Origin of the sequence: Corynebacterium glyciniphilum AJ 3170 (genome assembly GCF_007673095.1) — a bacterium.
In the GTDB taxonomy this organism is placed as follows: domain Bacteria; phylum Actinomycetota; class Actinomycetes; order Mycobacteriales; family Mycobacteriaceae; genus Corynebacterium.
On sequence record NZ_VDYZ01000018.1, the window covers coordinates 1 to 53,142 of the forward strand.

Here is a 53,142-nt window from a genome sequence, read left to right on the forward strand (position 1 = left end):
ATCCTTCCAGGCCCACCCCACGGCAAGCCAGATCAGATGTCAACTACTCGCGCAGCAGTCCCCAGCAATAGTGAGGAACCGTGGCAGATCAGTGACACCACCTTGCCTGCCTCATAGAACGAAGAGATCAGATCATGCAGGTGATCATCATCCTTGAAGGTCAGCAGTGGTCCACCCCCACCGGCGACCCACACGGCATCATAGTCAGCAACGTCAATATCGGCGGTCGAGATTGTGTCACTGAGCAGGGGACCGAAGGTGTCGTGGTGCAGGAAACCGAGGGTGATCAGATCATCGCGGTAGTCCCCTCCTGGGGTTCGTGGGTCGCTGTGTGTATCGACCATCACTTCTCCGCCCTTAGGGGAGGCGATGTCAACGTCGTGACCGGCCTCAATGAATGCGAGGAACGCACGGGTGAGTTCCTCGCCAAAGAAGCCGACAGGCATCCCGTGCAGTTCTGCTGTGTTGGACACGATTGCCAGGATACGGCGTGGTTTATGGCTCCGTCCGGAACGTGCTTCGAAAGTGCTGTCAGTGTCGTTCATCAGGCTTCATCCTCTCCTATTAGGGGCATGGTGCCACGAAGGTGACGGCGTTCGTCAGCCTTCGCTGATGGTCATTTTCTTGATCTTGTCACCATCGAGGTCGAAGTCGAATCGCGACGGCCCGTTGGCGTGGGTTGACCGCCAGTCGCCGACGACGGTGATTTTGCCGTCGGCGGTGGAGGCTCGTTCTGCGCTGAAGGTTGGCTGGGATCCGATGAATGCGATCTGGCTCCACTCGTCAATCTCGTCGCGTCCGGTGATGATCTGACCCCAGTCATCGACGACAGCATCGGTGGTCAACGCATCAAGAAAAGCCTGGCTATCATGGTCGTTGACCGCGGTGAAGAATGAGGCGATCGGCTCGGGGATGTCAAGGCTGGTCACAAGAATATCCTTCGGTTAGGCGGACAGGGCGGGGTTAGCGCGTGGTGTAGCCACCGTTGGCGAAGATCGTCTGACCGGTGATCCACCAGCCGTCAGTCGCCAGGAACCTGATGATCGGCGCGATGTCCTCGATCTGGGTGAGCTGATTGCCCATGGCCTGGGACTTGTGGAACTCGACTCGTTCCGGCGTTTCCTGGCCGTAGAAGAACGGCGTGTCCATCGGGCCGGGGGCCACGGCGTTGACCGAGATGCCACGGTCGGCGAACTCCTTGGACGCCGCACGGGTGAAGTGCTCCACCGGGGCCTTGCCGCCGGCGTAGGTGGAGTAGCCGTCGGTGAAGGCGGCCAACAAGGCAGTGACCACGGTGATGATCTTGCCATCGTCGGAAAGATGCTTGCCTGCCTCCTTGATGAAGAAGTACGCAGCCTTGGAATTGATGTCGAACATCGAGTCGTACTCGTCCTCGGCGGTCTCGACGATGGGCTTGCGCAGCACCTTGCCGGCGGTGTTGATGGCGATGTCGATCTTGCCGAACGTCTTCTCGGCCTCATCGAACAGGGTCGCGACGTTCTGCGGTGCGGTCAGGTCGCCTTGGAAGATCGCACCCTGGACGTCTTCAGCCTGCACAGCGGCGAGGGTGTCCTCGGCATCCGGTCGACTGGCATCGGAATTGTAGTGGATCGCCACGTTGGCTCCGGCAGCCGCGGACTGGCGCGCCACCAGGCCTCCGAGATTCTTGCCGCCTCCGGCGATCAGGACGTTCTTTCCCTTGAGCGTGTGCTCAGTCATGCTGTCTTCCTTTCTCGTGGACTTCACGGATGAACATATCAGAGATATGTTGCGCCGTATCGATGATACGTACGCTACGGTAGCAGAATGAGCAGGGACGCGTCGACAGGGACGAGAGAAAAGTTGATCGCCGCTGCCGCGGACATGATCGCCCGCTCGCCCGGCGAGGACTTCTCGCTGCGGGCGGTGTGCGACACCGTGGGAGTCAAGCTGCCCACCGCCTACCACTTCTTCGGCTCCAAACAGGGACTTGCCGATGCCGTTGTCGAGCACGGCTTCGACATGTACATCGCCGAGAAACAGGCGATGGAGTGGACCGGTGACCCGATCCAGGACATCCGCACCGGATGGGACGCCCACGTCGACTTCGGCCTGGCCAACCCCGGGTTCTACGCACTGATGTACGGCAAGGTGCAGCCCGGTCACGCCCCGGCGGCCCAGTCCCGTCCCGCCGAGATCCTGCTCAGTCTGACGACACAGGCCTCCGACCAGGGCCGCCTCGCCGTCCTCCCGGAGCAGGCCTCCGCCCACATCCTGGCCACCAACATCGGCGTCACGCTGCGACAGATCATTCGGGGATCCCCCGACCCCGATCTGTCTGCTGCGGTACGCGAAGGGGTGATCCGGGCAATTACTGGGGCGGGGCGGGAGGGTGATGATGCGGCTGCGGTGACTGTGGCAGAGAAAGCTGCTGCTAGTCCCGATATCCTCGGGCCGACGGAGACACGCCTGTTCCTGCAGTGGTTGAGGAAGGTCAGTGAATCGCCCATCTAGCGCGTGTCTGCTAAATCGGCTGGTCGATCAGTACGTCACCCATCCGGGAACCCACACCTCGTCATCGACCTGGGGTCGTGAGGCTTGCAGAAAATCTCGCAGCTCGGTCAGCACAGGATTCTGGTGTCCAGCACGTGTAAGCAGCATGTGCGGATAAACCGGTGTCGGCCCACGCAGGGGAACTCGCCGCAGACCGTAGTTCTCGGGCCACAGGTACCGGTCGCCGGTGCCAACAAGGGTCGCTAGAGAGCTTGACTCAGCCAATGCGTCCATGAGCGCTTCGTCGCCGAAGTTGGGGCCGAGTGAGTCGATGCTCATCCCGAAGTCCTGCGAAAGCGACTGGTAGAACAACTCCCATTCCGTGCCTGGGCTTATACCGGGGATCCAGAGGCGGTGGTCGGCAAGGTCGGTGGGCTGGACCTCGCCCTTCCCTGCCAACGGGTGGGCGGGGCCGACCAGCAGCTCCAGCGGGGCGTCCAGGAGTCGTTCGGCTCTGATCCCAGAAGGCATCTGGCTAGCAGGCAAGGCACGGAAGGAAGCCTCAAGGCTACCCTCGAGCACAGCCCACGCCGCCTGCGCAGCATTCTCCTCGCCGAGCGTAACCGCATCGAGGACGGTGTCGGGGCGCGAGTGGTAGAAGCGGTGGACGGCTTGGGCTGGCGCGATGCGCCGATTGAGGACATCGACCCGCAGGGGACGGGTCCCGGGGCGCATAGCTTGCTCTGCATCCTCAAGCGCCATCAGAACCTTTTTGGCGTGCGGGAGGAACAGCTGACCGTCCAAGCTCAGCCGCGATCCCCGGGAGGTGCGTACCCGGAGCGAGACCCCGAGGTTCCTCTCTAAACCCATGATCCGCTTGGAGACCGCCTGCTGGCTGATTCCGAATTTGTCGGCCACCTCCTGGAACTGCCCAACCTCAGCGATGGCTACAAAAGTCCGTACAGCTTTGATGTCCACGCTACGATCATAGCTCTACAACCTGTAGTTGTTTCCGTGAACGGTGAGTTGTTTGATCGTGGGGCAGCGACTCTGCTGAGATTGCGGCATGGCTTCCCGAATAGAACAGATAATGCACGTCCAGACACCAGAATTTGCGCACTTTGCGGAGCGAATCGCCCAGGTCACCGATGCGACCTCTCGGCTGAACGTCCTGCCCTTCAATGACACCGAGGCACGCGCTGAACTACTTTCAGTTGTCTTCGGTGGCCCCTTGCCGGCCTCCGTGACGATCTACCCGCCGTTCTACACCGAGCATGGACTGGCCACGACGTTCGGCGAGAACGTCTTCGTCAACCAGGGCTGCACCTTCATGGACGGCGGTGGCATCACCATCGGTGACAACGTCATGATCGCTCCGCGGGTCAGCTTGATCACCGGCGGTCACCCGCTGCCGCTGGCAGAGCGGCGCGAGTACACCGTCAGCGCCCCGATTGTGATCGAGGACGACGTTTGGATCGGTGCGGCTGCCGTAGTCACTCAAGGTGTGACCATCGGTGCGGACGCAGTCGTTGCTGCCGGCGCGGTCGTCACCCACGACGTGCCCGCGCGCACGGTGGTCGCTGGCGTACCCGCCCGAGTGATCAAGAACATCGACTGACATCGTGCTCCCCGACGCTACAAGCTGGGGAGTGCGGTGTCCGGTTGCCCTCAGTGCCTCGTCGACTGCGGCTCTTTGACGATCAGTGGGAGAGCATACGTGCTCTGCTACCCAGTAGCGCAGGACGACGCGGCAGGCCTTGGGCCGACCACCGCCGGGTCGTGGAAGCGATCGTCTACCGCTACCGCACCGGCATCCCGTGGCGTGCCGTGGCACCGTGCACGCCCATGGCCCGCAGTCGCACCACGAACCTCCCGGACACGCGATCGGCCGCTCCCGCGGAGGGTTGACCACGAAGGTCCACCACGCCGTCGACGGCCGGGGCCGTCCGCTGGCCGTGGTCGTCACCCCGGGCCAGGCGCACGATGGACAGACCCTGCCGGTCCTGCTGGGCGACCTGCGCGTGGCCAGGACCGGGCAGGGCAGGCCACGCACGAGTCCCGATGCCCTACTGGCAGACAAGGCATACTCCTCTCGCACGATCCGCCAGACGCTGCGCGCCCGCAGAATCAAGGACGTCATCCCCGAGCGGCGCGACCAGCACGGCCATCGACGCCGACGGGGCCGCTAGTGTGGATGTGCCCCGAGCTTCGACCGAGAGGTCTACAAGGGCCGCAACGTCGTCGAGCGTTCCTTCGCCCTGATCAAGCAATGGAGGGGCTTGGCCACGCGGTTCGACAAGCTCGCGATCGTCTACCGCTCGGCCGTGGTCCTGGCGGCGGTGCTGGTATGGGCTCGCAATTAGCAGACACGCCCTAGGCCTCTATCGGTTTCGCACTGTCTGCGCAGAGCCAGTCACACAGCACACTTCTTCGCAGAGCCAGACTGATGCTCCTGCCTGAGTTCAGCTCACAGCAGCGCGAGCTATCTCGGCGTCCTGCTCTGGTGTTCCACCAGAGACACCCAGTGCCCCGAGGAGGTTTCCTTCCGCGTCCGTAATGGGCACGCCTCCTCCCATAAGCAGCAATCCACCGTTGGTGTGGTCGAAATGCGCGAGAGGTTCGCCCAACTGCACAGGAGCGTTCAGCGCTTCGCTCGGCATCTCGAACATCACCGACGTCCGTGCTTTCGCGACAGCGAGGTCATTCGATGCCAGCCATGCTCCGTTCATCCGTTCGAAGGAAACGAGGTTAGCTCCTGCGTCGAGAACCGCGAATACCGCGTTCAGTCCTAGTTCCCGTGCCTTGCGCTTGCCTGCGTCAATAACCTGTGTGGCTGATTCGAGGGTGATTGTAGGTTGTGCCATGGGTTCTGCTCCTTCGCTCTCCCGCGGGGGTTAGGCTTTCTGGGTCCACTCGGTTTCCTGCCACTGCTTGGCAGCGGTGATGGTTTCCTGTGGTCGCATGGTCCGGTAGTCGGGGTTGTCGGACATGATTGTTTCGACCATCGCATCGACCATTTCCTGTGGATCGGCCTGATCCGCCAGTGAGTCCCCGAAGTCGGGCATGGGGATATTTGCGGTGTCGGGGTCGTACCACTGCACGTAGCTTTCAGCGCCGGTGTCGTTGAAACCGGTGTTGAATACTCCGGGGTTCACGGTGGCAACCTTGATTCCGAAGGGCTCGAGTTCGGCCTTCATCGAACCGGCGATCGCTTCGATCGCGTGCTTGGTGGCGCAGTAGGCCCCCAAGAACGGAACAACGAGGATGCCACCCATTGATGAGGTCCACACGATACGTCCCTGCTGACGCTCGATCATCTTCGGGGCGATCGCCTGCACCAGTTCGAGATGGCCGAACACGTTGATGTCGAAGGACTCGCGGACTCGCTGGAGGGGGATATCGACGACGGCTCCACCTTCCATGACGCCTGCATTGAGCACGAGTACGTCGACGTCGAAACTCGCGGCGTGGGAGATATCGATGTTGTCCCGCAGGTTGAGCTTGATGACAGTCAGCTCAACATCGGCAGCTTGTGCGTCTTCGCGCATGCTTCGTACCTGTGGCCATGTCTCAGCGGCCGCGATGACGTCCTGGCCTTGACGGGCGAGCTCGATAGCCGCTCCCCGCCCGAATCCACTGCTGGCGCCGGTAATGAGAATCTTCTGGGTCATGCGCACTCCTTGAGGTAACTATCTGGATACTTACATGGACAAGTGTGACACCCCTGGACCCCCGTGTCAATAACTAGTCGGTTACCGGTAGATTGGGAGCCATGCCACCCAACGCCGCCGAAACCAAGCGAAGGATCTTGGAAGCCGCCCGTAACGAGTTCGCCGAGCACGGCCTGGCGGGTGCCCGAGTGGACCGGATCGCTGAAGCGGGAAATGTCAACAAACGGTCGATCTACGTGCACTTCGGCCCCAAGGACACCCTGTTCGACATCATCGTGGCGAGATCGCTGACCGAGATGGCGGAGGCGGTCCCGTTCACGGTCAAAGACCTGCCCGGATATGCAGGAGCACTGTTCGATTACCTGATTGAGCATCCAGAAGTTCTTCGATTGACCTCGTGGGCCGGGCTGGAACGTCCCGACGCCTCTGCCGACGAGGCCGCTGCGTACGCACCGAAGATAGCAGCACTCTCGGAGAAGTTCGGCAGGGATGCGGTAGATGTTCTCGCTCTGTTGTTGGGTCAGGTCACGGCGTGGCAATATGCCTCTCCGGCACTTAAAGTCCACTCCCCGGAGGACCCTTGGTCGCTTGACCGATTGAACCGGTATCGAGCAATGCTCATCACCTCAGTCACCGGACTTATCGACACCGCGGAGTAAATCTACCGAAAGGGCTGGCACCCAACGATCTCGAAGCCCTTCCGGTGCCGCCCCACACCATAACCAAACTTCCAGCATGCTCAACAACGGAAGGCTCCGGCCGTGATCATCGGCGCGGATCGCTCATGAAGACGGTGACTCCGGAGCACGACATGGAGAGTCTAAGAAGCCACGCCACCTAACGATCACATTCACAATGGCACTCGTAGGTCTCGTCCGCGTCAGCACGAAGGGTCAGGACGTCGCTCGTCAGCATGACGCCCTCGACCCGATCTGCATCAAGGTGTTCGAGGAGAAGGTCAGCGGCAAGCTGTCGGTCGACAACCGCCCCGGACTCAAGGCCGCCCTCAACTACCTCCGTCCTGACGACATGCTCACCGTCCAGGAGGTCGACCGACTTGGCCGCAACCTGCTCGAAGGTCTCATCGTCCTGACCGATCTGTTCGAGAAGGGCGTCAAGGTCAAGGTGCTCGACGGCATCGCCACCGGAGAACACACGGAACGGTCCCTGATCCTTGACCTGGCCCTCGCCCTGGCAGAAGACCGTCGCCGGGACATCTCCGCCAAGACGAAGAACGGTCTCGACGCCGCACGGAAGCGAGGCAAGGTCGGTGGCCGCCCCAAGGTCATCGACACCGACAAGGAGGCCGCGATCGTGGCCCGACGCAGCAAGGGCGAGTCGATCCGCGAGATTGCCCGTGGCACCGGGGTATCCGTGGGTGCTGTCCACAGGGTGCTCGCTACCCAGGACTAGTCCACCCTCCCGGCGGGTTCCGTCTCGCGGCCTGACGGCCAGCGGACGGCAGGAGTCGTTGTGAGGGTCACCTAAGCAGCCGATTCCCGAGGGGGTCTGATTTCGAGGGTCGAGCGAGACGACTACCCCCGATGTAGGATCACCTTGCTGGCAGAGATTAATGATCTATGGTACTTGTCTTTTGCAACTTTTCTACCAGTATCAATGTATTCCTCTGACCGATACAGCCAGGGCGGATCGTGACGCTACCAACCGTCGCACAGTCTAGAAATCACCCCTATCTACTGTGAAGTTGCTGTCAGTTTCGGTCACATAGCCGTGATCCCGACCCCCTCGGGAACCATCTCAGCCGACGATCTCCATCGACCTGCTCAGCTCCTCGGACGCCGACAGTGCCTCCGCCAGCAAATCCCCGTCCCCGGCGACCGACGGGTTCAACCAGTCATCGTGCAGCTCCCGTGGCAATACCAGCGGCATCCTCGGATGCACTGTCGCCGCCTGCTCCACGGCGTCACGGGTCACCAGGGCGTAGGTCAGCATCGGTTCATTGTCCCGGTGCGCCAGCGTCATGATCGACGCGATGCCGAACGCCTCCCCACCCGGCAGGGCGAACCGCTTGCCCTTCTCCACGTACCAGGTGGCCGGGGCCAGGGCGCGGTGCTGACGGAACGGCCCCTTCCACACCCTCGACGACAACAGCTTGTCGTCCCTCGCATTGAACGCGCTGAACTGCGCTGGTTCATTGCCGATGTGAATCCACCACCACGCCAGGTTCAACTCCCGGTGACCGTCCTCGTCCGAGGTGATCAGCGGGTTCAAGTTCAACGCCTTCTTGCCGGTGATCTTCGCGTTGCCGCCGCGCTCCTCAATCCAGCGTTCCAGGGCGTTCCTGGTCTCCCGCTCGTCGAGAGGTTCTAGACCGTACTGGCTGATACTGGTGAAGCGCATTATTCAGCTGCGCATTATTCCCTCAGGTTGGGTGGACCTTGACGCGACGCTGGGTAGCCTGCCCAAGTACCTCCAGCATTTCTACTGTGCTTGGTGGCTTGCTCCACGCTGATGCCTGTGACATCCGCGATGATCGATGCGGGAATGGTCTGGGCGAAGTGTTGCAGACGGGAGTCTTTCAGCAAGCGCACGTTGAAACCCGCCTCAGCGATGATGTCTCTAGTACGACCTGGTGATACATGCTGGTCAGGCATCACGCCCGGAAACAGCCAATCCTGCCCACCGGGTAGGGTCTGGTGACTCTGGTCGAGGTTATTAAGCTGTTCTCGGACGAGTCGTTCCAATGTGTCGGGTAGCCGTATCGGGGTCTGGGCGAAGGCGATGACCAGGTTCCCCGCACCGTTGTCCCGGACGCAACTACGGCGTAGAGCAGCGCTACGTTGGATCGGCTGAGCGTAGATCACGGCAAACAGGGCGACGAGTCGGGCGGGAAGTGGCATCGTGCTGGCGTTGAAAACCTCATCGACGATCGTGGTGAGGTCAGTATCACTCAACCGCGGCCTGGCGTGGTGTTGATCGACGACCACGGCTGTCAGCTTCGTGCACAACCCTGCAGTCGTCGCCCAGTTGAGAAAAACCCCAGTGGAATGTGTGGGGGGATGTTCGGCGACATACCGATCGATCGCGGACTGATGGGCCGTGGCCAAAGTGAAGCCGTATTGAGCCAGCCACTGCAACAGCCGTCGATGGTTACGTAACTCCGTCCGCCAGTTCTTGTACATCCCGATGGTCATCTCCTTGCCGGCAAGCCGTCGCCGAATCGTGGGCAGGATGTGCCAGCGATAGAAGCGTTTAAGGATCGCGGCGTGCTCAGCAGGTAGGTCAGCCAGGAAATGTGTGGCGTATACGTCCAGGTCGTTGCGGTAAACATCGATGCTCGGCAGCACTCCAGCGCTGATCAGAATGCGACGAAGGTAGCGTGTGCTCGCCGTTAGTGGAAGTTGATTAACACCACGGTGAGTGATCGGCATGATGCCCGTGGCCATACTCGGCAGAGTGGTCGCGGCTGGTTCACGGCGCAGCCAGGAGTTGATGTTCTTTGGTTTATAAGCCGTAAGCAGGTAGCTCTTCAACGGTAGAAGCACCGAACAGATGCTTCCGGTGCCGTCGTCGAGCATGTCGTCGAGACGCTCGTTTAGTCGGCAACGTTGGCAGTGTGTTCCGGTGAGGTCTTGTTGGGTTCCGCAACCTTTGCAGTCGAATCGGCCTGGTTGGCCGATGCAGACATCGCATATCCGTTGACCGCCATCGTTAAGGAATGCAAGTACTCGTACTGTGTGGCATTGCGGGCATGGAGCGGGGTGTCGCCGTAGCGTCGAATAGCACGCATTACAGATCCTGCCTCCGAGTAGTCGATACCTGCTGATGACGTCGCGGTGGCAGTTGTCGCAGCAGGTTGTCGCAGACTCAGACGGGGCCATCGGTGGGTCGGTGTATCCGGGCTTTCACTGGTCGCAGTTCGGGCAGGTCCCGTTCGACAGTGTCGCCAACAACACGAGGAGCCGGCGCTGCAGCCACCTCGACAGGTTCGATCAGGTCATTGGGGCTGCAGGAAAACACCTGACACAGCGCTGCAAGAACCGTCATGTTGAGACGCTCAGGTGGCTTGGTGACCAACCGGAAGACCTGCTCACGGGAGAGGTTGACGCCGTGGCGACGAAGAGGCTCGCGCAGCTCAGTGGTCTGGAACATCCCGGCCGAGGCCATGACATCCCGCAGTTTCCATCGGATGGCGGGCGTCGGTGTGTCATTCATGTGGGCTCTCCGTAGATCTTGCTCAGCGCCTGGGCGATGACCCGGTTTTTGAAGTCGTCTCCGACAGAGGTGTAGATGGCCGTGGTGGCGGCGTAGGCGTGTCCGACCTGTTCCTGAACGAAGCGCTCAGCATAACCCCATTCAATCAGGCTGGTGACGTAACTGTGGCGCAACGCATGCAAGCTCAACTCCGGTGGCAGGCCAGTCTCGTCGCGAATCTCAGCGAACCGGACATCGAGATAGCGCAGCGACACCCGCGTTTGACGTTCGGTCGGCCACAACACCGTGCTCTCGGTGGCCCCATAATGCTGACGATCCTCGGTAATCCACTGGTGCAGCCCTTCCACCGCCCATCCCAGCTCAGGCACGGCGAGCACGGTACGCCGCTTCGGCCCAGAGCCCTTGGTGGATTTTCCCCAACGCACGTAGATCGCCCCGCAGTTACCGAAGACCGGGGCAGCAGGATTGGACCGAACATCAGCGATATCCAGACCGGCGACCTCTGCCCGACGCAACCCGAAGGCGTAGGTGGTCTTGAAGATCTGTGCGTCGCGAAGTGCGCTGAGTGCTCCTTTGCGCCCGGCTCTCTGAATACGGCTGACACGCTCATCAGCAGCATCGAAGAAGCGTTCAAGCTCATCATAGGTCAGTGCCCGACGTTGAGGCCTGCCCTCGTACTCGGTGAGATGGGTAAGGGTGTTCCAGTCGTGGCAGATCTGCATCGGCGTGTCCCCGAAGCGATCCCGGCACACCGCGACCCACCCGTAGCGAGAGTCAGTGATGAACGCGCAGAACTGCCATACGGTGCGCTGGTAGGTACGCAGCGTGGTTTTTGCCAACGGGCGGGCCCCTGAGGCGAGCTCGACGCTGAACGCTTCCAGATCACCGGGACGCCACTGCCAGGGGTAGGTATCGGTGAATCTTTGGAAGCGCACGATCAGTTGGCGACGGACGTTGACCGTCTGCCGTTTCAACCCGCGGCTGAACTGCTGATCCCCCCAGCCGTCCAGCATCGCGTCAAAGACGAACTGGGCCTGGTTCAGCGGGACCACGTTGGCAATGAGTTGCACCGGCAGGGTCGGTGACAGCATAGTTTCGTCCACACCCCACATGTTGCATTAGATACATCATTGTTGCAACTGCATCCGCTCGATATATTTCGTCAGATCAATGCTCCCTTCGGTGTGTCGCTCCGGCTCCCACCCTGGCATAGGGAAACCGGTCACAGGTCGTCGATCAGGGACGCCACCCGGGCGGCGATGTCGTCCCGGATCAGCCGCATACGCTCCGCACCGTCGATCCCCCGGTCGGACGGTTCATCGGTGAGCCAGCGTTCCAGCGTCCCGACGGCATCGGCGGGGAGCTCCAGCTGAGCCTGGGAGCCGACAACGATGACCCGGTCCGCCCGCAGCAGTAGCGCCGGATCAACCCCCTTGGGGTGATCAGTGCTCATGTCAGCCCCGACCTCCGCGACCGCCACCTCCGACTGCTCGTTGATCCGGGCGCCGGGGTGGGTGCCTGCGGAGTGCACCTCGACAGCCTCCCCGGCGTAGTGTCGGGCCAGGGCCGCGGCCATCTGGGATTTACCGGCGTTGCTGACGCAGACGAACAGGACGCAGGGGCGGGTGGTCATGAGAAGGTGTTCTCCTTTGTCGATTGTGTCGGCGAGGGCGTCTTGGTGGCGGCCCGGGGCACGGTCGGATCTCCAGCGAACAGGACCGGGCCCAGGCGCAGCATCACGTACACCAGTCCGACCAGCACCGGAACCTCGATCAACGGCCCGATCGTCCCTGCCAGCGCCTGGCCGGAGGCAGCACCGAACGTCCCGATCGCCACGGCGATCGCCAGCTCGAAGTTGTTGCCCGCCGCGGTGAACGCCACCGACGCCGACCGGGCGTAGTCGAGCCCCGACACCTTCGCCGTCACCAGTGCGAGAGCAAACATGCCCAGGAAGTAGATCACCAGCGGCACCGCGAGCCGTGCCACCGCCCACGGGTTCGCCGCGATCTGGTCGCCCTGCAGCGAGAACAACAGCACGATGGTGTACAGCAGCCCGATCAGCGCCAACGGCGAGATTCTCGGCAGATAGGTGTTCTCGTACCAGTCGCGGCCTTTGATCTTCTCGCCCAGTACCCGGGATCCGACCCCGGCGAGCAGGGGTATACCCAAGAACACCAGCACCGAGGTGACGATCGTCCAGAACGAGAACTCCGCCGAGCTCGTCTCCAATCCCAGCCAGGACGGCAGAACCTGCAGATAGAACCAGCCCAGCACGGCGAACATGAGCACCTGGAACACCGAGTTGATCGCCACCAGGACAGCGGTCGCCTCCCGGTCCCCGCACGAGAGGTCCGACCAGACCAGCACCATCGCGATACAACGGGCCAGCCCGACGATGATCAACCCGGTACGCAGTTCGGGCTGGTCCGGCAGGAATATCCAGGCCAGGGCGAACATGAACAGCGGGCCGACGATCCAGTTCAGGATCAGTGAGACCCCCATCAACCGGGTGTCGCCGGCGATCTTGCCGGCCTTGTCGTAACGGACCTTGGCTAGCGGCGGGTACATCATCACCAGCAGACCGACGGCGATGGGGATCGAGATCCCACCGACCTCCATCGACCCCAGGGCATCGCCGATGCCGGGGACCGTGTGGCTGATGAGCAGGCCGGTGGCCATGGCCAGGACGATCCAGACCGGCAGGAACCGGTCCAGGAACGACATCCGGACAGGCTCGACAGCAGGGGCCGAAGGTGGGGTCATGAGGGTCCATCCTGATTCATATTGACTGCGGTCAATATCAAAACATAGGTCCGATATCGACACTTGTCAATGTATGATGGTGGACATGAACACCGCCCCTAGCCTGCCCGACACCACCGTCCTGGACGTCCGGCAGTGCTGTTCACTGGGTGCCGACCCACTGACCCATGATGAGTCGGCGCACTACGCCGGGCTGTTCAAGGTCCTGGCGGAACCGGTGCGGCTGCGCATCCTGTCACAGCTGGCCGCCACCGGGTGTGGACCGGTCAGCGTCGGTGAACTCACGGAGATGATGGGCCTGACCCAGCCGACGATCTCACATCACCTGAAGATGATGACCGAGGCAGGCCTGCTGGAGCGCCGCCGGGACGGACGCAGCGTGATCCACCAGGTCCGACCCGAGGTCTTCACACAGCTGCGCACAGTGCTGCAGATCGGCTGACCGGATCCCCCGGTGGAGCAGCCGTGCCCGCGACAGAACGATGATAGAGACAGCATGGACAGCGAAGCCAGTACGGAGTCGACCCCAGCGCAGGCACACATCGAGCAGGACCACTACGAGGCGGTCGTCATCGGCGGCGGCCAGGCCGGTCTGGCGACCGCATTCTACCTGTTGCGGGCCGGAGTGGACACCCTGGTCCTCGACGATCAACCGGCAGCCGGCGGGGCATGGCGGCACGTGTGGCCGTCCCTGCACCTGTTCTCCACTGCCGGGTTCTCCAACCTGCCGGGCATGCCGATGCCGGCCTACCGGGGCTTCCCGCCGGCCACGCACGTCGTGGACTATTTCACCGCCTATGAACGCCGCTACCGGGCCCCGGTCGAACGGCCGGTACGGGTCGCCCGCGTCGGGCACCGCGACGGAATCTTCCGCATCGACGCCGAGTCACTGTCCCGGCCCGGGGCAGGCACGCGGTCCTGGACGGCGACGACCGTCATCGCGGCAACCGGCACCTGGTCAGCCCCGTTCGTCCCCTCCTATCCGGGCACCTTCACCGGCACACAGTGGCATTCGGCGAACTACCCCGGCCCCGAGCCATTCCGGGGCAGCACGGTCGCGGTGGTGGGTGCGGCGAACTCCGGGGCGCAGATCGCCGCGGAGCTGACCGAGGACCCGGACGTCGGCGACGTGCACTGGTACACCACCCATCCGCCGCGCTGGATGCCTGACGACGTCGACGGGCGGGTGTTGTTCCGCCGCAACCGCGAACGCGCTGCCGCCATTAACCGCGGTGATCCCGATCCGGGTGCCGACTCCGACCTGGGCGACATCGTCGTCCTGCCGCAGGTGCGCACCGCCCGGGACGCCGGAGGCCTTCAGGCCACCCCCATGTTCTCCTCCCTGGATGAGGTGGACGCCGATCAACTGATCTGGTGCACCGGATTCCGCCCGGCACTGGGACCGGTACGACATCTCGTCACCGACGGCGCACCACAGGTCCCCGGACTGCTGCTGGTGGGCTACGGCGACTGGACCGGTCCCGGTTCAGCGACGATCACCGGCGTCGGCCCGTTCGCCAAGGCTGCCGCCCGGCAGGCTGCGGAGCGGGTCGGCAAGAGCGTGAAGTAGCTCGACGATCCTCCTTCCCACCAGCTATAACAAATGCATGCTTGTGTTATAAGTGAGCGTTTGTGTATGTTGGGCGGCATGGCACCGAACATTGCGTTACCCAATCCCGTCAGTGACCTGTCACCGAGAGAGCAGGCCGAGTTTCTGGCCCCGACGTTGGCGGCGTTGGCAGATGTCAACCGCTTGACCATCGCCCTGGCGTTGTCCGAGAAGTCGATGACCAACCGACAGCTGCACGAGGCCACCGGCTTGAGCCCGGCCCTGGTCAGTCATCACCTGGTCGCGCTGCGCCGGGCCGGTGTCGTCGACACCGTGGCGAAAGGTCGGGCGAGTGTGAACAGTATCTGCTGTGAACAGCTCGCCGATCCGGTGCGCTGGCTGGCCCACCTGGCCACACTGACCCCGGCAGGCCAGAAAGCCTGCTGCAGAAACGACAGCGCCACACCTGCCGACCATGACCATGACGACCGGGTCGAACAGGGGCAGTGAGCACGACACCATGCTGATAGACACACTGCAGACCTTCGCCCTGCTGCTAGGCGAGCTGCTGGCGTTGTTCATCATCGTCTCGGCCGCCGTGGCCCTGATCAACCGACGCTTCGGCCCAGAGAAGATGCGCGACTGGATGGCCAGCGGTATTGTCCCCGGACCGGTCAAGGGCCTGATGTTGGGTGCGGTGACACCGTTTTGCTCCTGCTCGACCCTGCCCATGCTCGTCGGGATGCTCAACGCCGGGGTCGGTTTCCAGACCGCGATGACGTACCTGATTTCCTCGCCGCTGCTCAACCCGATCATCGTCGGTGGGATCGGGATCATCTTCGGCTGGAAGATCGCGATCATCTACACGGTGTTCACTCTGGCGGTGTCCCTGATCGCGCCGATGATCTGGACGATGCTGGGCATGCAGTCCGCGGTGAAACGCGTCCGCGTGCACGGCGAGACCACCCCGGAGCCATGGAAAGGCCTTGTCGGTGAACTGCCCGGAGCACTACGACAAGCCTGGGCTGATCTACGCCCGTTGCTGATCCCCATGCTGTTGGGCCTGGCCGTGGGTGCCGCGATCTACGGGTTCGTACCCGAAGACCAGCTCACCGGCTTCGCCGGAGCGAACATCTGGTGGGCGGTGCCCCTGGCAGCGGTCATCGGCATCCCGATGTACATCCGGTTGGAGACGATGCTGCCGGTCGGCCTGGCACTGCAATCCGCCGGTGTCGCGATCGGCCCGATCTTCGCCCTGATGATCGGCGGGGCCGGGGCCTCCCCGCCAGAGGTGTCGATGCTGGCAGCGGTGTTCAAACCCCGCCTGTTAATCACCTTCGTGGCCGCCATCCTCACCGTGGCGATCATCGGCGGCTACCTGATCTCCCTGACCAGATAGAACCGCCTGGAGAGCACGCCCAGGTACCCCTCAACCAATCAATCACGAAAATGAAGGAACTCATCATGGCTTTCAAGGACCTGTTCACCAAGAAGAACACCGCCAACAATCCCGCCAGCTCGTGCTGCCACGTCGAGATCGTCCCCGATGTTCAGTCCGAACAGGCGGAGACTGTTCGCGACATCACCGCCGAGGCTAGGAAGGCTGACAATACTAAAACCACTGAATAACCTTTGCCGTGGCGGTCAGTGTCCGCCGCCGAGCCGCCCCGAGAAGCGGTCGAGGCGTTCCTGGCTGGCGCCGTCGAGACCGATGATGTCGACGGTCTTTCCGCGCGCCCGGAACTTCGTGGTGATGCTGTCGAAGGTGGCGACCGTGGAGGCGTCCCACACGTCGGCCTCCGTCAGGTCGATGACGATGTGCTCGGCCGGGTCGGTGTAGTCGAAGCTGTACACGAGGTCATTACTGGAGGCGAAGAACAACTGCCCGTGCACCCGGTAGGTACGGGTGTCGATCGTGCCGTCGTGGTCGGTGTCGAGTTCCGCGACTTTTTCGACGCTCACCAGGTGGGCGACCCGTCGGGCGAACATGACCATCGCGGTGAGTACACCGAGCACCACACCGACCGCCAGGTTGTGGGTGGCCAGGGTGGCGACGACAGTCACCACCATCACGGCGGTCTCACTCAGCGGCATCATCGGCAAGGTCCGCAATGAATGCCAGTCCATGGTGCCCACCGACACCATGATCATCACCGCGACGAGTGCCGCCATCGGGATCAGCCCGACGATGTCACCGAGGGCGACGACCAGGATCAGCAGAAAGATTCCCGCCAACAGGGTGGACAGGCGGGTGCGGGCGCCGGAGGAACGCACGTTGATCATGGTCTGTCCGAGCATGGCGCATCCTCCCATCCCGCCGAACAGGGAGCTGACGACGTTGGCCGCACCCTGTCCCCACCCTTCCCTGGTCTTGTCGGAGTGCACGTCGGTGATGTCGTCGACGAACTTCGCGGTCATCAGTGACTCCATCAGACCCACCAGCGCCATGGCCAGGGCGTAGGGCGCGATGATCGTCAGGGTGTCCAGGTTCAGCGGGACGTCGGGGATGAACAGGCCGGGCAGACTGTCGGGGAGCTCCCCTTGATCCTTGACGTTGGGGACGTTCCACCCGCTGACCACGACCACGATGGTGATCAGGACGATCGCGACCAGCGGGGCGGGGATCACGGTGGTCAGCCTGGGCATGCCGACCATGATGACCAGGCCGGCAGCGACCAGTGGGTAGACCAGCCAGGGCACGCCGAGCAGGTGGGGCAGCTGGGCGGTGAAGATCAGGATCGCCAGGGCGTTGACGAAGCCGATCATCACCGAGCGGGGGATGAAGCGCATCAGTTTGGCGACCCCGAGCACGCTGAGGGCGACCTGGAAGACACCCGCGAGCAGGACGGTGGCGATGAAGTAGTCCATGCCGTGGTCGTGGGCGACCGGGGCGATCACCACGGCGACGGCACCGGTGGCCCCCGAGATCATCGCAGGCCGTCCGCCTGTGAAGGCGATGGTCACCGCCACCGTGAAGGAAGCGAACAACCCGACCCGGGGATCCACACCGGCGAGGATGGAGAACGAGATGGCTTCCGGGATCAACGCGAGTGCGACGACCAGCCCGGCAAGCACTTCGGTGCGCAGACGCGGAAGTGAACTGAATGCGTAGCGGAACGAGGCGACGACCCCGGTCGGGGCGGGCGGGTCGGATCGCATGGCCTGGTCGGCGCCAGGCTCAGTGGTAGATTGGGTCATGAAGAACCTCCGAAAATAGTGGGTCCAGGACCGCTGAGACAGACGACCTGGCGAGACATAGTGGAATCAGCACTAGAGTAAAACCTACCGTAACGGTAGGGTTTCGCGGAGGCAATTCCGGTGCGCTGACAGCGCTCCGTGGCAGGACGGCAGAGGGAGCGGACATGGCGGTACACGGCAGCAAGATCGGCCAGGTCGCCGACGACACAGGCATGTCGATCCGCACCTTGCGTCACTACGACGAACTCGGGATCGTCAGCCCGTCCGGTCGTAGCGCAGGCGGCTTCCGCCTCTACAGCGACGAGGACATGCAGCGGATCCTGCTGATCCGCCGCATGAAGCCACTGGATTTCACGCTGGAGGAGATCGGTGTCTTCCTCCGCGCCGTGGACACCCTCGCCTCGACGGATGCCACCCCAGCCGACAAGGAACACGCCAGCCAGCTCATCGCGGACGTCCGCTCACAGGCCGGTGAGCGACTGGAGAAGCTGCGGACCCGGATCGCGTACGCCGAGGAGTTCCTGACCCAGCTCAGCACCCTGGACAATAACGGACGACCGCAGCGTAATCGTTCCTAACACGTCAAGCTGACCGTGCACAAGGTCCGACAAGTGACCGCTCAAACCCGCAGTTTTGTCCGAGTCGTCACTGCAGGGAACTCGTCATACCCGCCTCCATGCGAGAGCTTCCCGACACCACTCATCTCTTCAGGATCAACGCTTGGTTCTGATGAGATGAATAATGCCTACTTGGGGGTCGAGTCCATACGAGGCGCACATAATGCCAGCGTAGACGGTTAATCGGCCCGACGGTAGAGGTCGACCCCGGGGAGCTGTAGCAGTCGCACTGGGGGGATTGTGCGACCGGGTGCTCGACCCGGGGTCTGGCCGCAGGGGGGATGCGGCTGAGGTGAGTATGACACGGACACCGGCACCGTGCCCGGGGTTCAACCGATTCAGTCCTCACGCTGGGCCCGCTGGACCCATGCCCGGGACGCAGCCCGGGTGCGCTCACGCTTGGCGACATCGGCCGGTCGTTCCGGCAGGCCCGGCACCACCTCGGCCACCCGCTCGGCCATCTCCGGCAGCAGGTGGATAAGCGAACGCATGACCTGCACCCGGCTCAGGCCGGTGGCCTTGGCGAAGCTGTCCAGCAGGTCACGCTCCTCAGCGAGGACACGGACCTGGACCAGCACCTGTTCGTTGCCTGTCATGCAACCCTGTCCTCCTTCTCGGTGACCTTGAGACCGTAAGCGTCGCAGTCGTACACCTGACCGTCGAAACGCGCCAGCTGGCGGGTCTGGCCTCCGGAAGCCCCTTCGACCGTCTCCACCAGGCCGGAGTACAACTCACGGTCACCGTCATACATCTGTCTCACGACAACGGCCTCCGTCGCAACCCAGCTATCCAGCGGGTGTTCCAGGAGAAAGATCGAGTTCGACCGACGAATCTCGCCGTCCTCGTACCGGACAGCGTCGCCGGAAAACTTGAAGGTACCGGTGAAATTCCGCTCACGGCGCCGGGCGCCCTCCCAAACGCTGTAGAAGGCCGTACCCGTCTTCAACTCCCACTCCGACTCGTCGAGGGAGTGCTCGATCAAATTGCCGTCGCACCTCACCTCACGCCCGTCCAACCGAATCACGGCATCTTCAGGTTCGACGCGTGAGCGCACACTCTCCATACCGGCGACCATGAACTCCCCTGTGATCTGCTCGTCACCTCCAATGAAAGTGCCCGTCACCGGCTCCCAAGCACTCTCGGGGATCGACTCACTGGCCACGGCCTCGTTTTCCCCACCGACACCGTGGCCGTCCTCGACAAACGTGATGTAGTTGCCGGTGAGCAGCTTCCGCTGGCCGTCGAAGTAGATCGACTTCCCCTTCAACACGACCTCACCGGACCAACGGTGCTCGACGCCGCGCTTGGACCGGCCCGAGCCCTCGAACTCCACCCAGGCGACGGTACCGGTCGTTGTTCGCCCCCCATGAGCCTTCTTTGCCTCAGTCTTGAACCGGGTAAGCGCAGCAGCGCCTTCCACGGTGCCCAGCCACTCGATGATTTCCTCGGGGTCGTAGTAGTACGTCCTGTTGAACATCTTGCTGGTGTGGTGCCACTCACCGGTGGTCGGTGCACTCTCGTTGATGAATGCGCTTGTCACGCCCCTGTGTCCAGCCTCCCGTGCGGCCTTTGCCGTCTCCGTGGCGGTCGCCAGGCCCCTGGCCTCGGCGCCCACCGCGTTGTTGCTCTTTCCTGCTCCCCAGTTATAACCAGCCATGACCTCGCCTTTTCAGTATTAGGTGACCAAGGGAATCTCCCTTGCCCTACCAATAACCATACATGGTATGTATGTATTACGCAAGAACGCGGTCACATGTGTTGTCTTCGCAGGTACGCAGCCCATGGTCGGCGGGGGCCGACCTCGGGACCAGACACGTATCTTGTTCCCGAGCCTTCAGGAGGCCCCACCATGCGCACGTTCAATGCTGACGCCACGACCATCACGCCGCGGGTGTACCCGACCTGCATGTTTTGTTACACCAACGGCGAGCTGGTCGGACGCTGGGTCGATGCCATCGACGCTGACAATGTCGTGCCCGCCGACCTCCATGGCGTGCCCTACTCCGACGAGCACGAGGAAATCTGGATCTCGGACACTGAAGGCATGCCGATCATCCCTAGTGCCGGTGAGATGAACCTATCGACCGCAGCCCGGTGGGGCCATGCGATCGAGGCCATCACACCTCAGTGGCGTGCCGCGTACATCGCGTACATCGAGGACCAGTGGATTAAAGACCCGCAGGACGCACCGTCCGAACAGGAGTTTTTCGAGGTCTTCGAGGGGAAATTCGAGTCCTTCGAGGACTACGCCGATGTCGTAGTCACCGACAGCGGCATGCTGATAGGCGTGCCAGACGAGGTGTCCAGGTATTTCAGCGTCGAGGACTTCGCCCGAGACCTGCAGATGGACTACACGACTATCGACACCGGGACACCGGACTACGCAGTGTGGGTCTACCGGAACGTCTGAAGTTTTTCACACCCGTTTTCGGGTAAATATTCCCCACCCCCGTGCCAAGTAGTCTCACCTTATGGGTGTACCCCCTACTAGAGCTGAGACTAACATACCATACGTGTCAAGTAGGGGTCGCAAAAACTGGCATTGACCAGCTATTGTCCGGAGTGTCGCACTCGCAAACGGACGGAGGAACACCCGATGAAACACACGAGCTTTGTGCCGAGATTCTCGGCGCGTAAGGTGGAGCGAAACTCAGAGCGGCTTCTCCGAGTCCCCGGTGTCGGCCGATCGTTGCTGCTCCTCGAGTTCGACGAGCCGGAACAGCTCCGACGTCCTCACGCCCAGGGCGTCGGCCATCCGACATAGAACGTCAACCGTCAGGCTAGTACTGCCCTGCTCAACCCGGATAATTCCGCGCTTGTTGACCCGGACGGCGTCAGCTAACTGGGCCTGTGTCAGGCCACGCTTACGCCGCAGTGCGGCGATAGTTGCTCCGAGACTCAAGCGTCGGACCTCCTGTCGCCGCAGCTGCTCCGGAGAAAGTAGCTCGGGCGACTGTGGCACGACGACCATTCTGCCCCACGCCTGCCGGTACTGAAAGACGACACGAAGCACACCCGCCGTAGGGAATTTTCCTCACAGGCTTTGCGCGAACTTTGTGGTGCAATTACTGTCACACCAAACGAACCTATCAGAATCGAACAACCCACACATAGAAGCGAGCATTCTCATGGCTTCCATCGACCTTTATCACGACCTTGACCTGGACCGTTCCAAGTCGCCCGCCGAGCTGGCTGCCGAGATCGATCACCGTCTCCGTGGCGTGTCCTGGGACGACAAAGCCCAGCACGAGCAGTTGACCGTTGCTCAGCGCATCCTCGGCAATCCGATCAAGCGCCAGATGTACGACCAGCGGCTTGATGCCCCTCAAGCGTCGATCGACGTCGACAACCTGCGGGGACTGGCCTACCAGGACGTCGAACCGCCGAAGTCTCTGGCGGCGTCGACTGCGCTGGTCACCGATAAGGTGAAGAGCTTCTATCGCACCGACACGAAACCCAAACTCGCCGGCACTGCAGTCGCCGCCGTCGCGGTCCTCGGACTCGTCGGCGCCGGGGTCGCATCGTGCGGTAGCGATGACGAGGAATCAAGCGCCGCTGGATCCGCGACGAATTCGACGTCAGAAGACCTGACGGACCAGGACATAGAGGATGCCGCCGAAGAGAACTTCCGCAACTTCACCTTCATGGAAGCCGGCGACGAAATGAAGATCCTCACCGGCAAGAAGTACACCTACGACGACGGTCACGTGGAGCGTGTCGACGGAGGTGTGTACGGCCTCTCCGTCGACAACCTCCGCCTGGTGGACGAAGTGGAGCCGGGAGACCCGGACGCCCCATCCGATCATCCAGACTCTCAGCCAGTAAAGATTGGAACATATGCCTGCGTCGACTTCACTCGACGCCTCATCGAGCCCAACGAGAGCATGAACGAAGGCTCGACAAGGCTCGACGACGACGAAAAGTTTGAGCTACAGATGTCGTCATTCCCGAACCTCGGAGTCGTGGTCAACCCTGTGATTGACGACAAGAAGCAGAGCGATCGACTCGGACGAAACGGGGATAGCCTTCCAGTCGAGGTTCCCCCGGGGTCTACGTCTCAGATCGAGAACACCGGCAGCGGTCCCGCGAAGACCCTGGACACAGGCGAGACCTCAGAACTGGACTACGGCCAGAAAACCGAGACAGCCGGCTACTGCTGGGCGGCAACCGGACCGCGTGCGAACAAGGCGAACTCCAGTGAGGTTGACGAACCCTCTGACGTGACCGGGTACACAGTTCTCGGCGTACCGAATGGGGACAACACGGACATTGAGCCGTCACTGGAGGAACAACACGGATGGCTCCTTCCCCACTGAGACGCTGCCGATAGGCAGTAGACGCCCACAAACTCTAATCATCTTACGACAGGAGATCAGCATGTCCATCATCAAGAAACTCACTACGGGGGCCGCAGCCCTCGCCATCACCAGCAGCCTTGCCGCTGTCACCACCGGCACTGCCTCTGCCGACACGAACGGCGAATGGAACTGCTACTTCCACCGCGGCTCCGACCGCGTCGTGACCGCCGGTGCCCTGCACGTCGGCCTCGCCTCCGGTAACTGTAGCCACGTCACCTTCGGTGCGGGATTCCCCGGGTCGAACGGCCAGACGGGAACCATCGGCCTGGGCCACGTCCGCCTGCCGAACGGTGAGTGGGCCGTGGCTGAGCTGGAGGATGTCTTCGGCATCGCCCCGGCTCTGGCTGCCCCCGGACACAACATGCCGTTCTGAGGCAACTGCTCATGCGAACCAACATGACACAGCGACTCGCCGCCATCGTGGCCACCGGCACTCTGGCGATCTCACTGACCGCCTGTGACGATGACGACGACAACGGATCCAACTCCACACAACCGGCCACGACCGGGACCGTCGAGGACGACCAAAACGCCGAGCTGCGCGAGTTGTACGCCGATGCCCTGGACAACTTGGACCCGTCCACCTTCGCTTCCGACGGTTTCAGCCCGCGGGAGCCAACTGGAGCCTATGAGTACGCCATGGTCGACATCACCGGCGACGACATCCCAGAGATGCTGGTCAAATCGGTCGCGACGGAAATCAGTTCCATTCGGTTGATCGCTGCGAACGAAGACCGGACCGCACTGGTCGAGCCTGACCACCTGTTCGGTGACGGCGCAGGCTCTGCCGGTGGTGAGCGTCTGGAACTGCACACCAGGACGAACCATGACGGTCTGCTGGCCTCAGACGGTCGGTCAGGGACCGGGCAATACACGACCACAGAATGGGAGCTCGACGGCGATCAGCTGCAGGAAACTGGCAAGACCTGGGAGTACCGAATCGACCAGAAGCCCGCTGACCTGGAACAAGCACAGGCAGAGATCCCGTGGTCCGATAGTCGTGATCGCTCAGCCCTGGAAAACCTGGGAGAGGCCGAGGACGCCCCAGAGGCTCCCGATGACGACCATGACGGTCCGAATCCCGACCCGCCAGCCAGCAGCGACGACAGTGCCGAGGAACCTGACACCCTCGACGAACCTGCCGCTAATACCGGTGGTCGGTCAAAAGCTGACTTTCCGAATTTTGGAGCTAACTCAGCCACCTCAGATGAGTTCGCCAGGGCCGTCTACAACTCGTGGATTGACCAATACATCGCCACCGGAGAAACCGCACCCACGTTGAATGTAGCTTCGCCCGTCACCGGCGAATCGTACGCCATGAACTGCACGTACAGCGTCAATGTCACATGCTCGGGCGGAAACAATGCGCGGGTCATGATTCACCCACCAGCACCCGACCCGGCGTCAATTCCCGGCGGTGTCATGTGGGGGTAATCAGCAACCTCATTGCCTAGAATTGTAGCCATGAATGGTATTCATGCGCTATAATTGAACCAATAACTCATATTACTGATTTTGAAAGGTTCCACCATGACCCGCACTACCACGCGCCTGTGCGCCGCCGTGCTGGCCGCGACTACTGGCTTCGCGCTGGTGGCCTGCGGCAGTGACGACGCCGAGGACACGAGCACCACCGACCAGACCGCCGCCGAGACCACCGCGAATGCTTCGACACCGACCGGTGACAATCTCGATGACCTCTCGCTGCTGTCACCTGGTGAGTCCATCGAGGTCAGCAACGATTTTGATGACGCCGTTTACTCGCTCACTGTGGACAATTCCCGTACCGGTGATGCCGGACAGTGTGTCGACGTCATCTGGACGCTGGTGGCCCCACCGGACGAGCAGACCGACGACAACCTGAACCAGGACCAGGACAACGCCACATTGACGCAGCTATACACCGACTCCGGTTCCCCACTGGCACACATCAGTGCGGGAATGGCTCACGACGGTGTCCTGGACCAGCCGGAGGTGGACACCACCGTGGTCGATGCTGGCGCCTCAGGCGACTCGGACGGTGACAGCATGTTCGACACGGCTGCCCGGACCGTGACACAGGGAATCTGCGCCGACGCTGCCGACGCTGACACGATGGTCGTCAGCGTTGACGTCGACGACACCCCCTCCCAGGAGGTCGACGGCTGGCGCGTCGACCTCTGACACCCGCCCCTGACACCAGAACCCCGGTCACCACCACCTCGGTGACCGGGGTTCTTTTTTGAGCCTCAGCGGCCCATCTCGGGTCCAGGACGGCGCCGTGTGACACCTTCCCCGGTATCGGGGCCGTTGTCGCCCTGGAACCGTGCCAACTGATCCCGACGGAGCTTCTGCTGGGCGACCGTCGACTTCAACCGACTACTGGTGGCCTTGTCGAATGTCTGGCGATCCGTCGGCGCCATCGCCTTACGCAATGTCAGGACTTCCTTCACCGCCACCTCCGCATCACCGTGCATCTCGTTGACCTCGGCAACCGTCGACCGGAGAGTGCGCTTCTCAGCTTCAAGCTCGTCCCTGTCCTCGTCGAGCTTTGCTTCCCGGCGGTCCAGGGCCTGCTGCCGCGCCTGGGCCTGTGCCAGGGCTGTAGCGGCCTCCTGACGGTCCGCGGCGGCCTTGTCCATGTCCGGCTGAAGCTCCGCCCTGACAGCCTGCTCAGTCTCCTCACGGACCTTCTGGCGGAGTGCCGGTGCCTCAGTCGAGTCGAACTCGGCCTTAGCCTCGGCCCGACCCTGAGTCCGTCCCTCGGACTTACCGACTTCGATGGCCCGCGGGATCATGGTCTTGTTGATCTCACCATTGACCTTCTCGACCAGGGCCGCCTTCTCAGACTCCCACTCGGCCCGAGCCTCAGTGGTGACCTTGTCGCGGACCTCCTGTTCGATCTTCGGCCTCTCGGTGTTCTCCCAATCCTCCGTCAGCTGCTCCGTCGTCCGCCGTGCCTTCCGGAACTCGGCCGCAGCCAGGTCCGCCAGCATCTGCGTGTCCTCGGTCGACTGAGCAGCCTCCACCATCAACGACTCGGCCTCTTCGCCCAACGTCTCGGCCTCGAGGGTCATCGCCTGCGCTTCCGCATACTCGTCCTTGGGATCTCCCAACATCGAACGGACCGGGTCCGGTTCCTCCTCGATGTCGTACCCACGTTCCAGCATGAACGACCGGAGGTTCGCCTGGTAGGCCCGCATTTTAGTGCGCCCGGTGATCTGGACGTTCTTGACCTCGCCAGTATCCGGATCCTCGCGTTCGACCGTCACGTCCGCATGCTGACCCCACATCTGCTGGGCTTCGACCCGCAAATAGTTCTCGTACTTAGGGCTTGGGGCAAAAGTGTCACACATAATGTGAATATGCGGAATACTCTCATCGAAATTTACGGCGAATCCGCTGATGGCATCGTGACCGCCGGTCAGGACTTCCGTTTCCAGGTACTCGATCAGATCGTCAAAATACTGCTTCGCCGCGTCCATGTCCTTGACGACCCATCGTGGGCGGTGGCCGACGACCCTTTCGGTACCGTCAGAGTTCTTCCGCTTCACCGGGTAGTAATCCGGTACCTTTTCGCAGAGGCTCTTCGGCAGGAACGACACCATCGTCGTCGTCTCAAACGATTTCACCGACATCTTCCGGTAGACGTTTCCGATACGGCCATCGCCGTACTCGATGACATCTTCGACCTTTGCCGCCTGGTCGATACCGACCCAGCCGCCGTCACCATCATTCATCTTGCCGTAGTTGAGGTGGGAGTCCGCCTCGACAATGCTCTCATTCCGTGACACCTGCTTGGCCATCCACTCGTCGTCCAGGTGCCGCAGGCACTCCTGGAGCAACCGGCGGCGGTCGGGCTGGGTCTTTGACGTACGCTTCGCGGGTTCGCCGTGGGCGCCCGACTGCAAGTGTCGAATGTTGATCCCGGACCGCGACGCGGTCCGAACCGTGGTTGCCATGCTGACCCCTCTCCGGCGGCACTGCCGCCGTTGCGTGGCCGCTGCCGACAGTGTCACGGAGAGGGGTCCCTGGCCCTCCTCCGTGACACTGCCAACACCGACCACCGTGGTGGTGGACTAGCAGGGGACCCTGGCCCTCGCTACTCCACCACCACGAAGAGAATCTGGTAGCCCGGGGCCCCCTGCCACATCTTGTGGGGCCCTGCTTCGCTGCCCACAAGATGTAGCACCCAGGCTACCAGATTCTCTTTTAGCCCCGTAAAGCGAATCCTCCTTCGTCGGATTCGCCGGGGCCCTGCCGGGAGCTCGTCGATGGGCGGGCACTCGGCTCACGCCGAGCACCCTCCCATCTCTAGAAAGAACAAAACCTCGGTCTGACCAGCGCCGTTACCGCCACAGTCCAGCCCCCCACCTCCGGGGGTCACTGACCTCACGGTCAGCGCCACCCTCCGGCAAAGCATAAGTGCCTAATACGAAGCACCTGCGTCACACTCCCTTATTCTATCTCGGTGGCAATCGGCAAGCCTCAGCCCCCAAGCCGCAAAGGTGACGCCGACCTGCGAAAACGGGTGTATACACCCCCTCATTTCCGCACACTGAAATCCTCTGACCGCGTATGCATCACTTTGAAAAGTGCTGGTCAGAAGCTCAAACCCGTATACACCCCATCTGCCGACCTGACGCAGGCTATACACCCACCAGCATGACACCACGGGGTGAATTCATCACCCGGAGGTCGCCTCGAAACAGCCGCCGAGGGTGAATTCATCACTTCTGAACACGCAGGTCAGAAGCCCATAGGCTAATTCACCCACTCCGGCCATCTGACGCAGTGAATACACCTCCTCTGCAGCCCCAACACACCCAGATCCGACAGTCATGTTGGAGGGGTCATCGGGCAGAGATCTGTCCACCGATCCACACCACCGACACCACATCCGACACCCGTCCAGGACGGTGCCCAGGACGCCGACTGAGACCGCCATGGACACCACCACGGGACCGACAGCGCCGGCTCACCGACACCGCCACAGCGGGTGTCACAGACACCCGCGCATCCGCCCCGACCCCCTCCCAAGGTCACGCCGATGCCTGACCTCCGCCACTACACATCAGCCGCTACTGTCCCTTACGGGACAGTTGCGGAACAGCGCAGGTGGCAGATACCCGACACTACTGGTGTCGCTTAAGCGCTGGATGTCGCTAGTGCGACTTAGCAGCCAGATAGCGGACACCGCAACAGCCACTTACCGCGCCCCGTAACTGCCGACCGTGCGATCTGTCTCCTACGAGACAGATACGGGACACTACTGGTGGCCGTTACCAGCCACTACGGTTCGTCACCACCGTTCATGTGACTTACGAGCCAGTTACCAGACATCTCCAGTGTCTGCTATCTGCTCCCGCACTTAACGGACACTGCAGGAGCGACTTATGAGCCACATACAGTGGCTCCTGACAGACACATCACCACCGACGCCCGGGGCCATGACACTTACACCCTGAGCCTGCGGACTACATGGATGACCGGGGCCTTACGGCCCCGGATATACCTATTAACCATGTGGGCCTTACGGCCCACCTGTATATGTGCGGGCCTTACGGCCCGCAATAGGCGTCAAGGGTCAAAGGATCATGCGGCCCCGCCTGAGAGAATCACGCGGAGACGTTCGCCCTTTTCGACCTGCTCGGCCTCGCGACGTGCATCAGCTTCCGGGTAGTCGTAAACGATCCCGGGCTGACTGTCATTACTGACCGGAAAGTCACCGATCCGCCAAATCCCTGTGGGCTTAACCGGTGCACTCGGAGGGATACGCCCGGCAGCCACACAGGCGCGACGAATATTCCGGAGTTCAGTACTGAACTCATTCAGGCGAGCACCCAGCTTATTCAGCTCATCCACGTCACGGATAACCGTATCGATGGTTTCTGCGGATACTGTGGTCATTGCCTGCCACCGCGCACCCAGATCAGCCAGACGCTGGTCCGAATACCAGTCACCCACCGAGTCAAGGTCCAGATTCTCAGTGACGTCCGCGAGATACCGGATCTCCGAGAGGATCGACGCACGACTGTCCAACCTCACCAGTTCAGCACGACGGCGCAGAAGGCCAGCAGCACGGCTACCCAGCTCCCGGCGCCAGGATTTCATGCCAGCGCGTGCCTCCATCTGGTCACGCCGTGCCCGAGCGAGTACAGCATCGGTGAACTCCGCTTCCCCGAAGTCACCAGCGGCCTCCCGGACGTATACCAACTCCTCGTCCAGCTCACGGGTGCGCTTCTCCAGCTCGGCAAGCTGGTCGCTGATACCGTCCAGTTCGGCCTCCAGGGGCGCCACAGGCCCCTCAGACGCACGATGGGTCCGGTAGGCCGCCAGTTCGGCCTCAGCAGCCCGCACACCGATGTCCCAGCCCGGAGTGGTGGTCAGGTCGATGTCGTGGCACCGCTCGTCCACAACCTGCGCCAGCACCGGGTGCAGCGCATCTGCGGTGTATTCACCCTCGTCGACAAACGTCCGGTTCAGCTCGAACGACGCAACACCCCGCCTGGTCATCAGCCGGTGAGTGTACGGATCGGTGTGCTCCACGGACGACACCGAGTACCGCCACGACTCCTCCTGAGTCTCCGGGTTGTCCCGGTGTACCTCAACGACCCTGGTCAGACGACGGATGAACTGACCCATCGCCTCGTCGATCTCGCCCTTCTTCTGAGCGTAGAAGAAGAACTCCAACGGCGGCGTGGTGTTCGTGATGACGATGACCCGGGGAGCGATCCGCTCCTTGTTCCTGTACCGCGCAGCCTGCTGACTCGCTCGGTCCGGGTCCATCAGCATCAGCCATTCACCCGAGGTCATCGAGTCCACACGTGCCTCGTCAAGGAAGAAAATCTCCTGACCCATGTAGGTGTCGAACACATTCTTCGCCGCCGGGTTGTAGACCTGCCAGGCTTTGCCCGTGGCCTGCTCAGACAGAGTCACAAGCTGATCACAGAACTGCTCGGCCGCGTAGCTCTTCCCAGTACCGTTGATACCGTGAACATAGACCACTGACGTGCGGAAATCCCCGCGCTTCAGCGCCGCCGCCGCCAGGTATCCCTGACGCTCGCCATACATCATGAACGCATCATCGACCATCTTGGACGCGTCCGACTTCTCGTTGGTGTGGATACTGTACGCATTCCACATCCAGTCAGTCGCCATGATCTGCGCCTTCGTGACCTTGCCGGTACGGGCGAGTTCCGCGAGGTAAAACGCCGTGGGCAGAGTGCTGGCAACCTGCTTGGCAGCCCCGCGTTCACGCCACTGCCGGTACCGCTCGGCGTGGATCTCCCGGTAGTCGGCACCGCGGTATGTGACAACCTCGGACGGAGAGTAGCGATACTTGTCCCGGTCCGTCTCGTGGATCAGGTAGCCCAACATGGCGTCCCAGCCATACGGCACCCTCCCACCGGCATTGGTCGTGACCGGCGAACCGCCCTTCTTCAGCGGCCTCATGAACTCCGGGTCCATACCGATGATCCCGGCGAGCTTCTTGACTGTCTGCGGTGGGTCGATCTCCAGTGCGAGGTGGTCGTGCTCGGTTTTCGGCTTCTCGATGTACATCCCCTGCGCCTCTGACCACACCTGATGCACGTCCTGATCGTGCCGGACACCGTATGCCGTCCTGAGCGTGATGCCTTCCACCGTCAGCCGCTCGTTGATGACGTCGAGGACCGCACCCGGACCCTTCGGCAGCGCCGACAGCTCCTGCTTTGTCCAGTCCCACCAGCGTGGCAACGGCTGCTCTTCGATGAAGACACGGGAGACCTTCACCTCCCCTGATGCCTTCTTCTTCGCGCTGCCACCCGTTGTGGCCTTGGTGGACTTCTTGGCCTTCGTCTCAGCCACGGCGACCACCGCCAATCTGCGCTCTGAGACCCCTACCTGCGGCCCAATATGCGTCAATCTGCGCCCAATATGCGGTCCAATCTGCGGCAGCCTTACTGCTGGTCACACCGGTGGGCGACAAGCCGGTGAAACGTACCCTGACCTGCGGAAACGAGCCGCATTGAATACAGGGTCTCACCGCGCACGCGTTAGGATTTTCCACGGTAGGTGTCGGAAAAGTCTTGACGGTCACCTCGCCGGCGGGGGCGACGGGGATGGCGGGGCGGTTCAGCGCGGCATGACTTCCGCTACGAACATTGAGTGTGGTACGCTCAATATCGAAGGAATCGCCGCAGACTTCTTCTTTGACCCCGGAGTTCGCCGCTCCGGGGTTCTTCTGTGCCAGCATCGCTACACACCCCCTCCCACAACTTCCAGACCGTCGACCCACGCGTCCAGGTCGACGACGCGGTAAAGAATGGTGTGGCCGCCGGGTACGCGGTACCCCCGCGGTCCAGTGCCACGTCGGCGCCACGTGCGTACGGTCGCGGGCGTCACGCCCAGGTACTCAGCTGCATCTTTTGTCGTGAGCGTGCAGCGACGCTCGATCATGGCCACATCGGGCATGACGGAAACTCCTCGTGTTCGAGTGTTTCCGGCCCGAGTCTGCGTTTCTTTCCGGCGGTGTATCTCCGGTGGCACGCGGGCCACGCCTCATCGGACACCATGGGTGCCACCGAGCCTTATGGGAGGACATCTCCCTGCCGGAGTCGGGAATCAAGAGTCAGTCTGTCGGGCACTGTCCGTGCCCTCTTAGTGGTGTTTCGTCACTTGCCGCCGTAATGGCGTCGACTCGATCTCTATCTTGTGGAATTGTGTTACCCAGAGTAACACAGATGAGCACAACGTTTCAATCTACTCGCGCTTCCGTGAATGCCATTCCCGTGGTACACTCGGAATTGCCTCTCAGAGGCATAACGCTGGAAATCCACTGAGAAGTACCCCCGACTCGTCATCGGGGGTTCTTTTCTATTCACCCCCCTTGCGAGTTCCATTTTCTACCTAAAATAACCCCCGTACCGACATTCGGTACGGGGGTCATTCAACACCGACGAGCTATGTGTTCATCGTGCCCTGGTCACCACCTCCCCACGTATCCCGAGGATCAGCAGAGCGAGGCTGCTGCCGAGGCCCCTGCGGCCCCTGCGGGTCGTTCTGGCCCTGAACCTGGTGGGCACCGTCACCGGTGCCACCCTGGCCCTGAGCGCTGTTCTGCCCCATCATCATGCCGGTCGCGACACCCATGCCACCGGTGGCCTGGCCCCGGCGGCGACGAGCCGAGCGCATACCCTGCTGGGTGCCCTGAGTCCCGGGCTTGCCCTGCTGGCCCTGTGCACCCTGACCGCCACGACCGCCATTGATGGACTCACTGATCGTGCGCTGCGTCCTGCTCTGTCCACCACCGGCGACCTTGTTCACACCGGCACCGACGGCACCGGCAGCGAGATACCGACCGAAGCCGGGACCGTCATTGCCACCACCGGTCGGCACGTTGTTGCTCACCTGCTGGACATTCGGCTGTGCCGCCGGTGCCGCCGGAGCCTGTGCCTGCGGCACCTGCTGTGCTCCACCGAACTGCTGGTACGGAGCACTGTCGCGCCCTGCAGCCATGGCCTGGTCCCGCAGATGGGCCGTACCCTGACCCAGGCTCATCTGCTGCGGCACCACCGGAGCGCCGCCCATGTGGGCGCCGGTGGTGCCGGAGACCGCCTGACCGATCACCTGAGCACCCGGAGAGGCCTGCTCGTTGTTGCCGACGTTCTGCGCGACCTGGTTGACCGCGCCACCAACACCACCGGTATCTCCGCCACCGTTGGTACCGCCCACGTTCGTGGGGCCGTTACCACCGGACATGGCCGCGGCACCGACACCGGCACCCACCATGGCAGGTGCAGCACCGTCAGCGCTCAGTCCACCCTGGGCCTCGACCTGGTCAGCGACCATCTGGTCGGAGTCCGCCGACGCGGCCTGGTTGACCTGGTCACCGGCACCACCGAGCATGTCAGCGTTCTGTGCACCCTCGGCCTTGACCGGCATCCCGGTCTGATCGAGCAGCGGAGCACCATCAGAGTCGGTCAGGTTGCCGTGCTTGTCGATGCCACCGACATCGGACGCGTTGATGGGAGAACCATCCTGACCAATCATCGGATTGCCGTTGGCGTCGGTGATATTGCCCTCGGCATCCACGTTCGCCACGTCGTTCAGTCCGACCTGATTACCGTCAGCGTCGACCATCGCGTTGCCGTCAGCATCAGTGATGTTGCCGTCGGCGTCCACGTCATAGTCACCGGCGGGCAGCATCGTGCCCTCAGCATCCATGCCCTGCAGTTCGCCCGGGACTTCACCGCCGTCATAGGACGCCTCGGTCATACCGTCGGCTTCATCGCCGTCAGCACCCAGGCCACCGGCCATGGCCGCACCACCGACACCGCCGGCAGCTCCGCCGCCGGGACCCTCATCGGGACCACCGGTACCACCGTCACCGTCGGCATCTGGAGTACCGCCGGTGCCGTCGTCGTCCTTCTTCTTGTCGTCCTTCGAGAGGATCTGGTGCGCAGCAGCCATGCTGGCGCCGCGTGCGACACCCTGACGTGCACCGGAAGCAAGGCCACCCGGCTCTCCGCCACCACTGACGCCAGTACCGATGACCTTGTTGATGATCGAGGTGACACCCTCATCCATCGCCTGGGTCAACGTCGAACGCAACTTCACAGCCATGACCGTGAACAAAATGACGCCGATGGACGCCACCCCGGTCACGACCAGGACCACGGTCGTCGGGTTCTTCACACCGAGCACGAGCGCACCCATGACACCTCCGACCGCCGCCGGGTTCGTATCACTCAGATTCTCTACCAGCGGTTTCTCGATCAGACTAGGCACCACCATCATGAATTCCTGGACGACCTTGTAGACGAAGAGCGTCATGAAGATCTCGAGGAACATCGCGATGGTGTAGACGATCGCCTTGGCGATACCCGGCAGCAGGCCGATCATCGCGAACGGAATCGCAGCGATGAGCTGGATGCCACGCTTGATCGACGAGAACAGCAGTGCCAGGCCGTAAATGAAGCCGATGATGGCGAAGCTCACCAGCAGTGTCATGGCCGAGAACCAGTAGAGGTAGGCCATCATGCCCGACCCGATGGCGTTCACCGACGAGTGCTGTTCACGAGTCCAGGCCGAGTTCGACTGTGCCGGAGAAAACGCCGTGGCCTGCGTGTTCCCGAAATCCGTGTTGAGGTACGAGTACATCGCCAGCGGCGACATCGCACAATCCGACAGCGTGGATTCGTGGTCCGGATCACCGGTCCAATCGCCACCGACGACCATGTCCGGGGTACAGACACCGACATCGGCGCCACGGGGTGCCTTGAACTGCACTGATGCGCCCGCATCATCAGACAAGTCACCTGCCTCCCAGATCTGACCCCGCATCGCAGATTCAGGGTTGACCTGCAGCAGCGGGTTGTTCATCTCCTCGACATCGGTCTCCGACATACCCTCGATGCCGCTCACAGAGGTGAAGTCGCTGACCCAACCCAAAATCTCCGACGCTGCCTGAGGCTCATCCTCCGCGAGCTGCGACAAAGCACCCTTCACAGAGGACTCGTACGACGCAGAGGACACGGACTCGCCAGAAATATACCTGCTCAGCATGGACAAAGTCGTCGAATACGCTGACGCACTGTCAGCCCCATCCATCTTGTCCTCACCCGTGACCGAACCACCCCAGTTTTCATCGAAAGTGCTGGACTTGTCCACCAAGTCCTCGAAAGCAGGGTGGTTCTGAGCGTTGACTTCAAGTGCCGACGCCCGAGCATCGGCCTGGGTGGTGTCGCTGGGCCGGTTGTTGTCCTTATCCCAGGTCATGACCACTCCAGTAGGCAGAGCCAGCCGAGAATCGACCCACTTCTCGAAATCCACGTAAGTCGAGCCGACGACCTTGGAAGCGTTCGCCTGGGCCGCCTCACCAGAGGCACCCTGCATCGACTCCAGTGCCCCGGTGTAGGACACACCGAGCAGCGGAATACCAACGGTCAGGAAGCCGATACGGATAGCCAGCTTCTTGAAGCCATCGCCAGCGTTGTACCGACGCGACATCAGCACGCCAAAGAAGAAAATACCGATGAAAATCGGGATCGTAACCAGCCAGCCCAAATTCACAAACCCGGTGTACATGTCGCCCAAGAAAGACTTGAGGCCGTCGAACATTCCATCGGTGCCTTCGGCTTCACCCGGCATACCCTCGGTAAACGCAGGATCGTAGCCCTCACGGAAGCCCTCTTCATTTCGACTGTTCGACGTCGCCCAGTCGGTAATCAACCTGAAAGGGTTCAGGGTTTGGAGGAGATTCACCACAGTGTCGAAAACGACATCGACAGCGCCAGCGGCAACATATGCCAACAAAATTCCGGTACCCATGACACTGTTCTTCGCCGTTTCCATCGAGTCCCGAGCCGACGTGGAGTCGAAACCAGTACCAGCAAGAGTCGCGCCGTAATACGAGTACGCACCGACACCCTGGTCCGGTGCACCCTCGACGGCACAGGGGTCACCCAGATCGACCTGACCAGCGCCTTCCTGCATCCGGTCAAAGGTGTCGTACCGGTACACTGCATCGTTATTCGCATCGCCAGAACCGAAAATCCAGTTCTTGTTCTCCAGGAAATCCTGATTCGGATTCGCTACGAAACCACCGGCCATGGCCGGACTGTTCAGCACGCACCGCCACGAGTCGAGACCGGCAGACGGTGCCGCTGCTCCATCTTCGCCGCCAGAGCCTCCGGTGTCGTCTGAGTCATCGTCATCACCGCCACCGGAGCCATCGCCGGAGTCACTGTCGTCGCCACCACCAGGGACCATGCTGTTTGCGTAGAACGCCGCCAGCGCCGAGTTCATCCGGTACAGCGAATAGTCATCAGGCTGCTCCTGAGAAGGCTGCTCGTCCTCGTCCTCCTCATCCTCACCAGTGAACTCCTCGGCGCACTTCCGCAGTTTGCTGTCATCCGTAGAACCTCCGTCATCGCCGGAGCCACTGTCGTCGTTGCCGTCATCACCTCCGTCCTCGTCCGGCTTGGCAATACATTCCACCAGGTCAGCGACGTCGAGCATGTCGCCCAAGGCATTCTTCACACAGTCTCCGACTGCAGTGTTGCCCTCACGCTTATCGCCATCAGATCCACATGCCTTGAGGATCATGTCAACGGAGATGTCTCCCAGCTGAGCCTCCGCCTTCGGAGCCCAGGAGCCACCGGCGGCCCCCAGGGTCAGCAGACCAGCCACCAGGCCGACCAGCCACCGCCGGTACCAGGTGGGCTTCTCCCACCTCATCAACGTGCTCATGCTGCAGCACCACCCTTGACCAAGATCGTCGCAACTGCCCTGGCCTCCGCTTCGCTCAGCCGCGGAGCTTCCGCCGCAATTACCCGAGCACGTGCCTTGATGCGCGGGTCAACCTGTCCGCCACAGGCCCTCTGCGTATCGCGCAACTCCTTCCATGCGTCAAGATCCTCCCGACGCATGACGATCTTCCCCTCGGCGTTCTTCGAGGCGGCAAGATTTCCCTCAGCGATGTGCTTGCGAAGAGTGCTGTGTGCCCCATACCGCTCCGACACCGCCTCCCGCAGCGTCAATTCCTCATTCTTACCCACTTGCGCCCTTCCGGCCAGCGGGCACCGCAGTGCCCGAGCTGTCCGGCTGCCACCCCACATCACGCAGTATCCGACTGCTGTAGCGCCTTACAGGTGGTCCTCACGCCCTGAGCGTGATCCCACCGTCCGTTTTCGTCTCCCCGCATTGCGCCATCCCGGCACGCCGCTATGAGGTGGACCGACCTCGGGTATCTCCTAAAGGGATTGTGAGATCCCTACAAGCTGAGTGCTCTCCGAAGCAGGACGCTACCCCTGCACATCTGCCAATCAGCTTAGCGCCCCTAGCGTGCTATGACAAGCTATAAGTGCACGTCACAGCACTTTTCCCAGACGTCCGGCATACACTGGGGTGATGGTGTCTGGTGCTGCCGAGCTGCGTCATACCGCCCCTGCCACACCGATCAGGGGTAATCCCCTCTTTGGGAAAATGAACGCCATCGGCGACCGCCCCATCCCCGACAGCACCATCGCCGCGACCATGCCGACCACGGCGACGACCATGACGACCGGCATGAGGATCCGGACGAACGGCTGCTTATTCTTCGGCAGTGTCGGTGGAGCCTGTGACTTCATCTGCGAAATTCCCCTCGCGTCCCCCTGCCCCGCCCCCTGCGCGACAGCTGTCGACAACAGACTGTACACTCTCGAGGCATCCGACCACGACCGTCGGGGACACGTCAGGGGGACGTGACCGGTCGTGGGGTGTACAACCACAGGGGGAACCTCCCGTCATGATCGCCGTGAGCATCACCGTCCGTCCACACAGTGAGGACGCCCGCACCGTCGAGGCGACCATCGCCGACACCGTGCCCGTCGCCGAACTGATTCCTCACCTCGTCGACGCGGTACCCGGCGAGGTCTGGCGGCTGTCCGGCCCGCTCGGAGTACTGCGACCCGAACACACCCTCGCTGACAGTGCGGTCCGCCCCGGTGAACGGCTCACCCTCGACAAGGACGGGCTGCCTCCTCCACCTGTCGACGATGTCGGGCACCTGACTACACCGGTGGCCACCTCGCCCGCCGTCTGGGTCGCAGCCCTCGTCGCCGCCGTGGTGTGTGCCGTGTCCTGGGCACCGGTGTGGGAGGCCGGAGAACAGATCCACTGGCATCCGCTGGACATCAGCGACGCCGCACGCGGTCTCCTGGAGGGCACGGACCACACAGGAGCACTGCCCGTCATCGCCGCACTGCTGCTCGCCACACTGGCAGCTGCCGCCGGCTCGCTGGCCGACCGACGGTACGTCAGCGTCGCCGCTGTCCTCGGATTCGGCCTCGGTCTGCAGGTCAACGTCCTGACTGCCTGTGTCCTCTCCGCCATGGCAGTGTGGCGCGGTGGTGTCGTCCGCACCGTGACTGTGGGGCTGTCCCTGGCCGCTGTCGTCAACGTCGCTCCCGGGCTGACGACCCTGCTCGCCGTCGTCGCACTGACATTCTCCGGGCAGCTCGCCGTCGGGCTGGCGGGTATCGCGCTCCCCCGGATTCCGGCGACCGGTCTCTTCACCGCCACCTCCGGTCCGTCCACCGGATCACGCGCCGCGCGGGGCAGAACTGGCCCCACCGGATCAGCCGAAGCCGCAGCTACCCGCGCGCTCCGGCTCCACCCCGCGATCGTGGTGACCTGCTGCATCGTCATCCTCGCCGGCGCTGTCCAGCTCCTGCCACCGGGGCATGAGCTCGGCCCGGGGTGGCCCCTGGGGTGGACGGAGGCGGCCCTGCTCGCCGTCGCCGCGGTAGGCCTCTCCGCCCGGGCCACCCGTCCGGTCCATGCCGTGACCGTGACACTGACCGCCACCCTGCTCCTGCTCTGGGTCGCTCTCCACCTTCCGTCACCCTGGATGCTGGTGGCGTTGACTCCCGCCGCCCTCCCGGCTGTACGGGTCACCTCGCCCCTGGCCGGACGCGTCCTCGACATCCTCGAGACGCTTGCTTTCACCGCCTGTGTACCGCTGCTGATCACGACGACAGGAGTCTTCGACGTCGTCAGGGGTGTCGGATGACCGGGCACCGGAAGGTGCCGGGGAAACGTACTGCCGGAGCAGTGCTGCTCACCATGCTGTTGCTCTCGACGGTACCGGTCCCGTCGTCCGGGTCCCGACCCCGCTGCGACCGCCCCGTGTTCGGTGACACGGTTCCCGTGGACGTGGAACTCCCCCACGACCTGTCGACCGGCCGCGACATCGGTGTCGCGGTTGTCGACACCGGGGTATCCGCACCGGGCGTTGTCGCCGACCGGCCCGGGGACCGGGACAGTTGCCTGCTGCACGGTACCGCCGTCGCGGGCACGCTACGCACCGTCGCCCCCGCCAGTCGGATCGTGTCGGTCCGTCAGGGGGACGGCGACCATGACACTACGGTCGCGGATCTGGTCACCGCACTCGACCGCGCCCGCACCACCGCCGCGGACCACGGGGTCAGGATCGTGAACATCTCCGTCATCGCCTGTGACGACACCGCCGAGCTCCGCTCCTCGGTCGCCGCCGCGGGAAACACCGGACAGTGCCAGGACGGGCAGGTTCCCTATCCCGCGGCGCTCCCGGAAGTACTCACCGTCGGTGGGATCGATGCCCGGCACACCGACGACCTCAACGCCGGACGCCGCCCCGCCGACTACTCCGTTCCCGGCGGTTGGGTCGACCTCCACGCGCCCGGCGGACCGGTCTCCGCCGTGCTCGAAAGCACGGGAGACCTGCAGAACAGGACCATCGTCGGTGACCCGGCCCCGTTCTCCGGGACGAGTTTCGCCGCCCCTGTCGTCGCCGGCGCTGCCGCCCTGGTGTGGCAGGTACGTCCGGAGTTCACTGCGGCCCAGGTCCGCTCACTGCTGATCGCCACCGCGGACCAGGGGGTGGTTCCGGTGGTCTCCCCGGTGCGCGCGGTAGGTGCCGCCATGGATGCGGGCACGGATGCAGGCACGGATGCCGACGCGAGCGGACCGGAAGGGCGTCAGGCGACCCGGTACGAGGTCCCGACGGAGGTGAGCGTGTCGCGGCCCGTCCCCCCTCCCCGCGATCTCCGCATTCCGCTTCTCCTCGCAGGGGCCGTGGTGATCGCCCTCCTCACCGGTGTCATACTGCGGTTCCGCAGATAGTGCTCACCGGGCCCGTCGTGACCGGTGAGTGTGGGCCGGTCGACCTCCGCTTCGTGCCACTCAGTGCCATTCAGTGCCAATCACTGTCCGCCGATCCCCACCAGGGTCCGGCTCGCCCGCTCCTCTGACAACACGCCTCCGTCAGGCAGCGCCTCCACCACCCGGAACGCCACCGCGGTCGGCTCACCTGCCACCTCATCCTCACCGAGGAGTCCGAGGACATGGAGGTCCTCTGCCGCAGTCACCGAATACCGCACACCGGTCTCACTGACCAGGATGAATCCTCGTTCCGTGAGCACGGTGGAGGTTCCCCGCGGACCGACGAAATGGGCGTCCGGTGTCGGCACCCCGGTGCCGGTGGTCTCCAGGTCCGCGACAGCCACGACGTGCTCGCCGATGCACACCTCCTCCAGCTCCTCACCATCCGCCAGTTCCAGGTCGACGGGCACGTGGGCGAGGGCGGCAGTGCCGGTGACTTCCGGCCGGGACAGCAGGGTGGGCAGGTTGTCGTCGGCCGGTGGTGGTGCAAGTGCCTCGGCGATGGTGCGCCGTGCGCCGGTGACCTCCGCGACACCGTCCTCTCCGGTGAGAAAGACGCGGTCACCGGCGTGCACCGTGTGCCGCAACGATGTCAGGGCCACGTCCGGACCCCGGTCCAGGACACCGAGGACGTCGTCGGTGACGGGTACCGGTGTCGCCCCGAGGGCCCTGGCCAGGACGGGCCCGTCGGGCAGCAGGAGTCTCCTGCCGTCGACGGCCAGCCACAGCCCCGACGGAGCATCCAGCACCACCGCTCCGGCATCCGGTAGGGAGGATGTCGCGACAACGCCGTGTGCGCACCGGGCCCAGGACGACTCCGGGGCCGGTACCAGCCCCGGAGCATCCGGGATGCCGAGTGCGGGCCCGGTGTCGAAGTGCCCCAGCTGATCAGAGGTCGACCGTGTGACGTCATCGGCGGCCCCGAGCAGCAGCCGGCCCGAGGCGACGTTGGTCACCGGGTGGAAAGCCTCGCCGACCCGGACGTGCAGTGTGCCGGATTCATCGGCCACGAGGCCCGCGTCGTCGATGGCGGGCTGCGGTCGCAGCATCGCCACCAGCAGCATCCCACCGGTGACGAGCAGCGTCAGCAGAACGCCGACGCCGGTCGCCCGGCGTTGGGTGCGGAGTGGATCCTGCGCCATGCGCGCGTCACCGGTGACCAGCGCCAGTTCCGTCCGGCGCAGCAGAAATGCGTAGCCCGACACCTGCAGGCCTGTAGTCCTCATAGAGAGTCCCCCTGTTGTTCCCCCGGCACACTGTGCCTATGCTTGCGGATGATACCTCACCCTGCCGTCGACGGTGGGAGATCGCGAGGTGATCGCGGGGGCAATGTGGACGATGTGGACGAAGAAACAAGGGGGACAACATGGGAACGTCTGTGCGTGCAGCGGTGGTCTCAACCGTGCGCCGCTACCACCGGCAGGTGCATGGTGACGGGGGCGACCAGCCGCTGGCGTGGTTCCGGGTGCATGTGCCGCACCCGCGCCTGTGGAGAGCCCCGCAGGACGGCACCGCCGCCGTGGTGGCCGCCGTGGTGCCGGTGGTGCTGGACCAACCTGTACGCCACCGTCTGGCCGAAGGTCTGCGTATGAGCGGGGGCGCTGATGCGCTGGTGACTGCAACTGCCCCGGCACCGCGGGCGACCTCCACGGTGGAGCGCTCCTACGCTGGTATGGCCTCCCTGCTCCGCTTGTCCACCCTCTGCCTCGTCGGGGTGCCTGAGGAGGTTGCCGACCGGATGAGGTGGGCGGCCACAGGGTGTGGCCTGCTGGCGTCACGGCTGGACGGTCTGCCTGTCGGAGCCCGCGTCCGCACGTCCGCCGAGGATGCCCGGAATCCGCTGCAGGTGACCACGTTGCCGGGGTGGGTCGTCGGAACGGACGCCTACGGCGAGCCCGTCGTCCTGTACCTTCCACCGGGCACCACGGCCCTGTTGCGGGGCGCCGCCGCCGAGGCGGTGTCCCTGACCATTCCGCCGTCAGGACGGGTGGTCGGTGAGGACGTCATACTGGCCTCGACGATCGCCGGGTGGGAAGCTGCCTGGCATCCGCAGCTCTGCCGGGTGGTGGTCGACACCGTCGGTGACCTGGACGACGGGTGCCTGCCGGATGTCGTCGTCGATCTCACCGCCGGAACGGTCAGTAGCGGCGGGGTGGTGGTGGAGATCACCCCGTTGCCGCTGCGGACGTGACTGTGGGGATCACGGGCGCTCACGGGGATCGCGGGGGCTGTTCCCACGGTCGGCTACGCTGACGGCAATGGACAACTTCGTGGTGTGGATGGAGCGGCATCAGATTGCCCTGTATCTCGGCGCTCTCCTGGTCGGAGGCGCGGTCGGTACCGCACTCCCCCATGCGGACAGAGGTCTCGCATCCGCGGTGAACCCGGTGCTGGCGCTGCTGCTCTACGCGACATTCCTGGGCATTCCGCTCCGGGGTGCACTGGCGAAGCTGCGGGACAGGCGGTTCCTGGTCACCGTCGCCGTGGTGAACTTCGTACTGGCACCCCTGGTGGCGTGGCTGGTGACCAGGCCCGTGGCCGGTGACGACGTCCTCCTGGTCGGGGCGTTGTTCGTCCTGCTCACACCGTGCATCGACTATGTCATCGTGTTCACCGGCCTGGCCGGTGGGGCCGCCGACAGGTTGCTGGCCGCGGCCCCTCTACTGATGCTGGCCCAGATGGTCCTCCTCCCGGTCTTCCTGTGGGTCTTCCTCGGGGAGGACGTGGTCGCGGAGTTCGACGCCGCGCCCTTCATCGAAGCGTTCGTGGTGCTGATCCTGCTGCCGTTGTGCGCCGCCGGACTGACCCAGACCGTCCCGGGTCGGACGGGCCGTAGGATCCGGGCTACGGTGGGCGGGGCCATGGTCCCGCTGATGATGCTCACCCTCGCTGTGGTCGTCGCGTCGCAGATCGCCGAGGTGAACCGGCAGTGGTCGACACTGATCCGGGTGGTGCCCGTCTACGTGGCGTTCGCCGTGGTGATGACGGCGGTCGGATGGGTCGCCGGACGTGGCGCGCGGACGGATGTACCGGGACGACGTGCGGTGGTGTTCACCGGGGTGACCCGGAACTCTCTGGTGGTGCTGCCGTTGGTGCTCGCCCTGCCTGCGGGGTATGCGCTGGCACCGTCGGTGGTGGTCACCCAGACACTGGTCGAACTGGTGGTCATGGTGATCCTGGTCCGGGTGGTCCCACTCCTGCTTCCGGTCTCTGCTCCCGTCAGAGGTGCAGGACGGCCTGGGCGATCATGAAGTAGACGATCAGACCTGCCGCGTCGACGAAAGTGCTGATGAACGGGTTGGAGAACACCGCGGGGTCCGCCCGGAGCGCACGGGCGATCATCGGCATGATGCCGCCGATGGTCGCGGCCATCGTGCAGACCGCCAGAAGAGTCAGACCGATGATCAGGCCCACTGAGGGGTCGTAGATGACGGTGGTGACCACACCACCGAGCAGCCCGAGCAGTGCCCCCAGCGACATCCCCACACCCAGTTCGCGCAGCAGCACCTTCCACACGTCCCTGGGCCGCACGTCACCCAACGCCAGTGCACGGGTCACCGTGGTGGCCGCCTGGTTGCCGGTGTTACCACCGGTGCCGATCATCAGGGGCATGAACAGGGCGAGTACCGTGACCTGCTCCAGTGTCGCCTCGAACACCGACAGCACCTGGACGGTCAGCGTCGCGCCGACGGCGAGCACCAGCAGCCAGATGATGCGGGAGCTCACCAGGGAACGCACCGGCGTGGCGAGGTACGGACGACGCAACGGTTCCACACCGCCCTGACGTGCCGCGTCCTCGGTCTCCTCGTGTTCCAGGATCCGTGCCGCATCGTCGATGGTGAGCATGCCGACGAGGCGGTCCTCCCGGTCGACGATCGGCAGTGCGAGGAATCCGAGTTCGGCGCAGCGACGGGCCGCGGCCTCCGCCGTCTCATATGCGGTCATGGCGCTGACGTCCTGCATGATCTCCGAGATCCCGACCTCAGGATCAGAACGCAGCAGGTCGCGGAGGCTGACGACACCGGTCAGGTGCCGGCTGCCGTCCAGCACCGGGAGGGTGTACACCGTCTCTGCGTCATCGAGCTGGGCGTGGACTCGCTGAAGAGCCTCCCCCACTGTGGCGTCGACCCTGGTGGAGACGTACTCGGGGGTCATCCGCCGACCGACGGATCCTTTCGGGTACCCGAGCACCTCCGAGGTCAGCTGCCGGTCCTTCGTGGACAACCCGTGGAGCAGCCGCGGGGCCAGCGCGGCAGGGAGTTCGTCGAGCAGCCACACCCGGTCGTCCGGGTCGAGGTCGCTGAAGATCGTGGCGACCTCTCCGTCCCTGAGCCCCTGGATCAGGTCGCGCTGCAGGGCGGGCGAGAACCGCTCAAAGACCTCGATGGCGTTGTCCTTGGGCAACAGCCGGTAGACGATGGCCCGCTGTTCGATCGGCAGACGCTCCAGGAGCGCCGTGACCTGTTCAGTGGACAGTGGTGTGACGGTTTCGACGATGCCGGTGAAGTTCTTGGTCTCCACGAGCTCCCCGACGGTGTCGGTGAGATCGATCGCGTCGACGATCTGCTGTGCGTTCATGCTGGGTCCTAACCGGGTTACCGTGTGTCTCTCACGCGGTGGCGGGGTGTCGCGCCCACGCGTGCACACGGCTCGGGTCAGGTCAGATCAACCGTCCGTGCTGCAGGGAAGGCGCGCTGCAATGGCTGCAATGGCTGCAATGTCTGTCAGGGGAACTGTCACTGTTCACGATTCCTCACCTGCCTTCCCTGCCTGCCGGGCCACACGTCGGTGTGGCCCCGGAATCGTCCTGGTCCGCGACTACCGTGCCACAGAAGTCTCTCCGGCTCAAAGCCGACGACCGCTGTCGCCCCCGGGCTCAGTCGGCTGCCCGAGCGGAGCCCGCCGGTCCCGGGTGACGGCCACGCGGGCCGCCAGGTCTGCCTCAGCGGGGTACTGCACGGACACCAGGTTCAGTCCACAGGCCGGGGCGACGGGGACCGCTGAGCTCCGGGAGCGCTCCTTCAGCAGGTCACCGGTGAAGCTCCTGTCCCGCCGTCCCTCCCCCACCGTCAGTACCGCACCGACGAGGGAACGTACCATCGACCAGCAGAACGCGTCGGCCATCACCGTCGCCTCGTAGGTCGACGGTTCCGTGGACGTCGAGATGTCCCGCCAGTTGAACTCCTGGAGTTCACGCACGGTCGTCGCATTCGGCCGGTGGCGGCAGAAGGCGGCGAAATCGTGGAGCCCGACGAGGACGTCGGACGCGGCCTGGACGGTTCCGAGGTCCACCTCGTGCCGCCAGGTCGCCGTGTCACGGACCCGCAGCGGCAGTGGCCCGGCCGGGGCCGTGGTCACGCGGTAGATGTAGCGGCGCGACAGTGCGGAGAACCGGGCGTCGAATCCCTCGGGTGCGGCGCTGGCCCCGTGCAGGCGGATATCCTCCGGCAGTATGCGTGACAGCCGCCGGACCAGGGCCTCCGGCCGGTCCAGTGAGCGTTGCCGGAATGCAGTCTCCGGGATGTCCACGTGGGCCACCTGGCCGTTCGCGTGGACACCGGCATCGGTTCGCCCCGCGACCACGAGCTCCACCGGTTCCCGGACAACCAGGGACAACGCGTCCTCCAGTACACCGGCCACGGTGCGCAACCCTTCCTGCGGACCTTTCTGGCGGGCCCACCCGTGGAAGTCCGTCCCGTCGTAGGCCACGTCCAGCCGGACGCGTACCGTGTCCGTCATTCCCCGCTCTCCTTCCGGTCACCCTGGTGGCGACGACGTCCCCACCCCGGTGACAGTGCACCGTGGAAACCCGGGTAGCGACGGGGCGTTGAGCCGACGTCCGTGCCGGACAAACCGGCGGCCTCCATGTCGGCGACCCGTCTGCTCTCCTGGTCCGCCGCTCCTCCCAGTGAGTACATGCAGACACCGATGACCATCAGCCATATCGTCAGGGTGTCGAAGGCGAGCCTCTCGTAGGCCCCGGGCAGGCCACGGGGGCCCAGCAACAGCAGGGCCAGCATCCCGACCACTGACGCGGTGAGCATCAGGCGGGTGATCAGCAGGTACGCACCGTAGATCAGCGGGTGCGGATCACGTCCCCCCGCAGAACGTGCGGTCCCCACGCCGGTGAGGAACGCCATGAACGACCACATCAGGATCGCGTAGACCAGCATCGACAGGTCGTGGATCGCCGGCGACACGTTGTAGGGGAACAGTCCCGCCAACATCGACACCGCACCCGCACCCGCGATGAGCACCGCAGGAATCCTCACCGAGCGATGACCTTCCCTGCCCGCCGCCAGCCACATCACGCCGGCGGCCACGACGATGATGAAGGCCGCCGCGGTATAGGACGCGTTCGTGATCAGGTACGACGGGTTGCAGACGTACCTGGTGCCGAGGTTGTCGCGCAGGACCTGGCACTCGGTGACGGTGAAGTCGCTGATGCGGTTGTCGGTGAACGAATACAGTCCCCGCCAGCTCATCAGGGCGACGATGTGCCCGAAACCTGTGACGAGACCGCTGAGGAACAGCAGCACGCCGGCAAGTCGGTAGGTCAACACAAGGCATGACTCTACCAAGTCGGGTCCCGGGGCCGTGAACACGTGGCGGCCCGCACTGGAGCGACGGGTACACCACCCGTGGCCCCTCCCCCGGGCACGACAACGCCCGCCCCACCGTGAAGAACGGTGGCGGCGGGCGTCGTCAGGTACCGCAGCGGGCGGCCTACCGGGAGAACTACTTCTCCTCGGTGGACTCCTCAGCAGCCTCGGCCTCTGCTGCCTCGTCGGCGGCAGCGGCATCGGTGGCCTCGTCGGCCTCGACGACCGGGGCGTCCTCGACAGCCTCGTCAGCAGCCTTGGATGCGGCGGCGCGGGTCGCGCGGGTCGCCTCGGCGGAGGCGAGCTCCTCGAGGACGAGGGAGATCTGGCTCATCGGAGCGTTGTCACCCTTACGGTTCTCGAGCTTGATGATGCGGGTGTAACCACCGTTGCGGCCCTCGAACTTCGGCGCGAGCTCGTTGAACAGGTAGGCGACGACCTCCTTGTCCGTGATGAGCTTCAGCACGTTACGACGGTCGGCGACAGTACCCTTCTTCGCCTTGGTGATGATCTTCTCGACGTACGGGCGCAGGACCTTGGCCTTCGCGTCCGTGGTCTTGATGGCGCCGTGCTCAATGAGCTGAGCTGCCAGGTTGGCGAGGATCTTCTTCTGGTGGGAAGCAGATCCGCCGAGGCGGGCACCCTTCTTCGGGGTAGGCATAACTTCTCCTCGTGTGTTTCTTTAGTCAGACTGGGTCAAGCGCGGTGTCGGTGAACCACCGGATGCCCCACTCAGCACAGCCGACGGCGATTCCCTACGAAGTGACTACTCGGCGATGTCTTCGCCCTCGGTGTCGACGAACTCGCCGGACTCCGGGTCGTAGCCCTCGATGTCGTTGATGTCGAAGCCCTCGGGTGCGTCCTTGAGACCCAGGCCCAGCTCGGCGAGCTTGACCTTCACCTCGTTGATGGATTTCTGGCCGAAGTTGCGGATATCCAGCAGGTCGGACTCGGTCCGGCCGGCGAGCTCGCCGACAGTGTGAATGTCCTCGCGCTTCAGGCAGTTGTACGAACGCACGGAGAAGTCGAGGTCCTCGATCGGGGTGCTGTAGGCGGCGATGTGCTCGGTCTCCATCGGGGACGGGCCGATCTCGATACCTTCAGCAGCCAGGTTGAGTTCCTGGGCCAGACCGAACAGCTCCACCAGGGTCTTGCCCGCGGACGCCATGGCGTCACGGGCGGTGATGGAGTTCTTCGTCTCGACGTCGATGACCAGCTTGTCGAAGTCCGTGCGCTGTTCGACACGGGTTGCCTCGACCTTGTAGCTGACCTTCAGCACCGGGGAGTAGATCTGGTCGACCGGGATGCGGCCGATCTCACCGGTGGTGGGAGCGGCCGGGACGTATCCGCGACCGCGCTCGACGACGAGCTCGATGTCGATCTTGCCCTGCTCATTGAGGGTGGCGATGTGCAGGTCCGGGTTGTGGACCTCCACACCGGTCGGGGCGACGACGTCTGCCCCGGTGACCTCTCCGGCGCCTTCCTTACGGATGTACATCGTGACCGGCTCATCGGAGTCCGAGGACAGGACCAGGGACTTGATGTTCAGGATGATGTCGGAGACATCCTCCTTGACACCGGGGATGGTGGTGAACTCGTGGAGCACACCCTCGATCCGGATGGAGGTGACCGCTGCGCCCGGGATGGACGACAGCAGGGTGCGGCGCAGTGAGTTTCCGAGGGTGTAGCCGAAACCGGGCTCCAGCGGCTCGATGACGAACCGGGACCGTGCGGGGCTGACGAACTCTTCGCTCAACGCCGGGCGCTGTGAAATGAGCATCTTGCTTCTCCTTGGTGGCGACCGCTATTTGACGCCGTAGAGATGAACAACTGATCTTGACGGGAACCGCCACCGGCCGCGTCTGCGGTGGTGGGCGGGGGTGGTGCGACCGAACGTCCTACTTGGAGTAGAACTCGACGATGAGCTGCTCCTGCAGCGGCACGTCGATCTGGGCGCGCTCGGGCAGCTGGTGCACGAGGATGCGCAGGGAGGACGGCACAACCTGGAGCCAGGCCGGGACGACGGCGTCGACCAGGAGCTCCTGGGCCTCCTCGAACCACAGCATCGAGCGGGAACGGTCCCGGACGTCGATGATGTCGTACTGGGAGACCTGGAAGGACGGCACGTTGATGTTCTTGCCGTTCACGGTGAAGTGACCGTGGGAGACGAGCTGACGTGCCTGTCGACGGGTGCGGGCCAGGCCTGCACGGTAGACGACGTTGTCCAGCCGGGACTCCAGCAGGATGACCAGGTTGTCACCGGTCTTGCCGGGACGACGGTTGGCCTCTGCGTAGTAGCGGCGGAACTGCTTCTCCATGACACCGTAGGTGAAGCGGGCCTTCTGCTTCTCCTGCAGCTGGGTCAGGTACTCCGACTCCTTGATGCGGGTACGACCGGCCTGTCCCGGGGGGTACGGGCGGCGCTCGAAGGAGCGGTCCCCGCCGACGAGGTCGACGCGGAGACGACGGGACTTACGGGTGGCGGATCCGGTATAGCGAGCCATGTGGTATCCCTATCCTTTCTTCTAGACGCGACGACGCTTCGGCGGACGGCAGCCGTTGTGCGGCTGCGGAGTCACGTCGGAGATCGTGCCGACCTCGAGGCCGGCGGTGGACAGGGAACGGATGGCGGTCTCGCGGCCGGAGCCCGGGCCCTTGACGAAAACGTCGACCTTCTTCATGCCGTGCTCCATCGCCTTACGGGCGGCGGACTCGGCGGCCATCTGGGCGGCGAACGGCGTGGACTTGCGGGAGCCCTTGAAGCCGACGTGTCCCGAGGAGGCCCAGGAGATGACAGCACCCTTCGGGTCCGTGATGGACACGATGGTGTTGTTGAAGGTGGACTTGATGTATGCGGCGCCGTGCGCCACATTCTTCTTTACGACGCGACGGCCGGTACGGCGCGCGCCGGAGCGTGCTTTGGGAGGCATAGACTACTTCTTCTTTCCTGCGATCGTCTTCTTCGGGCCCTTACGCGTACGAGCATTGGTCTTGGTGCGCTGACCGCGCACAGGCAGGCCACGACGGTGGCGGATGCCCTGGTAGCAACCGATCTCGATCTTGCGACGGATGTCAGCCTGGACCTCGCGGCGAAGATCGCCCTCGACCTTCCAGGTGCTCTCGATCGCGTCCCTCAGAGTGGAGACATGCTCGTCCGTGAGGTCCTTGGACCGCAGGTCGGGAGAGATGCCGGTCTTCTCCAGCAGCTCGGCGGCACGGGCGGGGCCGATGCCGTAGATGTAGGTGAGTGCAACCTCCATGCGCTTGTCGCGCGGGAGGTCAACACCAGCAAGGCGTGCCATATGGCAGTTCCTTCCGGATTACTGCGGCGGTTTTCTCCACACACGTCCCGTACTTCCGTCCTCCCCTGCCGCGGAGGGCAGGGACAGGACGGCGGGCTTCAGCCGCCGCGGCCGAAGGTGGTTGTCCGGTACCCGCGAACCTTCGGACGAGGTTCATCGGGCCACCGGCTGGATGTGTGGAGGCTGAATGACTGTGCGACCAGCGCTGGGGCAGTCGGACGGTCTACTTGTAGCGGTAGACGATCCGACCACGGGTCAGGTCGTAGGGAGACAACTCCACGACGACCCGGTCCTCGGGGAGAATACGGATGTAGTGCTGACGCATCTTGCCGGAGATGTGAGCGAGCACCTTGTGCCCGTTGTCCAGCTCAACGCGGAACATCGCGTTCGGCAGGGGCTCGATGATCTTGCCCTCAACCTCGATGGCGCCTTCTTTAGCCATATCCTCCACTTTTCCCGGCCCACCGCTGACGACGGGCCTTTAGGTCTGGTCTCGATGGTGTGCCGGACGGTCTGCGGTCTCGCAGTGCCCACGTGTCCACACCAACGGCTCACGATACGGCATCGGCCTTGGACATGACAAATGCAGGTGCATTCGTCAGTACCGGGGGGTGAGGATCCGGGGGCCGTCGTCGGTGGCCGCCACGGTGTGCTCCCAGTGCGAGGCGGGAGAGCCGTCCAGGGTCTTGACTCCCCAGTCATCGTCCAGCACGTAGGAGTCGACCGTACCGAGGGCGAGCATCGGCTCAATGGCCAGCGTGCTGCCTGCCTCGATATGCGGCCCCTTCCCCGGCGCACCTTCGTTCGCCAGGTAGGGGTCCTCATGCATCTCGTGGCCGATGCCGTGACCACCGTAGCCGTCGACGATGTACAGGGACACCCCGAACTTCTCCTCGGCCCGCTCCGTGGCCTCCTCCAGTGCCCACGAGACGTCGGTCAACCGGTTCCCCGGGACCATCGCCTTCATCCCCTCGTACAGGACCCACTCGGTGGCCTGGTTCAACTTCAGGGTCTCAGGCGTGAGCGTCTCGTCACCCCCGACGGCGAACGTCCAGGCTGAGTCCCCCACCCAGCCGTCCAGCGTCGCACCACAGTCGATCGACACCAGGTCGCCGTCCTTGAGGACGGTCGCCGAGTCAGGGATTCCATGGACGATCATGTCGTTGACCGAGGAACAGATGCTGCCCGGGAAACCGCCGTATCCCTTGAACGTCGGTACCGCACCAGCGGCACGGATCGTCTCCTCGGCGACAGCGTCAAGGTCGAGCGTGCTGACACCGGCAGCCGCTGCAGCGCGGACCGCCTGCAGCGCGCGTCCCACGATCTCGCCCGACGCCTGCATCGCGTCGAGTTCACCCGGGGTCTTCCCCTTGACGATCTTGCTCTTCCTACGGAAACCCATCAACTACCAATCAGTGCGTTCGTGAGGTACCGGCCCGCTACCCGGGCTCGGCACCGGTCTGGTTACCGGTCCAGAGCGTCGAGCGTCGAGGACGAGATGTCCTCCACCGTGCCCTCGGCGTCGACGTTGATGATGATGTCCGCGTAGTAGTCGATCAGCGGGGCAGTTTCGTCCCGGTAGACCTGCAGACGGGTACGGATCGTGTCTTCCGTGTCATCGCTGCGTCCGCGGGCGAGCATGCGCTCGACCACGACGTCCTCGGAGACCTGGTAGTTGAGCACGTTGTTCAGTGCGGTGCCCTTACGCTCGAGGATCTCAGAGAGGATCTCGGCCTGCTCGACCGTGCGCGGGAAGCCGTCCAGCAGGAAGCCGTCGGCTGCGTCCTTCTGGTCGAGACGCTTGCTGACCATGTCCGCGGTGACGGAGGTCGGAACGAGCTTGCCGGCGTCCATGTACTCCTGTGCCTGACGGCCCAGGTCGGTCTCCTTGGAGATGTTCTCACGGAAGAGATCACCCGTGGAGATGTGCGGCACGCCCAGCGAGTCGGCGAGGATGGCGGCCTGCGTGCCCTTACCTGCACCGGGCGGGCCGAGGAGAACGAGTCTCATTTGAGGAATCCTTCGTAGTTGGCTTGCATGAGCTGGGACTCGATCTGCTTGACCGTGGTCAGAGCGACCGAGACCATAATCAGGATAGCGGTACCACCGAACGCGCCCAGACTTGAGGCCGCGCCGTCAGAGGCGAGTCCCATCGTAATCGCCATGTTCGGGAGAACGGCGATAACGGCGAGATACACCGAGCCGACGAGCAGCAGCCGGGTCATGACGTACCAGAGGTACTCGGAGGTCGGTCGACCCGGACGGATGCCCGGGATGAACCCACCGTACTTCTTCATGTTGTCGGCCTGGTCGTTCGGGTCGTACTGGATCGACACGTAGAAGTACGAGAAGAAGATGATCAGCAACGCGAAGATCAGGATGTAGGGCCAGCTCGACGGGTTCGAGAGCATCGTCATCACGTTGCGGTTCCACCAGTTGTCCTCCTGCCCGGCGTCACCGGACTGGATGATCTGGGTGATGAGGATCGGAACCGTGAGGATCGAGGACGCGAAGATCACCGGAATCACTCCGGCCTGGTTGACCTTGAGCGGCAGGTAGGTCGAGGTCTCACCGTACTGGCGACGTCCCACCATACGCTTGGCGTACTGCACCGGGATCCTGCGCTGCCCCTGCTCGATGAAGATCACGGCGATCACCAGCAGCAGCACAGCGACGATGACGCCGGCGAAGACGAATCCACCGGAGCTACGCAGGATCTGCATCCCCTGGGCGGGGAGCTGTGTGGCGATACCGGCGAAGATCAGCAGCGACATACCGTTGCCGACGCCCCGGTCCGTGATCAGCTCACCGAACCACATCACCAGCACCGCACCGGCGGTCATGATGGTGACCATGGTGACCAGACCGAAGATGCCGACGTCCTCGTGCAGTACGCGGACATTCGCCCCCAGCAGCTGCTGCCGGTCGGCGAGAGCGACGATGCCGGCGGACTGCAGCAGAGCCAGGGCGACCGTCAGGTACCTGGTGTACTCCGTCATCTTCGCCTGGCCGGACTGCCCCTCCTTCTTCAACTGCTCGAAACGGGGGATCACCACGGTCAGCAGCTGGACGATGATCGACGCTGTGATGTACGGCATGATGCCGATCGCGAATACCGACAGCTGGAGTAAGGCGCCACCGGAGAACAGGTTGATCAGCGTGTACATGCTGTTCGAGCCGTCCTCGGTCAGCGAACGGACCTGCGAGGTGACTTCCGCGTAGTCGACACCGGGGGTCGGGATCTGTGCTCCGATCCGGTAGAGGATGATCATCGCAAGAGTGAAGAATATCTTCTTGCGCAGATCAGCATCCCGGAACGCCGAGAGCAAGGCGGTCACGTTTGCCTCCTGGCTCGGCAGTCACTGTCGGGAGTACCACTCCCGGGGCGGGCCGCCGAAGGTTTCTACTTGGGGTAAGTGTTCGGTCACTGAATCCCCTGCCGGTGGCGCCCGGTGTCAGAGGGGCGCAGCCTGCGGGGGACAGACAACTGCACAAGAATAGCAGGGGTCGCATGGAAGGTTACACTTCCGTGACCAACTACGCGGACTCGGAACCGGTCACAGGATGTCACCGGCGATCGTGGGCCGAGCGGGCGGGCCAGCACAGGGGCGCCACATCACCGGCACCGGCGTCCGCGCACGCAGCGTGGACGTGGCAGAGCAGTGGCAGAGCAACTGGCACGACGGCAGAGCTGACGGTCGTTTCCGGTAGCCGAAACGACCCGTACCTCTGATGCTCCTATAGTTTGTCAAGCTGCTGCCTCAGTCACCTCAGCCAGATAAGCCCG

Annotated in this window: 57 protein-coding genes and 1 pseudogene; 22 read left to right on the top strand and 36 right to left on the bottom strand. The window is 63.5% G+C overall.

Annotated elements, in window-relative coordinates; genetic code table 11:
* Positions 1–32 precede the first annotated feature (32 nt).
* Genes FS507_RS14620 through FS507_RS14630 form a run of 3 tightly spaced genes read right to left on the bottom strand, consistent with a single transcriptional unit; the run spans position 33 to position 1,719 of the window.
* Positions 33–545, bottom strand: a complete 513-nt coding sequence (locus FS507_RS14620; protein ID WP_145943521.1) for a DJ-1/PfpI family protein — start codon at positions 543–545, stop codon at positions 33–35.
* A 54-nt stretch (positions 546–599) separates the two neighbouring features.
* Entirely contained in the window at positions 600–929 is a 330-nt protein-coding gene (locus tag FS507_RS14625) for a nuclear transport factor 2 family protein (RefSeq protein WP_145943522.1), read from the bottom strand.
* A gap of 34 nt (positions 930–963) precedes the next feature.
* Complete coding sequence (locus FS507_RS14630; protein ID WP_145943523.1) at positions 964–1,719, bottom strand: SDR family oxidoreductase; 756 nt, start codon at positions 1,717–1,719, stop codon at positions 964–966.
* Between the two features lie 87 nt (positions 1,720–1,806).
* On the opposite strand from FS507_RS14630, the gene FS507_RS14635 reads away from it, so the two are divergent.
* Positions 1,807–2,493 carry a TetR/AcrR family transcriptional regulator gene (locus tag FS507_RS14635; protein ID WP_145943524.1) on the top strand — a complete coding sequence of 229 codons (687 nt, stop codon included), beginning with the start codon at positions 1,807–1,809 and terminating at the stop codon, positions 2,491–2,493.
* 27 nt (positions 2,494–2,520) lie between these two features.
* Here the strand turns inward: FS507_RS14635 and FS507_RS14640 are convergent, their stop codons facing one another.
* Complete coding sequence (locus tag FS507_RS14640) at positions 2,521–3,450, bottom strand: LysR family transcriptional regulator (protein ID WP_145943525.1); 930 nt, start codon at positions 3,448–3,450, stop codon at positions 2,521–2,523.
* Positions 3,451–3,538: 88 nt separating this feature from the next.
* Between FS507_RS14640 and FS507_RS14645 the strand changes: the two genes are divergently transcribed.
* The 3 genes and pseudogenes from FS507_RS14645 (at position 3,539) to FS507_RS18080 (ending at position 4,835) form a co-directional block, all read left to right on the top strand.
* Positions 3,539–4,090: a DapH/DapD/GlmU-related protein gene (locus tag FS507_RS14645; protein ID WP_260853524.1), complete on the top strand. Its 552-nt coding sequence runs from the start codon at positions 3,539–3,541 to the stop codon at positions 4,088–4,090.
* Positions 4,091–4,143: 53 nt separating this feature from the next.
* Positions 4,144–4,380 (top strand): transposase, encoded by a 237-nt coding sequence (locus tag FS507_RS19270; protein WP_369008449.1) that lies wholly within the window; start codon positions 4,144–4,146, stop codon positions 4,378–4,380.
* A pseudogene (locus tag FS507_RS18080) lies at positions 4,308–4,835 on the top strand (IS5 family transposase). Before FS507_RS19270 ends, FS507_RS18080 begins: the two are co-directional and overlap by 73 nt.
* Before the next feature lie 99 nt (positions 4,836–4,934).
* Here FS507_RS18080 and FS507_RS14655 read toward each other — a convergent pair.
* Together FS507_RS14655 and FS507_RS14660 are read right to left on the bottom strand one after the other, a co-directional pair.
* Positions 4,935–5,336, bottom strand: coding sequence for a GlcG/HbpS family heme-binding protein (locus tag FS507_RS14655; protein WP_145943526.1), 402 nt, complete (start codon positions 5,334–5,336; stop codon positions 4,935–4,937).
* A 30-nt stretch (positions 5,337–5,366) separates the two neighbouring features.
* Positions 5,367–6,143 (bottom strand): SDR family oxidoreductase, encoded by a 777-nt coding sequence (locus FS507_RS14660; protein WP_145943527.1) that lies wholly within the window; start codon positions 6,141–6,143, stop codon positions 5,367–5,369.
* Between the two features lie 101 nt (positions 6,144–6,244).
* Here FS507_RS14660 and FS507_RS14665 point away from each other — a divergent pair, with 101 nt between their 5' ends.
* A complete protein-coding gene (locus FS507_RS14665; RefSeq protein ID WP_145943564.1) occupies positions 6,245–6,802 on the top strand; it encodes a TetR/AcrR family transcriptional regulator in 558 nt (185 codons plus the stop codon).
* 196 nt (positions 6,803–6,998) lie between these two features.
* Positions 6,999–7,556 (top strand): recombinase family protein, encoded by a 558-nt coding sequence (locus FS507_RS14670; RefSeq protein WP_145943528.1) that lies wholly within the window; start codon positions 6,999–7,001, stop codon positions 7,554–7,556.
* Positions 7,557–7,901: 345 nt separating this feature from the next.
* On the opposite strand, the gene FS507_RS14675 is transcribed toward FS507_RS14670, so the two are convergent.
* From FS507_RS14675 to arsB, 6 genes are all read right to left on the bottom strand, one after another.
* Positions 7,902–8,504, bottom strand: coding sequence for an SOS response-associated peptidase family protein (locus tag FS507_RS14675; RefSeq protein ID WP_145943529.1), 603 nt, complete (start codon positions 8,502–8,504; stop codon positions 7,902–7,904).
* A gap of 14 nt (positions 8,505–8,518) precedes the next feature.
* Positions 8,519–9,682 carry a hypothetical protein gene (locus tag FS507_RS14680; RefSeq protein WP_145943530.1) on the bottom strand — a complete coding sequence of 388 codons (1,164 nt, stop codon included), beginning with the start codon at positions 9,680–9,682 and terminating at the stop codon, positions 8,519–8,521.
* Between the two features lie 289 nt (positions 9,683–9,971).
* Positions 9,972–10,319, bottom strand: coding sequence for a helix-turn-helix domain-containing protein (locus FS507_RS14685; protein WP_145943531.1), 348 nt, complete (start codon positions 10,317–10,319; stop codon positions 9,972–9,974).
* Positions 10,316–11,431 carry a tyrosine-type recombinase/integrase gene (locus tag FS507_RS14690; RefSeq protein ID WP_396165080.1) on the bottom strand — a complete coding sequence of 372 codons (1,116 nt, stop codon included), beginning with the start codon at positions 11,429–11,431 and terminating at the stop codon, positions 10,316–10,318. The genes FS507_RS14685 and FS507_RS14690 overlap by 4 nt, the downstream gene beginning before the upstream one ends.
* A 110-nt stretch (positions 11,432–11,541) precedes the next feature.
* On the bottom strand, positions 11,542–11,952 hold the full coding sequence (locus FS507_RS14695) for an arsenate-mycothiol transferase ArsC (protein ID WP_145943532.1): 411 nt from the start codon (positions 11,950–11,952) through the stop codon (positions 11,542–11,544).
* Positions 11,949–13,082 (bottom strand): ACR3 family arsenite efflux transporter, encoded by a 1,134-nt coding sequence (arsB, locus tag FS507_RS14700; RefSeq protein ID WP_145943533.1) that lies wholly within the window; start codon positions 13,080–13,082, stop codon positions 11,949–11,951. The genes FS507_RS14695 and arsB overlap by 4 nt, the downstream gene beginning before the upstream one ends.
* An 85-nt stretch (positions 13,083–13,167) precedes the next feature.
* Here arsB and FS507_RS14705 point away from each other — a divergent pair, with 85 nt between their 5' ends.
* The 5 genes from FS507_RS14705 to FS507_RS17680 all read left to right on the top strand — a co-directional run bounded on the left by FS507_RS14705 (position 13,168) and on the right by FS507_RS17680 (position 16,260).
* Positions 13,168–13,524, top strand: coding sequence for an ArsR/SmtB family transcription factor (locus tag FS507_RS14705; RefSeq protein ID WP_396165078.1), 357 nt, complete (start codon positions 13,168–13,170; stop codon positions 13,522–13,524).
* A 54-nt stretch (positions 13,525–13,578) separates the two neighbouring features.
* Positions 13,579–14,652, top strand: a complete 1,074-nt coding sequence (locus FS507_RS14710; protein ID WP_145943534.1) for an FAD-dependent oxidoreductase — start codon at positions 13,579–13,581, stop codon at positions 14,650–14,652.
* A gap of 78 nt (positions 14,653–14,730) precedes the next feature.
* Positions 14,731–15,141, top strand: coding sequence for an ArsR/SmtB family transcription factor (locus FS507_RS14715; RefSeq protein WP_145943535.1), 411 nt, complete (start codon positions 14,731–14,733; stop codon positions 15,139–15,141).
* Positions 15,107–16,030 (top strand): permease, encoded by a 924-nt coding sequence (locus tag FS507_RS14720; RefSeq protein ID WP_260853529.1) that lies wholly within the window; start codon positions 15,107–15,109, stop codon positions 16,028–16,030. Before FS507_RS14715 ends, FS507_RS14720 begins: the two co-directional genes overlap by 35 nt.
* Positions 16,031–16,095: 65 nt before the next feature.
* The gene (locus FS507_RS17680) at positions 16,096–16,260 is read left to right on the top strand and encodes a hypothetical protein (protein ID WP_186314710.1); all 165 of its coding nucleotides are present in this window, start codon (positions 16,096–16,098) and stop codon (positions 16,258–16,260) included.
* Positions 16,261–16,275: 15 nt separating this feature from the next.
* On the opposite strand, the gene FS507_RS14725 is transcribed toward FS507_RS17680, so the two are convergent.
* Entirely contained in the window at positions 16,276–17,829 is a 1,554-nt protein-coding gene (locus FS507_RS14725) for a SulP family inorganic anion transporter (protein ID WP_145943536.1), read from the bottom strand.
* Between the two features lie 164 nt (positions 17,830–17,993).
* Here FS507_RS14725 and FS507_RS14730 point away from each other — a divergent pair, with 164 nt between their 5' ends.
* On the top strand, positions 17,994–18,407 hold the full coding sequence (locus FS507_RS14730) for a MerR family transcriptional regulator (RefSeq protein ID WP_145943537.1): 414 nt from the start codon (positions 17,994–17,996) through the stop codon (positions 18,405–18,407).
* Positions 18,408–18,784: 377 nt separating this feature from the next.
* Here the strand turns inward: FS507_RS14730 and FS507_RS14735 are convergent, their stop codons facing one another.
* The gene (locus FS507_RS14735; RefSeq protein ID WP_145943538.1) at positions 18,785–19,042 is read right to left on the bottom strand and encodes a hypothetical protein; all 258 of its coding nucleotides are present in this window, start codon (positions 19,040–19,042) and stop codon (positions 18,785–18,787) included.
* Positions 19,039–20,103, bottom strand: coding sequence for a hypothetical protein (locus FS507_RS14740; RefSeq protein WP_186314711.1), 1,065 nt, complete (start codon positions 20,101–20,103; stop codon positions 19,039–19,041). The genes FS507_RS14735 and FS507_RS14740 overlap by 4 nt, the downstream gene beginning before the upstream one ends.
* A 192-nt stretch (positions 20,104–20,295) precedes the next feature.
* Here FS507_RS14740 and FS507_RS17685 point away from each other — a divergent pair, with 192 nt between their 5' ends.
* Entirely contained in the window at positions 20,296–20,856 is a 561-nt protein-coding gene (locus tag FS507_RS17685; RefSeq protein ID WP_186314712.1) for an antirestriction protein ArdA, read from the top strand.
* A 240-nt stretch (positions 20,857–21,096) separates the two neighbouring features.
* Here FS507_RS17685 and FS507_RS14750 read toward each other — a convergent pair whose 3' ends face one another.
* Positions 21,097–21,417, bottom strand: a complete 321-nt coding sequence (locus FS507_RS14750; RefSeq protein ID WP_145943541.1) for a helix-turn-helix domain-containing protein — start codon at positions 21,415–21,417, stop codon at positions 21,097–21,099.
* A 157-nt stretch (positions 21,418–21,574) separates the two neighbouring features.
* Between FS507_RS14750 and FS507_RS14755 the strand changes: the two genes are divergently transcribed.
* The 4 genes from FS507_RS14755 (at position 21,575) to FS507_RS14770 (ending at position 24,967) form a co-directional block, all read left to right on the top strand.
* Positions 21,575–22,762, top strand: coding sequence for a hypothetical protein (locus tag FS507_RS14755; protein ID WP_145943542.1), 1,188 nt, complete (start codon positions 21,575–21,577; stop codon positions 22,760–22,762).
* A 61-nt stretch (positions 22,763–22,823) separates the two neighbouring features.
* Complete coding sequence (locus tag FS507_RS14760) at positions 22,824–23,177, top strand: hypothetical protein (RefSeq protein WP_145943543.1); 354 nt, start codon at positions 22,824–22,826, stop codon at positions 23,175–23,177.
* A gap of 11 nt (positions 23,178–23,188) precedes the next feature.
* Complete coding sequence (locus tag FS507_RS14765) at positions 23,189–24,238, top strand: hypothetical protein (protein WP_145943544.1); 1,050 nt, start codon at positions 23,189–23,191, stop codon at positions 24,236–24,238.
* Between the two features lie 96 nt (positions 24,239–24,334).
* Positions 24,335–24,967: a hypothetical protein gene (locus FS507_RS14770; protein ID WP_145943545.1), complete on the top strand. Its 633-nt coding sequence runs from the start codon at positions 24,335–24,337 to the stop codon at positions 24,965–24,967.
* A 65-nt stretch (positions 24,968–25,032) separates the two neighbouring features.
* Here the strand turns inward: FS507_RS14770 and FS507_RS14775 are convergent, their stop codons facing one another.
* The 7 genes from FS507_RS14775 to FS507_RS14800 all read right to left on the bottom strand — a co-directional run bounded on the left by FS507_RS14775 (position 25,033) and on the right by FS507_RS14800 (position 36,897).
* Positions 25,033–26,745, bottom strand: a complete 1,713-nt coding sequence (locus tag FS507_RS14775; protein ID WP_145943546.1) for a hypothetical protein — start codon at positions 26,743–26,745, stop codon at positions 25,033–25,035.
* A gap of 1,633 nt (positions 26,746–28,378) precedes the next feature.
* A complete protein-coding gene (locus FS507_RS14780; protein ID WP_145943547.1) occupies positions 28,379–30,631 on the bottom strand; it encodes a Rep family protein in 2,253 nt (750 codons plus the stop codon).
* Positions 30,624–31,019 (bottom strand): hypothetical protein, encoded by a 396-nt coding sequence (locus tag FS507_RS17690; RefSeq protein WP_186314713.1) that lies wholly within the window; start codon positions 31,017–31,019, stop codon positions 30,624–30,626. The genes FS507_RS14780 and FS507_RS17690 overlap by 8 nt, the downstream gene beginning before the upstream one ends.
* A gap of 2 nt (positions 31,020–31,021) precedes the next feature.
* Entirely contained in the window at positions 31,022–31,237 is a 216-nt protein-coding gene (locus FS507_RS14785) for a helix-turn-helix transcriptional regulator (protein ID WP_222121441.1), read from the bottom strand.
* 489 nt (positions 31,238–31,726) lie between these two features.
* Positions 31,727–36,016: a hypothetical protein gene (locus FS507_RS14790; protein ID WP_145943548.1), complete on the bottom strand. Its 4,290-nt coding sequence runs from the start codon at positions 36,014–36,016 to the stop codon at positions 31,727–31,729.
* Positions 36,013–36,324 carry a hypothetical protein gene (locus tag FS507_RS14795; RefSeq protein ID WP_145943549.1) on the bottom strand — a complete coding sequence of 104 codons (312 nt, stop codon included), beginning with the start codon at positions 36,322–36,324 and terminating at the stop codon, positions 36,013–36,015. Before FS507_RS14795 ends, FS507_RS14790 begins: the two co-directional genes overlap by 4 nt.
* 378 nt (positions 36,325–36,702) lie before the next feature.
* Positions 36,703–36,897: a hypothetical protein gene (locus tag FS507_RS14800; RefSeq protein ID WP_145943550.1), complete on the bottom strand. Its 195-nt coding sequence runs from the start codon at positions 36,895–36,897 to the stop codon at positions 36,703–36,705.
* A 158-nt stretch (positions 36,898–37,055) separates the two neighbouring features.
* Between FS507_RS14800 and FS507_RS14805 the strand changes: the two genes are divergently transcribed.
* Both FS507_RS14805 and FS507_RS14810 read left to right on the top strand, forming a co-directional pair.
* On the top strand, positions 37,056–38,321 hold the full coding sequence (locus tag FS507_RS14805; RefSeq protein WP_145943551.1) for a hypothetical protein: 1,266 nt from the start codon (positions 37,056–37,058) through the stop codon (positions 38,319–38,321).
* Positions 38,318–39,412: a S8 family serine peptidase gene (locus FS507_RS14810; RefSeq protein ID WP_145943552.1), complete on the top strand. Its 1,095-nt coding sequence runs from the start codon at positions 38,318–38,320 to the stop codon at positions 39,410–39,412. The genes FS507_RS14805 and FS507_RS14810 overlap by 4 nt, the downstream gene beginning before the upstream one ends.
* Positions 39,413–39,492: 80 nt before the next feature.
* Here the strand turns inward: FS507_RS14810 and eccB are convergent, their stop codons facing one another.
* Positions 39,493–40,677 (bottom strand): type VII secretion protein EccB, encoded by a 1,185-nt coding sequence (gene eccB / locus FS507_RS14815; protein ID WP_145943553.1) that lies wholly within the window; start codon positions 40,675–40,677, stop codon positions 39,493–39,495.
* A gap of 140 nt (positions 40,678–40,817) precedes the next feature.
* Here eccB and FS507_RS14820 point away from each other — a divergent pair, with 140 nt between their 5' ends.
* Complete coding sequence (locus FS507_RS14820; RefSeq protein WP_145943554.1) at positions 40,818–41,642, top strand: hypothetical protein; 825 nt, start codon at positions 40,818–40,820, stop codon at positions 41,640–41,642.
* 67 nt (positions 41,643–41,709) lie between these two features.
* Positions 41,710–42,702, top strand: coding sequence for an arsenic resistance protein (locus FS507_RS14825; protein WP_145943555.1), 993 nt, complete (start codon positions 41,710–41,712; stop codon positions 42,700–42,702).
* Here the strand turns inward: FS507_RS14825 and mgtE are convergent.
* From mgtE to secY, 12 genes are all read right to left on the bottom strand, one after another.
* Positions 42,671–44,029 carry a magnesium transporter gene (gene mgtE / locus FS507_RS14830; protein ID WP_145943556.1) on the bottom strand — a complete coding sequence of 453 codons (1,359 nt, stop codon included), beginning with the start codon at positions 44,027–44,029 and terminating at the stop codon, positions 42,671–42,673. The genes FS507_RS14825 and mgtE overlap by 32 nt on opposite strands.
* Positions 44,030–44,296: 267 nt before the next feature.
* Positions 44,297–45,190, bottom strand: coding sequence for a tRNA pseudouridine(38-40) synthase TruA (gene truA, locus FS507_RS14835; protein WP_145943557.1), 894 nt, complete (start codon positions 45,188–45,190; stop codon positions 44,297–44,299).
* Positions 45,187–46,014 (bottom strand): DUF998 domain-containing protein, encoded by an 828-nt coding sequence (locus FS507_RS14840; RefSeq protein ID WP_186314714.1) that lies wholly within the window; start codon positions 46,012–46,014, stop codon positions 45,187–45,189. The genes truA and FS507_RS14840 overlap by 4 nt, the downstream gene beginning before the upstream one ends.
* Positions 46,015–46,189: 175 nt before the next feature.
* The gene (gene rplQ, locus FS507_RS14845) at positions 46,190–46,714 is read right to left on the bottom strand and encodes a 50S ribosomal protein L17 (RefSeq protein WP_145943559.1); all 525 of its coding nucleotides are present in this window, start codon (positions 46,712–46,714) and stop codon (positions 46,190–46,192) included.
* Between the two features lie 105 nt (positions 46,715–46,819).
* Positions 46,820–47,833 carry a DNA-directed RNA polymerase subunit alpha gene (locus FS507_RS14850; RefSeq protein WP_038546454.1) on the bottom strand — a complete coding sequence of 338 codons (1,014 nt, stop codon included), beginning with the start codon at positions 47,831–47,833 and terminating at the stop codon, positions 46,820–46,822.
* A 118-nt stretch (positions 47,834–47,951) separates the two neighbouring features.
* Positions 47,952–48,557, bottom strand: coding sequence for a 30S ribosomal protein S4 (gene rpsD, locus FS507_RS14855; RefSeq protein ID WP_038546451.1), 606 nt, complete (start codon positions 48,555–48,557; stop codon positions 47,952–47,954).
* Between the two features lie 21 nt (positions 48,558–48,578).
* Complete coding sequence (rpsK, locus tag FS507_RS14860; protein WP_038546448.1) at positions 48,579–48,983, bottom strand: 30S ribosomal protein S11; 405 nt, start codon at positions 48,981–48,983, stop codon at positions 48,579–48,581.
* Between the two features lie 3 nt (positions 48,984–48,986).
* Positions 48,987–49,355, bottom strand: a complete 369-nt coding sequence (rpsM, locus tag FS507_RS14865; RefSeq protein WP_075811298.1) for a 30S ribosomal protein S13 — start codon at positions 49,353–49,355, stop codon at positions 48,987–48,989.
* A 223-nt stretch (positions 49,356–49,578) separates the two neighbouring features.
* Positions 49,579–49,797: a translation initiation factor IF-1 gene (gene infA / locus FS507_RS14870; RefSeq protein ID WP_025251938.1), complete on the bottom strand. Its 219-nt coding sequence runs from the start codon at positions 49,795–49,797 to the stop codon at positions 49,579–49,581.
* 156 nt (positions 49,798–49,953) lie between these two features.
* Complete coding sequence (map, locus tag FS507_RS14875) at positions 49,954–50,757, bottom strand: type I methionyl aminopeptidase (RefSeq protein WP_145943560.1); 804 nt, start codon at positions 50,755–50,757, stop codon at positions 49,954–49,956.
* Between the two features lie 62 nt (positions 50,758–50,819).
* Positions 50,820–51,365, bottom strand: a complete 546-nt coding sequence (locus FS507_RS14880) for an adenylate kinase (RefSeq protein WP_145943561.1) — start codon at positions 51,363–51,365, stop codon at positions 50,820–50,822.
* Complete coding sequence (secY, locus tag FS507_RS14885) at positions 51,362–52,693, bottom strand: preprotein translocase subunit SecY (protein ID WP_145943562.1); 1,332 nt, start codon at positions 52,691–52,693, stop codon at positions 51,362–51,364. The genes FS507_RS14880 and secY overlap by 4 nt, the downstream gene beginning before the upstream one ends.
* Positions 52,694–52,919: 226 nt before the next feature.
* Between secY and FS507_RS17695 the strand changes: the two genes are divergently transcribed.
* On the top strand, positions 52,920–53,066 hold the full coding sequence (locus FS507_RS17695; protein ID WP_186314715.1) for a hypothetical protein: 147 nt from the start codon (positions 52,920–52,922) through the stop codon (positions 53,064–53,066).
* Positions 53,067–53,142: the final 76 nt, after the last annotated feature.

Coding starts and splice junctions, on each gene's coding strand:
- FS507_RS14710 (WP_145943534.1), top strand. CDS start 13,579: ATGGACAGCGAAGCCAGTACGGAGTCGACCCCAGCGCAGGCACACATC.
- rpsD (WP_038546451.1), bottom strand. CDS start 48,557: ATGGCTCGCTATACCGGATCCGCCACCCGTAAGTCCCGTCGTCTCCGC.
- FS507_RS17690 (WP_186314713.1), bottom strand. CDS start 31,019: ATGCTGGCACAGAAGAACCCCGGAGCGGCGAACTCCGGGGTCAAAGAA.
- FS507_RS14810 (WP_145943552.1), top strand. CDS start 38,318: ATGACCGGGCACCGGAAGGTGCCGGGGAAACGTACTGCCGGAGCAGTG.
- FS507_RS14620 (WP_145943521.1), bottom strand. CDS start 545: ATGAACGACACTGACAGCACTTTCGAAGCACGTTCCGGACGGAGCCAT.
- FS507_RS14740 (WP_186314711.1), bottom strand. CDS start 20,103: ATGGCTGGTTATAACTGGGGAGCAGGAAAGAGCAACAACGCGGTGGGC.
- FS507_RS14715 (WP_145943535.1), top strand. CDS start 14,731: ATGGCACCGAACATTGCGTTACCCAATCCCGTCAGTGACCTGTCACCG.
- FS507_RS14825 (WP_145943555.1), top strand. CDS start 41,710: ATGGACAACTTCGTGGTGTGGATGGAGCGGCATCAGATTGCCCTGTAT.
- FS507_RS14850 (WP_038546454.1), bottom strand. CDS start 47,833: ATGCTCATTTCACAGCGCCCGGCGTTGAGCGAAGAGTTCGTCAGCCCC.
- eccB (WP_145943553.1), bottom strand. CDS start 40,677: ATGAGGACTACAGGCCTGCAGGTGTCGGGCTACGCATTTCTGCTGCGC.
- rpsM (WP_075811298.1), bottom strand. CDS start 49,355: ATGGCACGCCTTGCTGGTGTTGACCTCCCGCGCGACAAGCGCATGGAG.
- FS507_RS14655 (WP_145943526.1), bottom strand. CDS start 5,336: ATGGCACAACCTACAATCACCCTCGAATCAGCCACACAGGTTATTGAC.
- FS507_RS14665 (WP_145943564.1), top strand. CDS start 6,245: ATGCCACCCAACGCCGCCGAAACCAAGCGAAGGATCTTGGAAGCCGCC.
- FS507_RS14765 (WP_145943544.1), top strand. CDS start 23,189: ATGCGAACCAACATGACACAGCGACTCGCCGCCATCGTGGCCACCGGC.
- FS507_RS14630 (WP_145943523.1), bottom strand. CDS start 1,719: ATGACTGAGCACACGCTCAAGGGAAAGAACGTCCTGATCGCCGGAGGC.
- FS507_RS14720 (WP_260853529.1), top strand. CDS start 15,107: ATGACCATGACGACCGGGTCGAACAGGGGCAGTGAGCACGACACCATG.
- FS507_RS14680 (WP_145943530.1), bottom strand. CDS start 9,682: ATGCTCGACGACGGCACCGGAAGCATCTGTTCGGTGCTTCTACCGTTG.
- FS507_RS14785 (WP_222121441.1), bottom strand. CDS start 31,237: ATGCCCGATGTGGCCATGATCGAGCGTCGCTGCACGCTCACGACAAAA.
- FS507_RS14660 (WP_145943527.1), bottom strand. CDS start 6,143: ATGACCCAGAAGATTCTCATTACCGGCGCCAGCAGTGGATTCGGGCGG.
- mgtE (WP_145943556.1), bottom strand. CDS start 44,029: ATGAACGCACAGCAGATCGTCGACGCGATCGATCTCACCGACACCGTC.
- FS507_RS17695 (WP_186314715.1), top strand. CDS start 52,920: ATGTCACCGGCGATCGTGGGCCGAGCGGGCGGGCCAGCACAGGGGCGC.
- map (WP_145943560.1), bottom strand. CDS start 50,757: ATGGGTTTCCGTAGGAAGAGCAAGATCGTCAAGGGGAAGACCCCGGGT.
- FS507_RS14820 (WP_145943554.1), top strand. CDS start 40,818: ATGGGAACGTCTGTGCGTGCAGCGGTGGTCTCAACCGTGCGCCGCTAC.
- FS507_RS14645 (WP_260853524.1), top strand. CDS start 3,539: ATGGCTTCCCGAATAGAACAGATAATGCACGTCCAGACACCAGAATTT.
- rpsK (WP_038546448.1), bottom strand. CDS start 48,983: ATGCCTCCCAAAGCACGCTCCGGCGCGCGCCGTACCGGCCGTCGCGTC.
- FS507_RS17685 (WP_186314712.1), top strand. CDS start 20,296: ATGCGCACGTTCAATGCTGACGCCACGACCATCACGCCGCGGGTGTAC.
- FS507_RS14770 (WP_145943545.1), top strand. CDS start 24,335: ATGACCCGCACTACCACGCGCCTGTGCGCCGCCGTGCTGGCCGCGACT.
- FS507_RS14735 (WP_145943538.1), bottom strand. CDS start 19,042: ATGACAGGCAACGAACAGGTGCTGGTCCAGGTCCGTGTCCTCGCTGAG.
- rplQ (WP_145943559.1), bottom strand. CDS start 46,714: ATGCCTACCCCGAAGAAGGGTGCCCGCCTCGGCGGATCTGCTTCCCAC.
- FS507_RS14725 (WP_145943536.1), bottom strand. CDS start 17,829: ATGACCCAATCTACCACTGAGCCTGGCGCCGACCAGGCCATGCGATCC.
- FS507_RS14755 (WP_145943542.1), top strand. CDS start 21,575: ATGGCTTCCATCGACCTTTATCACGACCTTGACCTGGACCGTTCCAAG.
- arsB (WP_145943533.1), bottom strand. CDS start 13,082: ATGACCCCACCTTCGGCCCCTGCTGTCGAGCCTGTCCGGATGTCGTTC.
- truA (WP_145943557.1), bottom strand. CDS start 45,190: ATGACGGACACGGTACGCGTCCGGCTGGACGTGGCCTACGACGGGACG.
- FS507_RS14790 (WP_145943548.1), bottom strand. CDS start 36,016: ATGAGCACGTTGATGAGGTGGGAGAAGCCCACCTGGTACCGGCGGTGG.
- FS507_RS14775 (WP_145943546.1), bottom strand. CDS start 26,745: ATGGCAACCACGGTTCGGACCGCGTCGCGGTCCGGGATCAACATTCGA.
- infA (WP_025251938.1), bottom strand. CDS start 49,797: ATGGCTAAAGAAGGCGCCATCGAGGTTGAGGGCAAGATCATCGAGCCC.
- FS507_RS14675 (WP_145943529.1), bottom strand. CDS start 8,504: ATGCGCTTCACCAGTATCAGCCAGTACGGTCTAGAACCTCTCGACGAG.
- FS507_RS14635 (WP_145943524.1), top strand. CDS start 1,807: ATGAGCAGGGACGCGTCGACAGGGACGAGAGAAAAGTTGATCGCCGCT.
- FS507_RS14685 (WP_145943531.1), bottom strand. CDS start 10,319: ATGAATGACACACCGACGCCCGCCATCCGATGGAAACTGCGGGATGTC.
- FS507_RS14670 (WP_145943528.1), top strand. CDS start 6,999: ATGGCACTCGTAGGTCTCGTCCGCGTCAGCACGAAGGGTCAGGACGTC.
- FS507_RS14690 (WP_396165080.1), bottom strand. CDS start 11,431: ATGTGGGGTGTGGACGAAACTATGCTGTCACCGACCCTGCCGGTGCAA.
- FS507_RS17680 (WP_186314710.1), top strand. CDS start 16,096: ATGGCTTTCAAGGACCTGTTCACCAAGAAGAACACCGCCAACAATCCC.
- FS507_RS14760 (WP_145943543.1), top strand. CDS start 22,824: ATGTCCATCATCAAGAAACTCACTACGGGGGCCGCAGCCCTCGCCATC.
- FS507_RS14750 (WP_145943541.1), bottom strand. CDS start 21,417: ATGGTCGTCGTGCCACAGTCGCCCGAGCTACTTTCTCCGGAGCAGCTG.
- FS507_RS14695 (WP_145943532.1), bottom strand. CDS start 11,952: ATGACCACCCGCCCCTGCGTCCTGTTCGTCTGCGTCAGCAACGCCGGT.
- FS507_RS14705 (WP_396165078.1), top strand. CDS start 13,168: ATGAACACCGCCCCTAGCCTGCCCGACACCACCGTCCTGGACGTCCGG.
- FS507_RS14730 (WP_145943537.1), top strand. CDS start 17,994: ATGGCGGTACACGGCAGCAAGATCGGCCAGGTCGCCGACGACACAGGC.
- FS507_RS14880 (WP_145943561.1), bottom strand. CDS start 51,365: ATGAGACTCGTTCTCCTCGGCCCGCCCGGTGCAGGTAAGGGCACGCAG.
- FS507_RS14800 (WP_145943550.1), bottom strand. CDS start 36,897: ATGAAGTCACAGGCTCCACCGACACTGCCGAAGAATAAGCAGCCGTTC.
- FS507_RS14805 (WP_145943551.1), top strand. CDS start 37,056: ATGATCGCCGTGAGCATCACCGTCCGTCCACACAGTGAGGACGCCCGC.